Origin of the sequence: Cellulophaga sp. F20128 (assembly GCF_023015805.1) — a bacterium.
GTDB lineage: Bacteria > Bacteroidota > Bacteroidia > Flavobacteriales > Flavobacteriaceae > Cellulophaga.
In genome coordinates, this window is the sequence record NZ_JALKBA010000014.1 from 1 (window position 1) to 57,671 (window position 57,671).

The window sequence follows — 57,671 nt, forward strand, 5'->3', positions numbered from 1 at the left end:
AGCATTGGTTTTGTCAGTCTAGATTTTTTGTTTCTTTTTCATCGATGGAAAAAGATAGAGAAAAGACATTTTTGGTTCAATTGGTTCTCGATACAATTTTTTCGTGCCTCAAAATCACTCGAACTGACAGCTATAGGTTACAATAAGTATTTTCTCCAAAACTATGAAGGCAAATACCTATCAACGATCAACCGTCAACCAACAACTAACAATATCAGTCTAGATTTTTTGTTTCTTTTTCATCGATGGAAAAAGAAAAGAGAAGACCTTTTCGTTTCAATTGGTTCTCGATACATTTTTTGTTCCATTCTATTCCACAAAAAACACTCGAACTGACCGCTTTAGGTTACATCAAATTTTATGTCAAAAATTATCAGGCCTAAAAACCATCAACAATCAACCGTCAACCAACAACTATCAATTACTAAACCCCCATCCAACTTTTTACAGCTTCATTATAACTTCTTCCGGTTGTTATGGCCGACTTTTTTCCGTTATTTAACGTAATACTATACCTGCTATTAAAGTATTTCTGAACTTCCTTAACTCCATCCGTATTTATAATTATGGCTCTGTGCACTCGTAAAAAATTTGCAGGTAATTTCACCTCTAAACTAGCCAAAGACTCTTCAATGAGGTGCGTACCTTCATCTGTATATATGGTAGTATAATTTTTATCCGCTTCAAAATGAGAAATGTCCTCTAGCTTAACAAAAACCAATTTGTCGCGCTTTTTAACGGTGATAGATGTCATAAGTTTGGCCTCCTTTTGCTTGGAGATTTCCTGTAGCGCTTTTAACACGGCTTCGGGAACCACATCACTTTTTTTAAATAATTTTAGTTTGTTTACCGTCTGTTGCAATCGCTCTAACTGTATGGGTTTTACCAAATAATCTACACAATTGGTGTCAAATGCTTGTAAGCTGTATTGGTCATAGGCCGTACAAAAAATTACAATGGGAATGGTTTCTAACTGTTCCAAGAGTTCAAAACCGGATAGGCCCGGCATTTCAATATCCAAAAAGATTACATCTGGCTTTAGTTTTGTGATCTTCTCCTTGGCGTCTGTTCCGTTTTCGGCCAGATCCAGGACTTGAAAGGTTTCTGGAAAATGACTCAATAAATTAAGCAAGCCTTTTCTTGCTGGCGGCTCATCATCTATAATTAGGGTTAAATACGGTTTGCTCATCTATATATGGGTTTCAGGAATGGTTATGGTAATTGTTTTTGTGGGCGAATTTTTCCAGTTTAAGCTTGCCTTATCCCCATAACTTAGGCGTAATAAATCATGTACGGTTTGTAAGCCATGTCCACTGACTAATCCTTCGGGGAAATCAGGGCCATTGTCTGTAACGTCAATTGTAATTCCGCTTGTTCCTTTTTCAATTTGTAGCGAAATGATTCCTTGCCCTTCTATTTTAGACAAGCCGTGCTTAATGGCATTCTCTATTAAAGGCTGAATTAAAAACAAGGGGATTTCTACTTCTTCAAGTGCTTTAGCCACAGTAACCGAAAAGTTTAAGCGTTCTCCAAAGCGTATTTTCTCTATTTCTAAATAGTTTTCTACCATAGCAATTTCATCCCCAATGGTATTCATTTTTTTATCTTTTCTGTTGATGCTGTATTTAAACAGATTAGAGAGGGAATACGCCATTTGCTGAGTTTTATCGGGATCTATGGGCGCCAAACTAGCAATAGAATTCAGGGAATTGTATAAGAAGTGTGGGTTAATCTGCGATTGTAGAGATTTTAATTCTGCCTTTGTTTTTAACTCTCTTAGTGTTGAGAGTTTCATTTCATTTTCTACAATTAAGTTACGCTCTTTAAAAATAAAATAGCTAATAAAGGGGCGTATTAAAGCAAATGCCATTAAATATATAAACACTAGAGATATAAAATAGTATCTACGATTACCATCGATACTACCAGTAAAATACATAAACATAAAGAATATAATGAATGGCAAAAAACCTGATGATAAGAATATTAAACTAGTTTTTGTGAAAAGTTTCTGAGAACTCTGACTTATTTTTAATTCTATAAAACGAAGTAAAAATAAAAAGGGAAATACGATGACTAAAAGTAAAAGTGACGTTGATATTAATGTGTCATTTCTAAAGACCCCCATTGTTTGATATTTGTCAGGTATCGTTAAAAAATCATCAAAGGAAATGCATAGGATTATTAAAATATCTGCAAATAACAATGTAATAAAAGATATAACACCAAAACGAAACCAATCATTTTTAATTTTGGAAGATAATGCTTGATTAATTTTCTTAAGAAGAAAAACGAAAATTAAAAGTAAAACAAGTATAGGTAATATAAGAATTGCCCAGGGGTTTTTTACCCACCAAATTGTTCTATCTCGATTGGGGATTTTTTCACTTCGGAGGTTCTTTAAAACTATATCAAATTGCTTTTCAGCAACATCTAGTTTTTTTTGAAAATCGTTTGCATAAACAGTCTTAATAATGGCAATATCTTCCTGATTCAACAGAATAGTATCGTTATTAAATCCTACTACAGGGTTAAAAATACTGTTTCTTTTTCCTTCTTTTATTGGTCGAATAAATGTTCCATTAACAATTGCTTTAGCTAGTCTTGATTCCAACGTATTTTGAACTTCTACGTCTGTTTTGTCTATTTTATACACATAAATTTCTCCACTGATATAACCTCCTTGTTGGCTTGTAAATCGACTATTGACAATACTATTAATTTTACCGTCTTCAAGTAATCGACTATTGACAATACTATTAATTTTACCGTCTTCAAGTATTGGACTGTCTAAAAAAAGGATTTTTAAATTTGGGACTTCCCTATTCGTAAATTTAATTGAAATGGTTTCAGTTAATGAATCTAACTTCTTTACAATTTTTGCTACTACTAAAGCATCTGCATTCGTATAAACACCTTCTAACACTACATTTATATCTGTTACCCACTTCGTAATTGGAGTATGTTCATGACTATTCATTTCAATAATATCGGTCCAAGGTTGTTTAGGTAATTTTTCTTGTTCTTGAGAAAAACAGTTACTAACTATTAGAAGTGGCAATAAAAAAAACATTATTCTTTTCATAACGGTAAATTTAATTATTTATACCACAAATGAACTTCAAACGCTGTCTGTCTCCAACAGCTTTCTTGCAAACTGCAAAATTGGCTGGTCAACTGCAAGGCAATCCCAAACCAAAGCTTCCCTTTACTTTTATGAGCAGTGTTCTCTTGCCGCTATAGGCTTAGGCAACCGCAATAGGCTAAACCCGAAGTGTACAGCTTAAAAAACAATAGCCTTTTACAGTTAAAAAACAACTATATTTGCAGTTAGTTTACGAAGAGAAATGAAGAACATTAGAAACTTTTGCATAATTGCACATATAGATCACGGAAAAAGCACCTTAGCCGATAGGCTTTTAGATTTTACTGGCTCTGTTACAGATCGCGAAAAACAAGACCAACTTTTAGATAGTATGGACTTGGAACGCGAGCGTGGTATTACCATTAAATCGCACGCCATACAAATGGACTACGAATTTGAAGGAGAAAAATATGTATTGAATTTAATTGATACTCCCGGTCACGTAGATTTCTCTTATGAGGTTTCTAGGTCTATTGCTGCTTGTGAAGGTGCCTTGCTTATTGTAGATGCTGCACAAAGCATACAGGCACAAACAATTTCTAACCTGTATTTGGCTTTAGAGAACGACTTAGAGATTATTCCCGTACTAAACAAAATAGATTTACCCAGCGCAAACCCAGAAGAGGTTACTGATGATATTGTAGAGCTTTTAGGATGCAAACCTGAGGATATTATTCACGCTAGTGGTAAAACTGGTTTTGGAGTAGATAAAATATTAGAGGCTGTAATACACCGTATTCCGGCACCAAAAGGAAATGTAGATGAACCTTTACAAGCCTTGGTTTTTGACTCGGTTTACAACCCGTTCCGTGGTGTAGAGACGTATTTTAGAGTTATCAATGGTGAAATTAAAAAAGGTCAGAAAATAAAATTTGTGGCTACTGATAAAAGCTATTTTGCTGATGAAGTAGGGACCCTAAAATTAAGTCAGGTTGTAAAACAAAGCGTTAAAGCGGGTGATGTTGGTTACCTTATAACGGGTATTAAAGATGCGCGTGAAGTAAAAGTTGGGGATACCATTACCGATTCTGTAAACCCTACAAAAAATCCTATCAGTGGTTTTGAAGATGTAAAACCTATGGTTTTTGCCGGTATTTATCCTGTAGATACGGATGAGTTTGAAGAATTGCGTGCTTCCATGGAAAAATTGCAATTAAATGACGCCTCTTTGGTTTTTGCTCCAGAGAGTAGTGCTGCCCTTGGTTTTGGTTTCCGTTGTGGATTCTTAGGAATGCTGCACATGGAGATTATACAAGAACGTTTAGAGCGAGAGTTTAACATGACGGTTATTACGACTGTACCAAACGTTAGCTACCACGCCTTTACACGTAAGGATCCAGAAACGCCACTTATTGTAAACAACCCTACAGATTTACCAGATCCGTCTAGTGTAGACCGTGTAGAAGAACCTTATATTAAAGCAACCATTATTACAAAATCTGATTTTGTGGGTAACGTTATGTCTTTGTGTATTGAAAAAAGAGGACAAATTACAAATCAGAACTATTTAACACCAGAGCGTGTTGAGTTGTCTTTTGACATGCCTTTGGCAGAAATTGTTTTCGATTTTTATGATCGATTAAAAACGGTTTCTAAAGGATATGCTTCTTTTGATTATACGCCTATTGGTATGCGTGTTTCTAAATTGGTGCGTGTAGATATCTTACTTAACGCACAACCTGTTGATGCTTTATCGGCCTTAATACATGCAGACAATGCCGTATACATTGGCAAGAAAATGTGCGAAAAGTTAAAAGAATTAATACCGAGACAGCAGTTTGATATTCCAATTCAAGCAGCCATTGGTGCTAAAATAATCTCTAGAGAAACTACAAAAGCCTTGCGTAAAGATGTAACGGCTAAATGTTATGGTGGTGATATTTCTAGAAAACGAAAATTGTTAGAGAAACAGAAAAAAGGTAAAAAACGAATGCGACAAGTGGGTAACGTAGAAGTGCCACAAGAGGCTTTTATGGCTGTTCTTAAACTAAACGATTAATTAAAAAGGCTTCCAAATTTGGAAGCCTTTTTAATTTAAATTCTTTATGCGCCAAACCCTTTGGGAGCGCGTAAATTGTTCATTTTAATGGTTCTCGATACACTTCTTCCTACGGTCGAAGCACTCGCCCCGAATGGTCGAGGGACATCTAGTTACCCTCAACATTTTAGCTGCAATGTCCCTTCGAGTGAATTATTTTGTAGCCTTAACGTAGAAATAATTAGTACTTCGACAAGCTCAGCAGAACTATCGAGAAGCCTTTGAGTTATTATGGTTCTCGATACAATTTTTTCGTACCTCAAAATCACTCGAACTGACAGCTATAGGTTACAATAAGTATTATCTCCAAAACTATGAAGACAAATACCTATCAACGATCAACCGTCAACAAACCACTAACAGTGTCAGTCTAGATTATTTGTTTCTTTTTCATCAATGGAAAAAGAAAGAGAAGACCATTTCGTTTCAATTAGTTGTCGATACACTTCTCCCTACGGTCGAAGCACTCGCCCCGAATAGTCGAGGGACATCTAGTTACCCTCAACATTTTAGCTGCAATGTCCCTTCGAGTGAATTATTTTGTAGCCATAGCGTAGAAATAATTAGTACTTCGACAAGCTCAGCAGAACTATCGAGAAGCATTAGGATTATCATTGTTCTCGATACAATTTTTTCGTACCTCAAAATCACTCGAACTGACAGCTATAGGTTACAATAAGTATTATGTCCAAAACTATGAAGGCAAATACCTATCAACCATCAAAAAGCAAATTGCTACACTTATTCTCCCAGTACCAATTATTTTAAAAATTTTATTTTTTCAACTACGAAGGACCTATTTTAGATGATGATTTTACCTCCTCATTAGCCACTTTCTCCACATCTAAAGGTTTCCCTAAATAAACCAATTTATAGTTTTGCCCTATCTCTTCTACTTTTGTATCGTAAACTGAAATAATATGTAACTCTCCTTCATCATCTTTTAAAAATAAGGGAATCATAAACTTTTCCTTACTCGCCATTTCTATTAGGCTAGTATAATGAGCTGCATCATCGATATCTATTTCTTGTATTGCAGGGTACCGCCGCGTAACTTCGGTTAAATTAATATAATCATCGGTAGGAGAAAATAAGCCTTCTTTGGGGCTTTTTTCCGGGAAATTCATTTCGTCAGAGGTCACTAACCTGTACGAACCATTTTCACCAAAATCCTTGCTAAATTTTTCAATAACAAACGCATTAATGTCAGAATTTCCAGTCATGGCCATGATATAGCCTACATCATTTAATTCAATATTATCAGAAAGAGTATCTGAATAAATATTATTTATAAACGCTTCCAGATTTAATTCTTTTGCCTTATCTATATTATTTTGATTGCTGTCAATTAGCACCACATGCCTTCCATTAGTTACCAAATAATGCCCTAATAATCGTGGTAATTTAGAAGCTCCAACAATTAAAATACCTTCAGATTTTGTTAAAAACACACCAATTAACCGCGCAAATAAACGGGCTGTTGTGGCGTTTAACAACACTGTTCCTAATACAATCATAAAAACCAAGGGTGTAATATATTCTGCTCCTTCTACCCCTTGTCGCATTAATTTACTTCCAAACAATGAAGCAATACCTGCTGCAACAATACCACGTGGCCCTACCCAACTTATAAATAGTTTTTCATTAAGGTTTAGTTTAGAGCCATAGGTGCTTACAAAAACAGCCAATGGTCTAATTACAAAGACTACAATCGCAAAAAGCACTGCAGTTTTCCAAGTATAAAGCAACATTAAATCCGCAATATCAATATTTGCCGCCAAAAGAATAAATAGTATGGAAATCAATAATACACTTAAAGATTCTTTAAAGTAGAGCAATTCTTTAAGGTTATCAATCTTACTATTTCCCAATACCATTCCCATGACAACCACAGCTAATAAACCAGACTCGTGGGCAAATAATTCAGATTCTACAAATACCAATAATACGGTAGAAAGTGATACTACGTTTAACAAATAATGCGGAATAAAGCCTTTATTAATAGCAAATGCTAGGGCATGCGCAAAAGTAAATCCGAAAGTTGTTCCAAAAAGCACAATTTTTCCAAACTCGGTAAACGCTGTTTTTGTAAAGCCACTATCGCCACCAACGCTTATAAACTCAAACACCAAAACGGCAACCAATGCCCCTATTGGATCAATTAAAATACCCTCCCATTTTAATACAGCAGAGACATCTTTCTTCAGCGGAATATTTCGTAAAATTGGGGTAATTACAGTGGGTCCGGTAACAATGATTAACCCTGCAAATAAGAACGATAAATCCCAACTTAGGTTAAAAACATAATGAGCTACAATCCCAGATCCAAAAAAAGTAATGGCAGAACCAATGGTAATTAATTTGGTAATTACTGGTCCTACATTTTTAATTTCAGAACGCTTTAAGGTTAATCCACCTTCAAAAAGAATAATACTAATAGCAAGTGAGACAAAATAATATAAGCTATCTCCTGGGAATAACCCTTTTTCTCCATTCCAAATAGGTTCTATCCATTTGCTTCCGTCTTCATTGATAAATTCTGCAGCAATAGGACCAACCAATAATCCTATTAAAATTAATGGTAAAATAGCTGGAATTTTAAATTTCCAAGCTACCCACTGTGCTAATATTCCAAGAATAATAATTCCTGCTAATTCTAACATCTATATATATTTTTTCGAAATTTAATGTTTTAATTTTAAAAACTCATTTCCAGAGTGCATTACTTTTCTTGTATTAGTGTGTTTTTTTGAATTTAAAATAATTTAAAGCAACTAAAACCCTTATTTCTTAATGAATTCTTACGCTTTTTTGTTATTTGATGTACAAAAGTCAAAGACTTCGGGTGTTCCGCCGATGCAGAAATATATAACTTGTTTTAGCCAATTAAATTTTACAATAAAGTTAACATAGCATAATATCTTGGAAACTCTCCGCTTTTCCTACTTTTGTAATTATGAAAATTTACCCAATAGAAACTGGCAATTTTAAATTAGATGGCGGCGCTATGTTTGGCGTTGTACCAAAATCTCTTTGGAACAGGACCAATCCTGCAGATGCTAATAATATGATCGATATGGCAGCCCGTTGCCTATTAATTGAAGATGGCCAAAGGCTTATTTTAATTGACACAGGAATGGGAAACAAACAATCTGATAAATTTTTTGGGTATTATTACCAATTCGGAGATCATACCTTAGACAAATCATTACAGCAATTGGGGTTTAACAAAGAAGATATTACCGACGTTTTTTTAACCCATCTGCATTTTGATCATTGTGGTGGATGTGCTGTTTGGAACAAAGACAAAACAGGGTATGAAACTGCTTTTAAAAATGCTACTTTTTGGACCAACGAAAATCATTGGAACTGGGCCATTAATCCAAATGCTCGCGAAAAAGCATCCTTTTTAAAAGAAAACTTAATGCCTATGCAAGAAAGTGGACAGTTGCAATTTTTAAAGCCAAACGCCACAACCTTTGTCACAGAATCTGAGCTTGGTTTCGATATTTTATATGTAGATGGTCATACTGAAAAGCAAATGATTCCGCATATTAGATACAAGGGTAAGACCTTGGTTTTTATGGCAGACCTATTGCCAACTGTTGGGCATTTGCCCATACCTTACGTTATGGGTTTTGATACAAGACCTTTACTTACCTTATCGGAAAAAGAGGTATTTTTAAATACCGCCGCTGACAATAACTTTCATTTAATTTTAGAACATGATGCGCACCACCAAATCTGTACAGTGAAACATACAGAAAAAGGAGTTCGTGCAGCTGAACTTTTTACCTTCGATTCACTTTTTGGATAACAACGACCATTTCTTGCTGTCAATAAAGAATTTCGTAAATTGAGCCCCATTTAAAAACACAAAATCTAAATTAACTTTATATGAATATCAGAATTACAAAATCTGTTTTAGGCTTTACCGCTGCTGCCTTATTTATGGCAGGCTGTGGATCTGCACCCGTATTGGTATCAACTCCTGTTGAAAATATAGATGCTTTACCCTTAAAAATAACCGATCTTACCGATCAACAAAAAAAGACATGGGGCCATGCTGATCTTGCCTCAGACACCATTCCTGGAATGAGTATAGATAAAGCCTATACTGAACTTATTGGCAACAAAAAAGGAAGCACCGTAATTGTTGCGGTAATGGATTCTGGAATGGATTTGAACCATGAGGATTTAAAAAATGTTTTGTGGACTAATAAAAAGGAGATTCCAGGAAACAATAAAGATGATGATAAAAACGGATTTGTAGATGATGTTCACGGATATAACTTTCTAGCAGAATCTTATAACGAACAATTGGAGTCTGCACGTATCTTGCGATTAGGTCTGGGTGATGCTGCTTTACAAGCTAAAGCACAAGCTAAAATAGATGAAGATTACCCTGCTGCACTTGCAAACAAACAACAATACGAGCAAATTTTACAAGCTGTAAAAGGTGCGGATGCAGCAATGCAAAAAGAATTAGGGAAAGAAATCTATACTCAGAAAGAGGTGTCAGCTGTTAAACCTACAGACGAAGCTATGCAACGTAATGTTAGTATACTTCTTCAAATGTTTACCATAAAGGACACTATTGCCGAAGTAATAAAAGAATTAAACGGCGGTATAACTCATTTTGCAGATCAAGCAAATTACAACCTCAATAAAGATTTTGATGGTAGAAAGCTTGTAGGTGACAACCCATATGATATTACCGATACCAATTACGGTAACGGAAACCCTGTAAATAGAGTAGAAAGTGAAAGTCACGGAACGCACGTAGCGGGGATCATTGCTGCAGAACGCAACAATGGAAAAGGGGTAAACGGGGTTGCCAACAATGTAGAATTAATGAGTATTAGAGCAGTGCCAAATGGTGATGAGTACGATAAGGATATTGCCTTAGGAATTCGTTATGCCGTAGACAATGGCGCCAAAGTGATTAATGCAAGTTTTGGAAAGGCCTTTTCTCCAAAAGCAGAATGGGTCTATGAAGCATTAAAGTATGCAGCAGAAAATGATGTATTATTTATTCATGCTGCTGGAAATGACGGTGCAGATTTGGACGATTATTCAAAAAACCCGAATTACCCAAACGACCAAGTAAACAATGGTCCTGAATTTGCAGATAACGTAATTACTGTGGGTGCATTGTCTAATAAATATGGTTCTTCTATGCTTGCAAGTTTTTCAAACTACGGAAAAATAAATGTTGATGTCTTTGCTCCTGGTGATGCTATTTATTCTACCATGCCTGGAAATGAGTATGAATTTCAAGGAGGAACATCAATGGCTGCTCCAGCAGTTGCGGGTGTTGCTGCATTGATCCGTTCACAATATCCAAAACTTACTGCAGCTCAGGTTAAAGCCATCATCTTGCAATCTGGGATTGCAACAAAGACTAAAGTTGTTATAGGTGGTGACCCATCTAAAAGCAATACACTTGCTAACATTTCTAAATCGGGTAAAATGGTGAATGCTTACAACGCACTATTATTAGCCGAAAGTGTTTCTAAAGGACAAACAAAATTATAATTGATATGAAAAAATTATTAGGTACCCTCTTAGTAGTGTTTACAACACTATTTTCACCGCTCTCGGCACAAAATACGTCGTATTGGCAACAACACGTAGATTATACGATGGAGGTGGATATGAACGTGGAAAATTTTAAATACAGCGGGACACAGAAGCTAGTGTACACCAACAATTCTCCTGATGAATTAGACAGAGTGTATTACCATTTGTACTTTAATGCTTTTCAACCAGGGAGTGAAATGGATGCGCGTTTGCATAGTATTGCTGATCCTGACGGAAGAATGACTGATAAGGACAAAAACAGTAGAATAGAGAAGTTGACGGAAGATGAAATAGGCTATTTAAAAGTATCCTCTTTAAAGCAAGATGGTAAGAATGTAAGCTATAGCCTAGAAGGTACTGTTTTAGTAGTAGCATTGGCTTCACCAATTGCTCCGGGTGCTAAAACTACTTTTGATATGGTTTTTACTGGGCAGGTACCAGTTCAGGTTCGTAGAGCTGGCCGTAACAGTAAAGAAGGTGTAGCGCTTTCTATGAGCCAATGGTATCCTAAATTAGCGGAATACGATTTTGAAGGTTGGCATGCAGACCCCTATATCGGAAGAGAATTTCATGGTGTTTGGGGAGATTTTGATGTAAAACTAACCCTAGATAAGGATTATACTGTTGGTGGAACTGGTTATTTACAAAACCCGAATGAAATTGGACATGGCTATGAAACTCCGGGAACCAAAGTAAAAAAACAACGTGGAAAAACACTTACTTGGCATTTTAAGGCGCCTATGGTACATGATTTTATGTGGGCAGCAGATCCCGACTATATCCACGATACACTACAAGTTGAAGATGGACCAATGCTTCACTTTTTATATAAAAACAACCCAGAAATCATTGAAAACTGGAAAAATTTACAGCCAAAAACAGCTGAAATGATGCAGTTTTTCAGCAAAAACATTGGTAAATATCCATACGATCAGTATTCTGTAATCCATGGTGGTGATGGTGGTATGGAGTACGCAATGAGTACCTTAATTACAGGGGAACGTAAATTTGGAAGTCTTGTTGGAGTAACTGCTCATGAAATGGCCCACTCTTGGTTTCAACACATATTGGCAACCAATGAAGCAAAACATGAGTGGATGGATGAAGGTTTTACTTCTTTTATTTCTGCTTTGTGTATGAATGAGGTGATGGATCAGAAAAAAGATAACCCGTTTGAAGGTTCTTATGGAGGATACTATTATGTAGTAAAATCTGGTAAAGAGCAGCCGCAAACTACACACGCAGATCGTTATGATTCTAATATGCCTTATAGTATTGCGGCCTATAGTAAAGGGGCTGTGTTTTTAGCACAATTAGGGTATGTTATTGGACAAGAAAATTTAATGAAGACCATTAAAAAGTATTATGCCGATTTTAAATTTAAACACCCAACACCAAACGATATCAAAAGAACTGCAGAAAAGGTATCTGGGATGGAGTTAGATTGGTATTTAACCGATTGGACACAAACTACAAATACAATTGATTACGGTATTAAAGATGTAGCTGCAGAAGAGAATAAAACAACAATATCTTTAGAACGCATCGGTTTAATGCCTATGCCTTTAGATATTTTGGTTGTTTATACAGACGATACCACTGAAACTTTCTATGCCCCTTTACGTATGATGCGTGGCGAAAAAGAAAATCCTTACCCAAGTTTAAAAAGAACGGTTTTACCAGACTGGCCTTGGGCACATTCTAATTATAGTTTTAGTATTGACAAACCACGAAGTGAAATTAAAGCGATAGTTATAGATCCTTCTGGTTTAATGGCAGATGTAAACCAAGAAAATAATACCTATCAAGCAGAGTAATTTTGCTTTATAGTATGAAAATCCGTTTAAGGTTCGCCACCTTAAACGGATTTTTTATTTTGTCTTTTTCCAAAAATAAAGCGTATTAAAATCTTAGTAGTATCTTTAGCAGCACGTATTCCACGCTAACAGTATTTTGGTTGCGTAGAAACTATCAATTCTATTTCCAAACCACTTTAAGTAAGGTTAGAATTGGTATTTTATACCTAATTTTTGTTTCGTTAAGATCACAGTATACCCATGACCCAATTAAACTTTACCTTTCCTAAAAAAGAAAAGCTAAAAAGTAAAAAATTAATAGAACAGCTTTTTACAGAAGGCAAGACGGTTACTAATTTTCCTATAAAATTAATATACCTTCCTTGCACCTTAGAAAACACCCCCCTAAAAGTTGGTGTCACGGTAGCCAAACGCAATTTTAAAAGTGCGGTAGATCGCAATAGAATAAAACGCCTGTTGAGAGAAGCATATCGAAGCAATAAACACATTGTTTACAACAACATAGAAGGAGATTATGCGTTACTATTTTTATACATTGGGAAACAAATGCCCGAATCCGAGACCATAGAAAAGTCAACGATAGCAGTACTTACCAAATTACAAAAGAAACTCAGCGATGAAAAAAGTTCTTAAAAAACATATCATTATCCCCGTTTTAGCGGTCTTTCTACTGGTTGGAGCTAGTAGTTTTAAAAGTGATTTTTTTGAAATAGCAAAACAGATAGAAATATTCACTACGCTCTTTAAAGAGTTAAATATGAACTATGTAGACGAAACCAATCCGGGTGAATTAATGGACAATGCCATTAAACACATGCTCAATGGTTTAGATCCGTACACCACCTTTTTAAACGAACAAGACGTAGAGGCTTTTAAAATTAACAATGCCGGAAAATATTCGGGTATTGGTGCCGTTGTGCGTACCTACAAAGAAAAAATGCTCATTATAGAGCCTTATAAAGATTCTCCTGCAGATAAAGCGGGACTAAAAGCAGGAGATGAAATAATTAAAATTGGCGATATCGCGATAGCCGATTTTAAAGAGGATGCAACAGAACTTTTAAAAGGCGCTAGTAACACATCGGTTACTGTAGTCTACAAAAGGCAAAATAATACCCATACCACCACAATAAACAGAGCAGAAATAGATGTAGATGCGGTGCCATTTTACAAAATGGTAGATGCTAAAACAGGCTATATTGTACTTTCTAAATTTAATCAAAAGGCATCTGCACAAACCATAGAAGCCTTAGAAAACCTTAAAAACCAAGGTGCAGAAAAAATTATTCTCGATTTAAGAGGAAACCCCGGTGGCTTACTGTCCGAGGCTATAAATGTGACCAATATTTTTGTTCCAAAGGGAGAATTAATTGTAACCACAAAATCGAAGGTTCAGAAGTTTAACCGAACTTATAAAACCAAAAACAAACCTATTGATACTGAAATTCCTTTGGTGGTTTTGGTAAACGGAAGCAGTGCCTCTGCAAGTGAAATTGTATCGGGTAGCTTGCAAGATTTAGATAGAGCAGTGATTATGGGGGCACGTAGTTTTGGGAAAGGACTAGTACAACGACCGTTAAAGCTTACCTATGGCACCCAACTTAAGGTCACTATATCCAGATATTATACTCCTTCTGGTAGGTGTATTCAATCACTGGACTATTGGCATAGAGACGAGGATGGAAAGGCTATAAAAAATACCACTTTTAACGAATTTAAAACCAAAAATGGAAGAAAAGTGCAAGATGGGGGCGGTGTATTACCAGAGGTATTAATTAATACCACCAAAACCAATGCCCTAACCAATGCGCTACTCACTAACAATGTAATTTTTGACTTTGCAACCAATTACTATTACAACAACAAACTAGCATCTCCATCTAATTTTACGTTTACAGATGCAGATTTTACAGCTTTTAAAAATCATGTTCAGTCCACTAACTTTTCATTTGAAACCGAAACAGAGAAAGCTCTAACGGCGGCCATTCACAGCAAAGATGCTGTACTCTTTGGTGCTGAAATAGAAGAAAAGTACAAAAGTTTATTGGTAGACATTAACAAAAGTAAACTGAAGGCCCTAGATACCTATAAGGCAGAAATTGTAAAGAATTTGGAAGACGAAATTGTAAAGCGCTATTTTTACCGCGATGGTTTGTATGACTATTACCTCACCCAAGATGATGCCATATTAACAGCAACGGAGTTGTTGAATAATAGAACAAGCTATGCGGACTATTTGAGGTAGGTCTGCATATCTACCCGTTGTGAATTATTTTCGCAAAATGAAAGTTTTTCAATAAAAAAGCAAAAATTAAAATGGCTTTTCTTAATATTGGTTAGGTAGTAGTACAAATAATTAAACAAATTAACTATGAGAAAAGGTCTTTTAATCTTTGTAGCAACAGTCCTTCTCACATCTTGTTCTCTAATAAATAACCAGACACCAGAAAAGGTTTTTCAATTTTCCGAAAAAGCGATAGAAGCTTCTATTAACACGTATCCACTAAAGGATTTTTATCAAACTTATTTCGACCATAAGGTACCACAAGAATACATTGACAAGTTAAATTCAAACTCAATTATTTGGAGAGGAATGGAACATAATACAGAGTTACGAGAAGCAAATTTGATACATCAAATTGGTGGAAATTCTGAATATCTTTTAAAATATTGGGTAACATTTAAAGATAGTAGAAAGTTTTCTTATTCTCTTAATGTATTAGAAAATGAAGGGAAATTGACATTGAAACGGTTTGAACCACTCAATGTAAATATTGCTAGCACGTTTTATTCTCCAGGCAACAAATTTGATATTCCTAATTTTGATTCCAACAGAACTACAATTTTTTACACTTATATAACAATATTCGTTACGCTCCTTATCATTATTGTAGTCGCAGTATGGAAACGCAAATACGTACTATTACTTTCCATTCCTTTGCTTTTTATTTACAAACAAGGGATGTCAGTATACAGTTTTAAAGGCATTGATGTTTTAGCACCCAAAACAAATTTTGGATTGCCTATGTTCCAAAATATTGACCTTCATTTTACTAGTATTTCACTGACCACAACCGGAGTATATTATGTTTGGGTTATAATTGGACTGTTTATGATTTTTTCAATTATAAAAAATAAAAATACGCAGCTTGCCAAAGTATAAAATCAATTGCTAGTTAAATCCTATTTAGAAAAGTATTCGCGCTTTTTCTATCTGTGATTTATTTGTTAACTTTAGACAATAAACACGCCACTAATCTTATAAAGCAAGACCGGTATTTCAATTAAAATAGATGAAAAAATTACTCTTTCTTTTCATTATGGGTACTTTCTCAATTTCGCTTTGTGGCCAATACAAGCAAGCCAGTGGAAAAGAATTGGACACTTTAAAAACCAAACTCGAAACCCTATTTATGCATGACCAACTTTTTAGAAGGTTATATCAGGATGCAGAAAAAAAATTTGGTCAAGATTCGGCAGAAATGGAATACTTCTGGAAAGTGGTAGAAGACCAAGACAAACGGATTGAAAGCGAATTAATAAAAATCCTTGATAAGTATGGATGGCTCGGTATTAGTGATGTTGGTAGGTTGGCAAATGGCGCCATATGGAGTATAATTCAACACAGTTCCCTGAAAACAAAAGAAAAGTATGCTGCTTTAATGAAAGCATCCGTTTTAAAAAAAGAATCGCAACCCCTACAGTACGCGAGATTAATTGACAGAATGCTTGTCAATGCTCATAAACCTCAAATCTATGGTTCGCAAACCACCAAAGATAAAAACGAAAATGTTATTTTTTTTGAAATTGAAAAACCGGAATATGTAGATCTACGAAGAAGGGAAATTGGTCTTGAAGGTATTGAAGGCTTTGCCAAAGAAAAAGGAATTGATTGGACCATTTCGCAAAAGAAAAAATAAAAAGAACATCCTTTTCCTTGAGAAGAAAATGCGCTGTGGCAATTTATTTATTACTCAAAAAATTGCCATAATTTTAACTACAGGTTATCCTCCCTATTTCTTTTTAAATCAAATTCAGGATATAAGTAATGAAGATTTTGGTTCTAAATATCACGTTTTCCGTATATTTATTCGCTCCACCTTTATTTCAAGATTTACCATATAAAACTGATATAAAATAAACCAGAATGAACCAATTCTTTAAACCCGTTAAACCGGTACTATTAGCCTGTTTTGCACTTGTCTTATTTTTAACGGCTTGTAACAACCATAAAGAAGAGCGACCTAACATCATCATCTTTTTTACAGATGATCAGGGTTATGCAGATCTAGGAACCTATGGAGCTGAAGGCTTTACCACTCCCAACCTAGATACCTTAGCCACTACCGGAATTAAGTTTACCAACTTTTACGTACCAGCAACTGTTTGCACACCCTCTAGAGCTGCCCTATTAACAGGGAAATACCCTAAACGAACCAATTTACACCAAGCAGTGTTATTCCCTTTTTCAGAAGGTGGATTAGCGCCTGCGGAAGTAACAATGGCAGAAATACTAAAAGAAAGCGGTTATACCACTTCTTGCATTGGAAAATGGCATTTGGGACACAAAGCTGAGTTCATGCCAAACAATCAAGGATTTGATGAATTCTATGGCGTTCCCTACTCTAACGATATGGACAACCACTACTATCCGCATAAAGATTTTACCGCACCTCCTTTGCCTCTGTATAGAAATACAACGATAGTAGAAAATGGTCCTGACCAACGCTATCTGACTAAAAAATATACCGAAGAAGCCATCCGTATAATAAAAGCCAAAGGGGGAAAACCATTTTTTATGTACCTCGCCCATAACATGCCCCATGTGCCTTTATATGCCTCTCCAAAATTTAAAGGAAAAAGTGAAAATGGTATTTATGGGGATGTAATTATGGAATTGGATTGGAGTGCAGGGGAGATTATAAAGGCTTTAAAAGAAGAAGGCCTTTATGACAACACCATTTTTGTATTTACCTCTGATAATGGTCCGCATAAGGGTTCAGCAAAACCTTTACGTGGAAAAAAGGCAGAAACATGGGAAGGCGGACAACGGGTGCCCGGTATTATTTCTTGGCCAGCAAAAATACCAGCGAATAAAATAGTTGATCAAGTAGTTACAACATTGGATTTATACCCAACATTAGCCCATATTGCAACTGCTAAAATTCCAGAAACCAATGTTCAAGATGGTTTAGACATTACCCAGCTTTTACTAAACCCTGATAGTACTAATTTACCAGAAAGACCTTTCTATTATTATGCAAGAAATGGGGAATTAGAAGCAGTTAGACTGGGAAAATGGAAGTTACACACTAAAAAATCAAATGGGTGGAATACAAAAATGGAAGGAGAATTTCAGGTTTCGCTCTATAACTTAGAAACAGATATTGCAGAAAAACTGAATGTTGTTTCGGATTTTCCCGAAGTTGCTCGTCAATTAAAAAAACTTATGATTACGTTTGATGATTCACTCTAATTCTTGTCTTTATCTACGATTCTTATGAAGCTATTCAGTATTAAAAATTTTGTTCTTTTCAGTTGTTGTATTGTACAAACTTTGGTGGGTGTTGCACAGAAAAACAGAGCTGCTCTAGATAAACCTAATTTTGTATTAATTGTTGCAGACGACTTGGGTTTTGCAGATTTGAGTATGAATGGTAGTTTACAAATAAAAACACCCTTTATAGACAAGCTTGCTGCAACCGGTGTTCATTTTACAGAAGGTTATGTGTCTGCCCCTGTTTGCAGTCCGTCAAGAGCAGGTTTTATAACCGGCATACATCAAGTTCAGTTTGGGTACGACAATAATTTGGGGGGCAATCAGCCTGGTTTTGATCCGCAGTATTTGGGTCTTCCCATTAGCCAAAAAACAATTCCGAATCATTTAAAATCTTTGGGTTATGTTAGTGGATTGGTGGGGAAATGGCATTTGGGTTATGAACCACAATTTCATCCCTTACAACGCGGTTTTGATGAGTTTTGGGGGTATACTGGTGGGGGTCATGATTACTTTACAAGTTCTCCTGATGGTAATGGTTATAAATCACCCATAGAAAGTAACTACAAAGAGCCTCAAAAAATTTCGTACATCACAGATGATAAAGGAGATGAGTGCGTAGATTTTATACAAAGGCACGCCAAGGAACCTTTCTTCCTATTTGCGTCTTTTAACGCCCCGCATGCACCTATGCAGGCCACGGAAGAAGATTTGAAGTTGTTTGCTGGTATTAAGGACAAAAAAAGACGCACCTATGCTGCTATGGTACATCGATTAGACATCAATGTAGGTAAAATTATGGCCGCTGTTAAAAAAGAAGGACTCTCTAAAAATACAGTTATTGTTTTTATTAGTGACAATGGCGGGCCTGTGCATACCAACGGCTCTAACAACACACCTTATAGAGGCCAAAAAGGAATTTTATTGGAAGGTGGAATACACATTCCCTTTATTTTAAATTGGCCTGGAACCATCCCCTCCGGTAAAACATATAAAAACCCAGTAACAGCCTTAGACCTTGCACCTACATTTTTTGCCTTAGCCGGAGGAAAAACGGAAGAACCAAACCCATTTACTGGGGTAAATTTAATGCCTTTTATTACGGATGAAATAATGACAGCTCCACACGATGAGTTATTGTGGCGATTTACCATCAGTGCTTCCATTAGACAGGGTCCTTGGAAATTAGTGCGATTGCCAGACCGTTTGCCCATGTTGTACCATTTACCAACAGATGTATCTGAACAAAACGACCTTGCTCTTAAAAACCTTGAAAAAACAAGAGAACTCCTAAAAAAATTAGGGGATTGGGATGTACGCTTACCACACCCATTGTTCTTAGAAGGCCCTATATGGAGAAAAAATCAACTGAGTTTATACGATAGAAGCTACCCTTTGGAACAGCCCCAATTAGAAGATTAGTTTAATCCTTAAAAACGGGTAACTGTTGTAGGTTAATCCCTTCCTTATTTTGCTCACTTAAAACCCTATTGGTTTGTAAATATCTATTGTAATTATAGCTGTCAAAATTTGGTGATTCCTTGTCAAAACTACTTATGTGTACCCGGCCAGCAGAATGGATGAATTCATTATTACCAATCCACATACCCACGTGTATAACGCGTTGTTTAGTAGAATCTGTAGCTTTCTTTCCAAAAAATAATAAATCACCAACCGCTACATCACTAAAATCTTTGTTGACATCGATCACTTTTCCCGTATGTATCTGCTGTGATGCATCACGCGGTAACACCATTCCGTTTAAAAAATAAATAGTTTTGGTAAATCCACTACAATCTACCCCTTTGGTAGAAGTTCCTCCCCATAAATAAGGCAAGCCCATTAATTGTTTTGAGGTAGCCACTAAAGATTCACTAGTCTGTTCTAGTGCTACCAACCAATCATCATAATTCTGAGATTCTGATTTTAGCACAAAGGCTTTTCTGCCATCTGGATATTTTACCTCAAAAAAGAAACCGCTATCAGCTACTAATTCTAAAATACTACCCGCCACCAAATCAGATACAACTTGTGTACTTATTGGCGACTCATAGGAATAACCAGAAACCTCAGTATACACAATCTTTTTAGCTGCTTTCCAACCGTCAAAATCATCATTTTTTAAAATCTCAATTCCTCCGCCATCTACCCATGCTAAATAATTATCTGGAGTTTGTATTAAATACCAATCTTCTATTTTCTTATATAGTCTAACGGGAGTTCCTAAAGTTGCTTGCGTAGACAATTCTGAAGAATGTCCTGGTTTACTACGTAAATTTGCTACTGATATTTTAACTATTGCCCAATTGCTAGTTGCAAATGTTGAAGTAGGCAACATTACAATACTGTCAGTATAGGTAATATTAGCCTTATTTAATTTCATTTTAAGGGCATTTACGGCTTCTGGAAGATTAGATTCCCCCTTAATAATATAGTGTTCATTACTTAACCTTGATGCAACATCAAAAATAGCTACTCGCTTGTCTGGTGCATAGTTTTGTTTTACACTATCAATATAACTGCTTATGGGGTTGTTTTTTACTTCAAGGTTTTTTTTACAACCATAAAAGGTTATCAAACATACAACTAGAAAAAAAATAGGTGTTTTAAAAGGAAGAAAAAGTTTCATTGTAGTTCCATTTGAATTAAATGTAAAAGTATAACAATTTTAAATCATTATAAGTAATGGTGGTCTATTCTGATGGTTGATACGCTCTTAAATAGCTGTTAATCAGGATTTAAATTAGGATTTGTCTATTATTTTTTGTATCTTATCCACTATGTTACAAACAGAAAAAGTTGAAAATATTGCGTTTTTGGAAAAAACAATTGGGTACTTAGACTCTAGAGGATTTACAAATATTAAAGCAGATTTTAAGGATTGTGAAATGCCCAAATCCTATATTAGAAAAAGTACAGGGAATAAAATTACCCCAGACATTGTTGCGATGAAAAATGGGAAAAAATATTTTTTTGAAATTAGCTTAAAATCTGAAAAACCAAAATTACTCAAATCAAAGTGGTTGTTTTTGGATACCTTAAGCCGTATGCACTCTAATCGGTTTAGGATTATTACCACTAAAGGTCATTTTAAATTTACAGATGATATGTTAGAAGGTATAAATTTAACAAACAAAACTCCGATAAGAATTTAACTTTTTACCATCGCCGTATGGGGTATTCCGTCTTCCAAATAAAGATCACCTATTTTTTTAAATCCTAATTTCGTATAAAAACTGATAAGGTATTCTTGTGCTGATATTTTAATAGTGGTTTTCTTAAAAATCGTTTCTATAGCGTGTATCGATTTTTCCATTATGAGGTAGCCGTATTTGTATTTTCGTTCCGATTTTCTCACTACTACCCTACCAATACTAGCCTCTTCAAAATAATCTCCTGGTTTAAAAATACGCGTATAAGCTACTATACTATTGTTTTTATATCCAATAACATGTAGCGCCTTACTATCTTTACCATCAATATCTTGATATACACAGTCTTGCTCTACCACAAAAACCTCTGAACGCAATTGTAAAATTTGATACAAATCTTCTATAGATAATTCTGTAAATAACTGAACAGTTACCTTCATATACAATGAATTAATTCTGAATTATTTACATGCCATTTTTGCCACTCTTCTTTCGTGTCTACCGCCTTCAAATTCGGTTTCTAAAAAAGTAGTAACCATTTCTAAAGCCTGAGGTAAAGAAACAAAACGCGCAGGTATACTCAATATGTTTGCATCATTATGTTCTCTAGAAAGAACAACTATTTCTTTGGTCCAACATAAAGCTGCTCTTACTTTTTGATACTTATTAGCAGTCATAGAAACCCCATTTCCACTGCCACAAATTAATATACCAAATTCAACTTTTTTTGAATCAACAGCTGTCGCTACAGGATGTACAAAATCTGGATAATCCACACTATCCTTTCCATCAGTACCATAATTACTAACTTCAATACCTTTCGATTTTAACAATCCTATAATTGCTAATTTATATTCGGTTCCAGCGTGGTCATTTCCAATGGCTATATGCATAACTTTATGTTTACGAGTATTATAAAACAAAAATACAAATACCATTTTAAGAAAGTATTCTTAATTTTAAAATAATAACACCACAATTAACAAGTTGTTCACAACACCTTTATAAATATAGGAAACAAAAATTTTGTAAATCCATTTATTTTTTGCTTTATGTATTAATGTTATGCTAACCTAAAATTGTTTTAAGAAATTAAAGTAAAGATATCAATACAAAATGTAAAACTATGAACAGTTTTAAACCAAATACTTATTAAAAATTGATTGTTAATAGTAGTTGTTAATAGTAGTTGATAAGCTACTTAATGAACTGATTTTTAAATACAATATAGGGTGTATAAAATGTACACAAAATTTTAATACTGTTCACTACAATTAATATTGCATAAAATTATAGTAGATATTAACACACTATAATAACCACCATTTTTTTTAAAATTAATAAAAGAAAAATTAATAATATTATATATATGTTTATAACCTTGTTTTCTTTAATTAAAAATTAAGAAACGGCTTAAAGTATATAGGAGTAGATAATAATTTGTACTTTTCCAAAAATAAATAAGATTAATGATTAAGAAGAATAAAGGGAACACTAATCAAGTAAGAAACCAAATTACAAAAGGTATTTTTACTGTTTTAGAGAAAGATCCTAACGCTAGTTACAATTACAAGCAAATAGCCGCAAAGTTAAATATAACGGATGCTGGCGGAAGAAATATATTGATAAAAAGACTAGTAGAACTAAAAGAAAAAAAAAGAATTATAGAAGAGAGTAAAGGAAAATATAAGGCCGTTTCTAAAAGCAGTAAAACCTATCATACAGGTAAAGTTGATATAACTGGGCGAGGGAATGCCTATATAGTTGTAGACGGATTAGATGATGATGTTTTTATCTCTAGTAATAAATTAAAAAAAGCATTTCATAGGGATATCGTAGAGGTTTATATCTTCCCTAGAAGAAAAGGGCGTAAATTAGAAGGAGAAATCACTAAAATTATATCAAGAGATAAAACTAATTTTGTGGGTATTGTACAATTGCAGAAAAATTATGCCTTTGTTACTTCTTCGGATTTTAGGATGTACACGGATTTCTTTGTTCCTAGGGATAAAATTAATGATGCTCAGGATGGTGATAAGGTTGTTGTAAAAATGACCGATTGGCCAGAGGATGCTGATTCTCCCTATGGTGAAATTATAGAAGTGCTAGGAAAACCAGGAGAACACAATACAGAAATCCATTCTATATTGGCCGAATATGGCTTACCCTATCAATTTCCATTAGAAATAGAAAGTTATGCCAATAAAATTGATACATCCATAAAAGAGGACGAAATAGCGAAACGTAGGGATATGAGAGAAACCCTTACGTTTACTATAGATCCTAAAGATGCTAAAGATTTTGATGATGCCCTATCTTTTGTAATATTGGAAAATGGAAATTATGAAATTGGAATTCATATTGCTGATGTTTCTCATTATTTAGAACCAGATACTATTTTAGATGATGAAGCTTATCAAAGGGCAACTTCCGTTTATTTAGTAGATCGAGTGGTTCCTATGTTGCCAGAAGTATTATCTAATAATGCTTGTTCTTTACGACCCAATGAAGAAAAATATACATTTTCTGCCGTTTTTGAGATCGATGATAAAGCAAATTTAAGAAACCAATGGTTTGGTAGAACAGTAACAAATTCTAACGAACGGTTTTCGTATGAAGAAGCCCAGTATATTATAGAAACTAAAGAAAATACAATTCCTCAAGACATTTCTATAAGAGAAAGTGGAGCGTATACGGTTAGTAAGGAAGTTGTTGAAGCTACATTAACACTAGATAAATTAGCTAAAATTATGCGAGAAAAACGTATGCAGGCTGGGGCAATATCTTTTGATAAGGTGGAAGTTAGATTTAGTTTGGATGAAAATAATGCACCTGAAGGTGTTTATTTTAAAGAATCTAAAGATGCCAACAAACTCATTGAAGAGTTTATGTTATTAGCAAATAGAAAGGTAGCCGAATTTATTGGCAAACAAAAACCTGAAAAAACATTTATTTACCGGGTACATGATGAACCAAACGAGGAAAAATTAGCCAATTTAAATGGTATAATTGCTAGGTTTGGTCACAAATTAGATTTTAAGAACAAACAATCAATAAGTGATTCTTTAAATAAATTATTGGAGGATGTTAAAGGTAAAAAAGAACAAAATTTAGTAGATACTTTGGCTATACGGAGCATGAGCAAAGCTATTTATACCACAGATAATATTGGACATTACGGATTAGCTTTTGATTATTATACACATTTTACATCCCCAATAAGAAGGTATCCCGATGTAATGGTGCATCGTTTATTACAACATTATTTGGACGGTGGGGCTAGTGCAAAACAAGAAGTGTATGAAGAAAAATGCAAACATTCTTCAGATATGGAAGGCCTGGCAGCTAGTGCAGAAAGAGATTCTATAAAATACATGCAAATCAAATTTATGGAAGATCATAAAGATTCTGAATTTGTAGGTGTTATCTCTGGTGTAACAGAATGGGGTATTTATATAGAAATAATAGACAATAAATGCGAAGGAATGGTACGCATAAGTGATATAAAGGATGACTATTATAGGTTTGATGAAAAGAATTATGCAATAGTAGGAGAGCGTACCAATAAAAGTTACCAATTGGGGGAAGAAGTAGTAGTAATGGTTAAAAGTACAGATTTAATAAAAAGACATTTGGACTTTTCTTTACTAAGGAAAGCTGAATAATTTCGGTTTGGAACGAATTTTGTAAATTAGATTAGGAATTATACCTAAAAACAACAAAATGAATAAGTTAGCCTTATTTATGCTTTTATTTAGTATTACAATAACGGTAAAAGCACAAGAAGAAAAAATAACCCAAAAACTACTAAGCTTTAAGGAAATTAAAGCTTTTGATGGTTTGTCAGTTAATTTAATTAAGTCTGATAAAAACGAAGCTGTAATTACTGGGGCTAATACCCAAAAAGTATCCATTGCAAATAATGATGGTGTTTTAAAATTACGAATGGAATTAGATAAAATTTTCAGTGGTTATCGGACATTTATAGATGTGTATTATACTGAAGTTTTAACCATAATTGATGTAAACGAAGATGCTAGAATAACATCTAAAGAGCTTATAGCGCAAAGTGTACTGGAATTAAAGGCACAAGAAGGGGGAGAATTAATAATTAATGCAAAAGTGTCTCAGCTCTTGGTAAAATCGGTTACTGGCGGTTTAATAACAACTAATGGATCTTCTAAAAATCAAGATGTGAATATAAACACAGGCGGTATTTATAATGGAAAAGATTTTAATACTGAACTAACTACGATTACTGTAAATGCAGGAGGAAATGCAGAAATTAATGCCTCTAAATATGTACAGGCAACAGTAAAAGCTGGAGGTGAAGTATCCGTGTATGGGAACCCGGCAAGAATGGATGAAAAAACTGTTTTTGGAGGAAAAATAACTAGGAAATAGGCAAGGTAAATGTTAGACGATATTCAGGCAGCAATACCATTGGGCTTTTTTTTAAGCTTTATGATTGGTCCTGTTTTTTTTGTGCTGTTAGAAACAAGTGCGGTAAAGGGATTTAGGGCAGCTTTAACCTTTAATTTGGGTGTTTTTTTTGCCGATATATTGTTTTTAATCTTAGCTTATTTTAGTAGTTATCAATTGCTAGAAAATTTAAGTAATTTACCAGGCTTGTATGTTTTTGGCGGTGTAATTCTATTAGTATATGGGATTATTATATTCATTAAAAAACCAAAAAAGGAAAAACTCAAAGATATACGAGTTACCAAAGGAGCCTATTTAAGTTTATTTGTAAAAGGCTTTTTGCTTAATTTTATTAATATAGGAGTTTTGGTTTTTTGGTTGGGGATTATACTGGTAGTAGGGCCAAGTTTGGATAATGATGCAGACCGTATTTTGATCTTTTTTGCCACCATGTTGTCTACTTATTTTATAACAGATATTTTTAAAATATTACTAGCCAAGCAATTAAAAAGACATTTAACACTTCGCCGCATTTATTTGGTAAAAAAAGGGTTGGGAATTATCCTTATTATTTGTGGAATTGTACTTATTACCAAAGGTTTTTTACCAAAGGACAAACTCAATATCCAAGAAGGTATAGAACTCATCAGAGAAAATTAATAGTCCAATTGTTTTAAAAACTATTCTAGGTGAAGTGAATGATTTTATGGCATTGAGTGGTTTGATACTTTATAAAAACTGCTGAACGATAGCGTCATAAATTAAATCTTATATTTTTTTACTATGGGAGGTGTAGTATTTCTTTTGTGGGAATAAAATTATATTGAAGAAGTAGTAAAACAAAAAAACCTCCACTAAAAAGTGAAGGTTATTGGAGGCATCGAGCAGATTCGAACTGCTGTACAAGCTTTTGCAGAGCTCTGCCTAGCCACTCGGCCACGATGCCATTTTTGGACTGCAAACTTACAAAAATAAATTCATAGAAAAATAAGTTTTTAGGAATCTATTTTGTAATTTTTTTGAGGCATCGAGTGGATTCGAACCACTATAATAATCCTTGCGAGATTATGTCTATCCATTTCGACCACAATGCCATTAAATTTATAGGGGGGGTTCAAATGTACGTATATTAATAAGTATATAAAACTTAAGGGATTGCCGTTTATCGAGTTAATTGTAAGGTTATCGAAACCCGATCAACATCGCCTCCAATAGGAGGATTAATTTTAGCAACGCTAACCTCTGCGGAATTGACAATACTAATTTCAGAAAATATTCGATCAATGATTCGTTTTGCAACATGTTCTAGTAATTTAGATCTGGTTGCCATTTCTTCTTGTACAATATGATTGATATGAACATAATCTACAGTGTCTTTTAAAGCATCAGAAATAGCTGCTTTTTTTAGATCGGCAGAAACACTAACATTCACAAGATAATCACTTCCAATTTGTGCTTCTTCATACAAACATCCATGATATGCATAAACCTTAATATTGCCTACTACTATAGTTCCCATTGCGTATTATTTAGAGATACAAAGTTAACCTAAACAATTAATACATACACCTACAATTACTAAGACCTTGAAATAAGTCTACACCAATGGTTATTACATGTGTTCCGGTACTATAATTTAAAATATCGTTTAAAATTATTTGATAAGAATAGCCAAAATAATAGTTGTTTTTCTTTAATCCAGCAAAGGGAGCTACGTATAAGGGCTTACCAATTTGATCATTGAGAAACCTATAATTTGCTCCGGCATAATAATAATCTTCATAATTATACCATCTAAATTTTAAATTTAAATCTGTTTCAGATCTTCCATCACTTTCAAACATTTTATACAGTACGGAAGGTTCAATTTCAAGATCGCTATTTTTACTTTTTTTGTAGCGATATCCAGTGTATAAATAATAGTTTCTCAACCTATTAGGTTCAAATGTTGGATTAAAATTGGCAATATCTTTGTCTAATAAATTGGATGAATTTAAACTGGCATAAAACTTATTTATACGATACATTAGACCTACATCAAAATTGTGATTTGTTGTAGAACGGTCGTCTGTAACTGAAGGATCTACTTCATAATATTCACTGATATCTAAGCGAAACTGATTAAAGTTATACGAGATTCCAAAAGATAGAAATTCGTCTTCATACCGGTCTAAGGTTAAATGGTGGGCAAAAGAGATTCGTGCACCTTGTTGTTTTGTATAGCCGTTTTTATCATTATATAAAAAGATACCCATACCAGATTTGTTGCCAATTCTTGCATCTGCAGCGATAGATTGGGTTCTTGGAGCATCTTTTATTCCTACCCATTGGGCTAATCCATTCATTCTAATTTTTACATGATCCCCAATACCAGCATAGGTGGGTGATAATACAAAGGGGTTATCGGCAAGGTATTGCGATAATTGAGGGGAGTTGAGCTCTTGTGCCCTTACAAGCATTGTGCTTGTAAGTAGTAGTAAGATTAATAATTTGTATCGCATAATTTTAGGTTAAATTCTTTTGCTATTATCTGTATAATGTAAAATGACCAACAAATTCTCTATCATCATTTTCTCCGTTTAATTTTATGGTGTACCAATAATCACCTGATGGTAATTCTTTGCCGTCATAAAAGCCATCCCAACCGCTATCATTGATACCCATTCTATACAATTCTCTACCATATCTGTCATAAATAATGGTTAAGATATTCGGGAAACCTTCCATATTTTTAGGTATCCATGTGTTGTGAATAAGGTCACCATCTGGTGTAAAGAAATTAGGGACTTCAATATCAATAAACTCAATAAATATATCTTGGGTTACTTGACAACCATTTTCATCTTCAACAACAATAGTATAAGTGTTGGTCTCACGTATTCTGAACGTATTCTCTTCCCCATTATTGTTTCCTTGTATATAGAATGTATAGTTTGGGTTACCACCAGTTACAGTTGCCGTTATTTCATTAATATTACTGTTTGTTAACACTAATGTTAATGGATCAAAACCTTCTACCGTAAAGTTGATGGTTTCTGTACAACCATTAGCATGCATAATAAATAAATAGTGATCTCCAGGAGCCATATTAGCAAAGTCTGATGTTAATTGCATTGCACTTGGATCTGTAGTATCCAAGCCATATAGTACATCTGAACCAGTTGTATTATCTTCAAAAACAACTTCTAAATAGTTTGTAGGAGTATCTGTGCTACACTCATAAATTGGGGTTGCGGTAGCCTTTAAGTTAACACCTGGTTCAATTTCTATAACCATATTAGTTTCACAATCATTGGCATCCTTTACTAATATTACATGAGTTCCAGATGACAAGCCAGAGAAATCTACTCGGCCTAGTACATAATCTGCAGGATCGTTAGAATCTAGACTAGTTCTATAGGGAGCTGTACCGCCAGTGATAGTAACTGTGGCCATACCGTCTTCATTACCCGTACAAGTTTCTCCTGTTGTAGTAGCACTTAATTGTATAGGTGTTGGCTCATTAATTGTAAAATTAAAGGTTATAAAACAACCATTTTCATCTTGAGCAATTACATCATAGGTTCCTGGTTCTAAATCTGTAAACACATTTTTAGTGTCGAATTGGTTCAAGTTAGGTGAAATAGCATATTTTATTTCTCCTGTTCCACCAGATACTTCAACCGTAATAGTTCCATCATTTTCACCGGCACAAGTTACATCAGTTGTATCTTGTAAGTCTATAATTAATGGGTCTGGTTCCGTTATCATTATTGCGTTTGAAACTACTTCACATCCACCATCTGAGGTCACTTTAACATAATAGGTGCCAATTGCTAAGTTTCTAAACTCACCGTTTGTTTGCGGTCCTTGCAAAGCTGAAGTACTTGTTGGATTATCTAATAATTCGTATGAATAGTTGCCTAAGCCGCCTTTCCCTTTTGCAAGAATACTGGCAGTAGATTCACCATTACAATTAATAACTGCAGCGCTTTCATCTAAAATTATTTCTAAAGTAGGTACAGCATCTATATTAACTTGGTTACTAATTACATCTCCACAACCAAAAGCATCTCTAACATAATATTGATAAATTCCTGCATTTACGGTAAATCTGTGGGTATCACCCCCAGACATAGCCGTATAGGTTACACCATCCACGCTATATAGATAAGGAGCAGTACCCCCAGTGGCTATTAATTCTATTTCGGCAGGGTCTACACAACTTAACTCTGATAATTGTATTAGAGCCCCAGAAATATCTGTAGGTTCCGTAATAACGGCCTGTATAGTTTCTATATCACAGTTCCAACCGTCAGATACTGTTATGGTGTAAATACCAGCGCCTAAATTGTTGAAAGTATTACTGGTTTGTCCACCACTTGTTGAAGTAATAGTTGTCCCAGTAGCATCATAAACATTAAGCTTATACTGATAGATGCCTTGCCCGCCAACAACATTTATTGCAGATACACTTCCATTGGAATCACCATAACAATCTAAAGTAGTTGTTGGTGGTGTAATATCTGCAGTTATTGGTGTAGCCGCGGCTAAAACTTCAGTATCGTTTAGGATACACCCACTTGTATCTGTAATAGACACTGTATAGTTTCCGGCACTTAAACCTTCAAAAGTAACTGTTAATACATCTGTAGCAGTAAAAACAACAGAAGTGGTTGTATTTGTCAATACAATATCATAAGGAGCATAACCACCACTTGGGTCAACTACTATTTCTCCTCTATCATTATTACAAGTAACGGCTGCAGTTTGATTTACAACAGTAGAAAGCGGCATATCTGGAGAAACAATAGTAATTATATTAGAATCTTCAGTACACTCTGGTGCATTATCTTGTTTTACAGCAACGTAATAACTACCACCCGTTAACCCGCTTATCGTAAAAGTATTTGTAGTAACTGTATTTGTTATGCTTGGACTTAATAAAGTACCATCAGCATTTAAAACGGTATAAGTAAATGGACCTGTTGCATCTGTAACAGTTACTTCTAGGGCTCCATTAGTATCACCAAAACAAGTAACCGGAGTTATTGCTGTGGTCTGTACCTTAATTAAGTCATATGGCGCAATAGTGTATGCATCAGTATCAACATAACAACCCGTAGCTGTATCTGTAACTCTAAACACATATCCACCAACTGCCGTTAAGTTGTAGGTAGCCGTATTGTAAGTTGGTGTAGCTGTTTGGGTACCATTGGTATTGCCAATTGGCAATACCTCATAGGTATATACATTGGTTGCAGCTCCATTGTCTGTTACTGTAATGGTAATTTCTTCTGGACCCACACAAGAGATAGCTGCATCTTGTGTAACTACAGCAGTAAATTTATTAATAGGCGCTATAGTTACTGTTGTAGTTTGTGGACAACTATTACCATCCTTAACAGAAACTGTAATTGTTTGTGCAACTCCTGTATCTATAACATTAAATGTATTGGTAGATTGGAAGTTAACACCATCTATACTATATAAAAATGGACTAGTTCCAGATGGTGTTCCTGGTGTTGTAACACCATCTTCAATAGTAACTGTAATAGTCGCTGTATTTACGGTATTATTAGGAGCACAAGCAAATTCTGTTGCTACAGCACTAATTACTAAGGCTGTTGGTTGTGTAACCTCAATAGTTTCTCTTATAGAACATCCTTTGGCCGAAACGACTTCTATTTGATATACTGCCGCAGCTAATCCTGTAAATGTTGGACTTGTTTGATTTACTCCTATTTGAGTAGTTCCAATTGCATCGTATAAATTATACGTATATATAGGATCAACATTAGTTGCAGGATCTAAGTTGGCAGTAATGGTACCATCAGTCAAACCAAAACAACTCACATTGTCTACGGTTGAAGCTAATAGAATAGGATCTACTTTGTCTACCAAAGCTTGTGTAACCGGTTTTTCACAAATTGGTGTATTTGTATCTAAATCACGAATTACGAAACTATAAGTACCTATTTGTGTTAAGCCGGTGAAAATGGCATTATTAGTTTGTGTTTGTATTGTTGTTAAATCTGGGAATGTTACTTCATATTCTAAGTTAGTAGAGCCACCAGTAACGTTTACAGTTATTTGTCCGCCTGGATCTACTGTACAATCTATTGGTTTAACAACAGTGGTAGATACGTTTATTTCTTCATACAATAGCGTTGCGGCAGTTGTATAATCACAACTCCACTGATCGTTAATTAATACGGTATACGAACCAGCACCTAACCCAGAGAATATTCTTGTAGGTTGTGGTGAACCAACTGCAATACCATTTTTAATTAATTGGTAGGTATAGTTGCTTCCTTGCCCGCCAATAGTGCCTATAACTTCAATCTCACCTTCTAAGTTGGTACAATTTTCTTGGTTTACCTGTATGGTTGCACTTATATCCGTTGGTTCTACTAAATTAACATTAGGTAATTGTACTATACAACCATTTTTATCTGCCACCCAAACTTGGTAATCTGTACCAGCAGGAGCTGCAGCACCCGATAAACCTAGAAATTTAGGATTAGATACATAATCTGTTGGGAAAACGGGAGCAGGGTTACCTGCAACATCTACATAGTAAACATAGTCTCCCCAACCACCGGCAGGGTTTATAACTTCAATAATACCATCATTTCCTAAACAAGTTACGGCTGTTACTTCTGTAGCTGCTGTTATTGCAGCACTTGGCCCAGCAATAGTAAAGGCTTCAGTATAGGTACATTTAGGATCTGGAGTTTGTTTTACTTCTATATAATAGCTACCAGCTACTAAATTATTAATTACAAAGTTACCGTTTGGAGAACTACCAGGAGTCTGTACATCATCACCAGTATTTGCCGGAGTATTGTTTGTATCATGGTAAAGTATGTATTCTATTGGATTTGGGTAGGTTACATTTGCCGCATCATGTAAATCAAATTCTACGCTACCATCATTTCCTCCAAAACAAATTACATTACTTACAATTGTGGCATCTAATTCTAATACATCTGGACTTGTTATGGTTGCTGATGTAGAAATGATACAATCCGTATCAGAATGTCTCACCAAGAAATTGTGTGTACCAACTTCTAAACCAGTAAATATTTCTGGGTTCGTATGAGAAATTGTGGTTTGCCATGATAATCCATTGTCTATACTATACTCAAACTTACTAACATCATTGGTTGATGAGGTTACGGCAATTGTTATTTCCCCATCTGAACCTGGGTCACAAGTAATATCAGCTGTAACTGAAGCAGTAGCTGTTAATAACTCATCGTAAGGAGCTATATCTCTGTCTATAGATCCAACACAACCGTTATTGTCATATACATTAATGGTATACGAACCACCAGCAGTATTTGTTTCTATATAAACGTTATTAGAACCAGATTGTACAATGACATCATCACCGGTTGCAACAGTGTTATTATCATTTATAAATTCGTAAATAACATATGTAGTGCTACCACCTGTAATATTAGCAGCAGTATTATCTACTGTAATACTAGCATAATTATTGGTGTTACCAGCTGTACAACCAAATTCTGTAACAACGGCATCTGCAATTACAATGGGATCTACATCTGCAATTACAATATTTGGAATTGTTGCAGGACAACCATTGGTTCCTGTAGCTGTTACCGTATATGTATTAGGAGGTAAATTTGAGAATGTGCTTGTTGTAGCATCAAAAGTACCAACAGAAGGAGTTATTGTATAAGTTAATGGGTTAATACCATTATCTGTTTGGTATAAAGTTATAGTACCATCAGCTGCAGTATTACACGTAATATCTGTTAAGGTATGTGTAAAAATTGGAGTTACGGCAGCCGGAACCTCTATTGTAAATACTCTGTTACATACGGCACTATTTGGAGTATCCATATCGTAAACAGTTATTGTATAAACTCCTGCTGTTGTAGCTGGATAATCGAAAGGGCTGGTTAACGTTGTTGAAGCAACAGTAGCAGCACCAGAAATGGAATACTCATAGTTACCTGAACCTGTTAGTGCTTCAATAGTAATTACTGCATCAGGAGCTGCTGTACAATCTAATAGTTTAGTAAGTTCTGCTTTTGCAGATAAAACTGGGTTTACAACAAATGTAGTTAGTATATCTGTACATCCATTACCGTCTATTATATGAACATCATAAGAACCAGGGGAAACATTATTAAACAAACCTCCATTCGTCAAATAGTATGTGGGTACAGGATTTCCTGCAGGAACTAGGGCATAACGTATGTTTCCAGCCAAAGATGATGCTGCAACTGTTACGCTTATTGGGGCACTACAATTATCTTGAGTAACATTATCAATAGTTGGGTTAGCTGTTAATGTTAATGGAACTGAATTTAATGCTACTGTGTTAGAACAACCATATTGGTCAATTATCGTTACAGTATAATTACCAGCTGGAGAATTAACAGGTATTTGAATTGGATTGCTTGTTAAGCCTGTTAAAGCCGTAAATCCGACAGGACCAGTAACATCAAAAGTGTAAGGGGCTCCACCACCACCAGTTATTCCGGTAATAGAAATTAAACCTGGTAAATTACAAGAGATATCTCTCGTAGCAACTGCTGTAGCTTCTAATTCTTTTAGTTGGTCAACCAAAGCATTTTCACTACCACCTCTACAAGAATCAGTAGAATTATCAGATTGAACTATCTCAATATAATATTCTCCTTGCGCAAGTCCAGTAAAAGAAATTTCATTATCATATAGAACATTTTGTGCAGGAGCTGGGGCCAAAGCACCACTTACTGCCATTGGAATTGGGTTGCCTAATTCATAGAATTCCCATCTCATATGAGAGTTTGGTGTAATGGGGTTTAATGTATATGTAATAGTACCCGTTGTACCACCAAAACAACTAGGTGTAATTTCACTAGTAATGTCTATTGGTAAAGGCGCTACTAAATCATTTACATTTTCAAGACTTTGGCGCACACAACCTGTTGCATCTTTTACATAAAAAACATAAGTTCTACCTGGAGTTAATCCTAACCATGTATAGTTTCCATGACCCGCGGGTACGGTTGCAGGTACATTATTTATAGTTCCTCCCGGAACCCATGTTGCAGTTAAAGGATTGAAGGTTGCAGGATCTTCAGCATAAGCATATTCGTATGGAGCTACACCTGCTGTTCCTTGAACAGTAACTTCTAAGTCAGTACAATCTACTACAATTGCGCTAATACTAATATCTAAATTATCTAAAGGATAAGGGATAATATATCTTGGAAAATCTGTTTGACAAATAGTACCACTAGCTAATGTAACTCTAATTGATGGGTATACTTCTGTTCCAGATGGAATTCCTCTTTGTTCTATACCATTAGTATTCCAGGTAGTACCATTATCATAACTATATTCAATTAGCGTAGCTGCTGGGGTAGTAAGGTTAGCAAATTCAAAACCATAATCTGTTGGTACAGAACTGGCACAATCATTAGGTAAAATAGGCTCAATATCAGCAGTAATTTCTACGGCATTATTTATTGTTGTTGTAATTGAAGTAACAGAACATCCATCAGCATCCGTAATTGTTATTTCATAATCTCCAACTCCAACTCCAGCAAATTCGTTTGTTGTAACGCCAATGTTTGTATAGGTTACCCCATAGTCAATACCATCGGCAGCAGTTAAATCTGTTAAGGTATAGGTATATGGTGCATTTCCACCAGCAACAGTTGCAACAATAGAACCTAGTCCATCATAACATTCTGGATCATTTGCTGTTCCAGTTACTGTTAATGGTGCAGCAGTATTTACTATGATATCTTCTTCTGAATACGAACATAAATAGCTTATGCCATTATTATCTTGCACGTAGACATCGTAACCAGCAGGGTTTGCAGTGGCCATTGCGTTTGTAACTACTAAATTATTGGTTGTTGTAAATAATCCTGTTGGGTCACCGTTTGCAGGAACAATAGCATATACTAAAGTACCATTACCTCCTGTTGCATTTACGGTTATACTACCATCTGCACAAGAACTTACGTGTACTGTTTCAACACTAACAACCAATTGTGGACTTAAAATAACAGTCTGTTGTGCTGCTGTACAACCAAAGCCATCTTTAACATCAATGGTATAAGATGCGTTTGCCAGACCTGTAAAAGTATGGCTAGTAGCGGTATTGTTTGGGTTCACCCATGGTCCGCCATTGATACTTAACTGAAAGTTTCCATTGCCAGGAATAGAAGTGATATCTACCTGTATTGTACCGTCATTTGCACCAGAGTAACATGCAGTTGGGGTTGTTGTAAATGTTGGTACTTCAGGAGCAGTAACAGTAATTGCAGGAGTCACAACATTTGTACATGAATTGCTGTCTTGTACTCTTACTATATAGTTTTCTCCCGATGCATTAGCTGGTACATCTGTAAATATTGCAGAAGGTTGATATCCTACAACTACTGCACCTCCATCAATTTCTAATTGATAGCTATACGTTGGTGTACCACCACTTGCAACAGCAGTAATTGTTGCACCAGTATTGTTACAAGTAAAGTCATCTGTTATGGATGCCGTTGCTGTAACTTCTGTAGGCTGTGTTAACTCTTGTGTCAATGTTATACTACATCCATTATCATCCACATCCCTAACCTCAATAGTATAGGTTTGTGCCGATAAACCAGTAACTGTTTGGGATGTTGTAAAAGCGGCCGAAAAAGCACCACCGTTTATAGAGTATTCAAATCCGCCAGCACCAAAATTACTTGCATTAATCACAAATTCTCCATCAGTACTTCCAAAACAAGAATTGTTTTTTGGGTTAGTAACAGTTGCACCAAAAGCTTTCCCGGCTTCAATTACTACATCAAAAGTAGCAGTTGTAGCACAAACTTCTGGCACTTGAAATGCTTGTATATCATCTATAGCAATATCATTTCCTCCAGTTACCGCAGAATTTGTACGAATAACAATATCTAAATTAGTGTTTGCACCAGGGTTAAGTGTTACACTATAATTATGCCAATCATCAGCATTATTATTTTTAGGAATGTTACCTGTTGCAGTACTGGCAATTACTGTACCACCACCATCAACTAATTGTATTTCTATGGTAGGATCGCCACCACTAGTACCTGATCTTAATAAATTATAGGCCCAAGTAGATATAGTAATATCTCTGTTTGGGATAACTTCTATTGCTCTTTTAGCATAGATAATACCTCCAACACCAGCTACACCACCAACGTTAATTGCTAGGAATCTTCCGTTAGGGTTTCCGGTATGGTCATTAGGATTTCTCCAAGAACCAAAAGGCGAAGCAATTGCTTGTGTTACCGAATATTCACCATCATTAATAGCTGTATTTACAGAATTACAAATAGCAATCGTACCATTTTGTGGTTCATAACAATAGGCAGGATCTATTTGTGAAATACTTGTATTTGCTCCCGAACCAAAGTTTTCGGATAATAAATTACTTGGTGCTGGTGCAATATTTGATATGTAATCTATAGTAATTGCATGATTTCCAGCGGAAACATCGCTAAATAGATTATTTGTATTCGGCGTATTTTCGGTGCCGTCTATAGAATAAATATAATCAAAATCAGTACTACTTGACGTTATTGTGATTTCACCAAGTCCATCACAATCATAAGAAATACTAGGTGTAAATGTAGGAGCAGCTGGTGCAGGATCTACAGTTACAATCATTTGAAACGTACATAAATTAGCATCTCTAATAAATAAAGTATGTGTACCAGGTAATAAATAGTTTATCGGATTTGTACTGTAAGAAGTACCACCATTAAAACTATATTCATAACTAGGTGTACCTCCTTGAGCATTGGTAATTCTAACCTCAGCTCCGGTAATTGGGTTACATTCGTATAAGGCAGTAACTGCCGCAGAAGCCGACAAAGTAAACGGTTCTGTTATAGTGTGTGTATCTGTAACTTCACAGTTATTGGCATCTCTTACCCTAATACTGTAACTGCCAGCAGCTAAATTAGGGAAGGTGTTGGTAGTTTGATAATTGGTACCACCATTAATACTATACCTGTAAGGAGCTTCACCTCCAGTAGTTGTAATTGTTAAGGTAGATTGCGCCTCACCACTACAAAGTATGTTGGTACTTGCGGTAGAAACGGTTAAAGCAGCATCTTTTTCAATAGTTAAGTCGATTTTAGCTTCACAGAAAGTTCCTGTTCCGTTAGCATCACGTACATAAACATCATAATCTCCTGCACCTGTTGTAACTGTTCTTGGATTGGTTGTTGTAAAGTTTCCTGCAGTTGGTGTAACTCCATTTGCTACAATGGCATACACATAGTTAGTACCATCGCCGCCAGCAGCAGTAATGGTAACATTTGTATCTGTAGCACAAGCAGTTATATTATCTGCAGCAGCCGTTACCGTTAATTCTGGGTTTACGGTTATTGTTGCAGTTGCTGTACAATTTTTACCATCAATAACATCTATGGTGTATGTTCCTGGGTTTAATCCCGAAAATATAGCGCTAGTACCATAAGCACCACCATTTAATCTGTATTGATAATTGCCATCTCCACCTGCAGTTACACTAGCTGTAAGTTCTAGTCCGGCACCTACTGTAAAACAAGTAGTATTAGGTGTTATTGCTAAGGTAGGAGCAACTGAGGCATCTAAAATAAAACTAGCCGTTGCAATACAACCGTTAGCATCTTCTACAGCAACCGTATAAGTTCCTGCTTGGTTTAAGTTGTTAAAAGTACCAGTACCGTTTGTAAATGTAGTTGATGCATCTGGGTAAGTAATTGTAAAATCATTACTACCCCAACCGCCATTGGCTGTTAGAATTACCCTACCATCTGCTGTACATGTAGGTTGTGTTTCATTGGCAGATAGGGTTAAGGCAGCTGTTGGTGATGCAATAACAACATCGGCAGTGGCTGTACAATTCGTTGCTGTATCTGTTACTGTAATTGTATAGGTTCCATTATCTAAATTTGTTAATGGAATACTCGTAGAATTCACTGCTGTACCAGCAGGAACTGTAGTAGGACCCGTAATTGTATAGTTATAGGTACTATTAAATCCAGATACTGTAAAAGTTGCTTCACCATCTGTATCATCAAAGCAAGTGATATTACTTACCAAACTCCCAGATACATTAATTGGATCTACAGGACGTATAGTAAAGCTTTCTTCAAACGTACAACCTTTAGCATCTGTTACCATAAAGGTATAGGTATCTGGTACTAAATCAGCAAATGAGCCTGTATTACCCGTTATAGTGGTTGCAGTTATTGCCGTAGGAGCAATAATCGTAAAGTTAAAAGGTGCCGTTCCATTTGCAACGGTTACGGTTACGTCTGATGTTTGCGTTGGACAATTAGGAGCTGTAGCTGTAAAGTTTAAATCTGTTGGCTCGTTTAATGGAGCTATTGTTATTTCATTGGTGACAAACGTACACAAGTTCGCATCTCTAATGGTAATGCTGTAGGTTCCGTTGGTTAGGTTCGCAAAAGTTTCTGCACCTGCAGCGGGACCAACAAAATTTACACCGTCAATACTATAGCTATATGGGGCTTCACCGCCAATTACATTTTGTGCTTCTATGGTTGCCTCTTGCAGGCAAGTATAATCTTGGGTTAAAACAGCAGTACCACCTATACCACTTGTAGGGCCACCAATTGTAAAGGTTTCATCAAAATCACAAACGGCAGTACCATTTGTTTGCGTAATAGTTAAGGTATAATTTCCTTGTGCTAAGTTTGTAAAATTACCAGAACCATTAACTGTATTAGAGCCATCTGGGTTTAGTAAATCATAAGTCATTGTATACCCATTACTAGCCGTAATATCTACAACATAACTACCATCATTAGCTCCAAAACAAGACTCATCTATTCCTGTTGTTGTATAGGTTATTGAAGGTGCAATGGTTATTGTTTCTTCATTCGTAATAGCATAACAATTATTACTATCAACAACAATGAATTCATAAGTTCCTTGTTCAGTTGCATCAAATGTAAAATCACTAGTAGCTTGAAACTCACTAGGAGGAATATCATTTAATGAAAATGGTGTTGGGTATAAGTCTGTGCCATCTTTACTCCAAATAGCATAAGAATATCCAGGGTTCGCAAAACCTCCCGTACCTGTAACTGTTATTGTACCATCAGTACAGTCTATTGCTTTGGTTGTTAAAGCAGTAGCTGCAAGATCGGAAACGTCATTAATTGTTATTTCTTCTGTATAAGTACAGCCATCATCAGTACTTACCGTTACATCATAAACACCATCGTTTAAGTTTTCAAAGGTATAATCGTTATCATCGGTAGGACCATAGGTATCTACGGTTGTTCCGCCTTGAGAAATCTCAAAATAGTATTGTGGCTCTACATCTTCAGCAGATATACGAATTTCGCCCAAACCACTACAATCTGTATCTTTTGTTGTAATATTTACTTCATAATCTCTAGTTCTTACGCCTAAATCTTCCAATCTAAATAGACATCCGTCTACAACACCTTGTTGTCTAATTTCAACGGTATATGCTCCATTATTTGCTATAGAAAAGTTAGGGCCATTATTAGCACTAAAAGGTACGATTACAGCATCTGTTGCAGCGTTTAATAGTTGAAACTCATAGTTGGCAGGAATATTTGTAACTGATATATTACCAGGGGTTGCACAAATAATATCGCTAATTGTAGCCATAGGATCTAATGGGTTTTTAAACACATTAAAATAAAAGCGACTAAAACAACCGTTTTGGTAGTTAACAATTACGCGGTACTGTCCGGGATCTGAAGCTAAAAGTGTACTTCCAGATTCTATTCTAGTCCATGTACAGGTACCATTTTTATTTGCACAATCTTCAACCGAAGCACCACAACTAGCTTCGTCTAATTTTTCCCAGTGTATGCTAGTTGCATCTGGAATGTTAATTGTTACGGGTTCAACATCGTTTAAACCACATAAGAAAATTTTTGGTAAGGGATCGCCATCTATAGGACAAATGGTTATTTCACCTTCAACGGTATTTGAAGGGTCACTTATTAGGGTTGCGATTGGGTTTGTTTGTGTTTGTCCAAAACGTTCTACCGTAATAATTTCTTGAAAACCTTTACATGGATCTGCAACTATTTTGTCTACTATATAAGTACCAATATCATCTACTAAAAGGGTACTTAAATCATTGTCAGAATTCCCATCATTTAAAACGGTATCTGCACCATCTATTACTCCATTGTTATTTTCATCCTTATACCAGATATAATCATCAAAATTATCACCAGCATCTAAAAGGACTTCATCACCACAGAGTTGTACGGTTCTATTATAGTCACAGTCTTCCAAATCATCCAACAAGAAGTTAGTTGCCCCTGGAGTTGTAAATCCGCAATTATCAAAATCGGTTACACTTGGGTCATCTGTTATTATGTTGTCGTTTAATACTCCTTGGTAGGTAGAATACGCAAGGTTTTGAATTAAATCGGAACATGCGTTTATAAAATCGAAACAATTTTCTGCAACTTTTACCCGCATACGAATGCTATAGGTAGACCCACCTTCTAGTACATAATTATTTGGAATAGAAAAAAGTACAGTTCTGGTACTTGGATCATAGGTATAGCTTACACCTGAAGGGTACGTAATATGGGCTTCATCTAGGGTTACATTTAGAGGTAGAATATCTTTAATCGTATAATTATCAGCATCGTCATTCCCTACATTTTGAAAGGATAATACATATTCTAAGGTTTGTCCTAAATTTACGCCTAGGCCAGTTATGTCATTTCCTCCAATATCCTCTACCCTTTTAGATAAGTTTATGGTTGGTTCTATGATCTCTACGTCAAAAGAGGTAAAGAAAATATCGTATTTATCTCCCGTGGAAGTAGCTCTTAAGGTAGCCCCAGTTTCATCGTTGGGTATAACTGACCTTGCGGGGTTAGGAATTGTAAAAAGATCGGCATCCCATCCTAAGGTATTTATACTGTTCGGGTTTCGGGTATTTATAACCGTGTTTTCAATGGTTATATTACTATTAAAAAAGTTATTGGTTGGGTTAACTGTGTTGCCCAAAGGAGTATAGGTGGCGTTACTATTTGCTCTAATGGATAGACCATCTCCCGTAATTCTATTATCACCCTCTAAGGTACTAACACCCAATCTAGCGTTCACTGGAAAAGGGTTGGGTAAGGTTGTAAATCCAGAAACTGGAATATCAACAGATTCTCCAGAGGCTATACCGGCATAACCATCAAAAGTTGTAATGTATTTTCCAGGATAGGTTGGGTTTTCATAAACAACAACCATAGTCCATCCACCAGAAACCCCGCCAGAAGGACTCTCACCAACACTTGCTCTTATATTGGCAACTGTATATTCCCCATTAGGATCTGCTAAACCTGTAATTATAGAAGTGATATCCTTATAACAAGCATACGGACTATAGTAATCAAAATCGGTATCTCCGTAGCCATCAAAAAGGACTTCATCTGCTGAAATATCCAAATATGATCCTCCTGGAATCTTAAATTTAATATCACCAATATTACTTCTATCAGTCTCATTGGAGTATACTGCCGACCAATATAATCCTGCATACCGAACTAAGGAACAGCTGGCATCAGGCACCGTTAATTCGGAACTACTAGAACTAAAAGTTGTATCGTCACTGTCAATATCAATGTATTGCATGTCCCAGCTATCATTACTGGTGGAACTATTTCCGGTTTGATTATACGAATCATTTGCATCCTTTGGAATGGAAACCCATGTATAACCAGACCACCAAGAACCAGTCCAATACCCTTCATCACCTTCTCGGTTAACAATGTTGTTTGCTATAATAGTTAAATCACCACGCAAACTATTGTTATAACGCGGCTCAAAATCGTTTTTTACTTGACCATAGGTATTTACGGTTGCAAAAAGGGTGAGGATAAATAATAAAAATCGTTTTAAAAAATTCATTTTATCTAATGGTTTAGGGACTGTTTTTATGAATTTCAATTGGGGCTATTGAAAATGAAATGGTTTGTTGAAAATCTTGAGCTTATGCTAATGCTATACAGGTAAGAAGTATGGCAAAAAAGAGGATTATTTTTGAAAATATTGGTTTCATCTGTCTTAGGTTATATGGTTGTTTGATACTCTCATGATCCACATTTTATCTTGGTATGAGCTGTTTATTTTTGAATAATAGGAGGATAAAGCATTGTTCCATGAACCGTGCTTTTTAAGATATACATACCTGTAGTTATTTTCTGGGTTAATAAAATAACTGGCATTAAGCCCTTGGCTATTCAGTAACTTTACAAACTTTTTAGCATTATTTTCATTGGCAAACACATTTGCAATAATGTAAAAACCTGACGCTACAGCCTTAAATTTGATTGTTTTTGTTTTGGGTAAACGAGACACCACATTGTCCTTAGCAACAACATTGTTGGTTTTGTTGCTTTTTGGAAATTTGGGTGCTGGTGTATCCGTAGAGGCATATCTCTTGTCTGAATAATTGCTATTATCCACATTCATAATCCACATCATACCTTTGTAGGTATCGTTCATGTTAGAATTATGAGCAGCAACTGCTTCTTCCCAAGTATTATACTTTTCCAAGTAAACATATTTTAAACCATTGTTTGGGTTTTCTACATAGTCTGCTTTTATCCCTTTTTTATCTAATTCTGCAATAAACTTGTTTAAGTAGCCCTTGCCTTTATATACATTGGCAACCACATAATATCCTTGAGCAACACCAGCTAAGTTTTTAAATTTTCTACTTTTTACTTTGGTTAGGTTACTCGGTTTTGATGTAGCTTGAGTGGCATTGTTGGCTGTGGCGTCTTTAACTGTAATCGGTTTTTTAACAACAGCAGTTTGACTACTTTGCTTTTGAAAGGTATCTTCTATACCAATTGGTTTTTTATTAGAGGTATCTACCAATGCTGTATTGTTATTGATAAAATACATTTTCTTAGCCTTTTTTTCTAAGTCGGGACGCTTCCCTTTGGTTTCACTACGAACCATACGCATAACCATTTCAAATCTTTTTTCTAAATCTTTTTGTCTGTTTACTTCTAATGAATCTTGTCTATACATTAGTTCTGCTAATATTGCATCATTTTCAGCTAATTTTCTTTTTAGCTCTTCAATCTTTTCGGCGGACACAACCTCATCGTTTTCTAATAACTTGTCTTGTTCTTCCACCAAATCATCAGTGTCTTCTAACATTACTCTGTCTTCAGTTAAATTAGGAGTGAAAGCGTAGGCCAACGATATTTCATGAGTTAGACCAAAATTATCAAAATTTCCAGCAACACTTTTTTCCATAGTATACCCTAGAGACAAACGTTTGTTGAGGTTAAAACCAAGTCCGGCTGCAGCACCGTAATGATCGTCATATCCTGCTTGCAACCATCCCAATTTTGGTAAATCTAGAATAAGACTACCGCCAAGGACAATTTTATCTTCCCCAGCTTTACGAACTCTGGCCAATGGCATTAACCTACCTTCTTCTAGGATGCCAGCAGTAGTTTTAAACTGATGGGTATATTGCAAGTGTCCTGAAAATGTTTTCTCAGCAAATTCAGATACAGATTCACTAGTTTTAAGGTTGTAGTCAAATAAGTTTTCTGCGTATAAACCAACATCAAACTTACCATAAGAAAGGTTTACTCCAGGTTGAAATTGTAATAGATTATCTTTTTGACCATTTAAAAATGGATCATCAGGGTCTGCAGCGTTTATTCTGTTCTGATCTAAACCACTTGCGTAATACGATAGGTTTGCACCAAAAGTAAAGTTGCTTTTATCGCTTAACTTCACACCATAGGCGTAATTGGCTAAAACCCCATAATTGGTTAATGTACCAGCGGTTTGTTGGTAAACACTAATACCCAAACCAGTACGGTCATTTACACGACCACTATAGCTTAAAAAGTAATTTTGATTGTTATCAGAAAATGCTACAGATTGATTTCTATGTAATAAGTTCACATAGGACTTGTCTTCCCGTACTGTAGAAAAAGTAGGGTTTATTAAAAACCTATTGTATTTTAATAAGTTTTGAGATGGTACATCATAAGAAAGATAAGGGTTTTCTTCCTGTGCGCTAACATTGGTCAGCACCATCGTTACTAATAAAAGAAAGTATATGTATTTAAACTTAAACATTTTTAATTATCTTATTATGGTTATAGTTCCCTGTTTTTGAGAATTCTGTGCATCAATTATCTTATAGAAAAACACCATATTCTGCTTTGGAAATGACATAGATGAATTGGGCCAATTGTTTTTATAATCTTTTTCGTTCAAGACTTCTTCTCCATTGCTGTTGTATATTATAACAGTAACATTGGCATTGTTTGAATAAGAAGTGGGCAATATCCAAAGGTCATTTTTTCCATCGCCATTAGGCGTTACTACATTGGGAACATTAAAAGTATCTTTGTAAGACACGGTAAATTGTTTTACGATATCACAGGCATCAATTTTTGCCATAAGGGTATAGGTGCCTTCTGTAGATAGTTCTACTGAGTCGGTAGTGCTTAACTCTTCATTTGCTGCATTATACCAGGTATAAGACGTTCCACCACTTGCAGATATAGATTTAGTCTGACCTTCAACCAAGACAACAGGATCATCACTATTTAGAGTGATTAAGTCTTCATCTAAGGGAACTAGTACTACTTCATTTGAGCGTAAAGCACAACCGTTTTTAATAACTTCAAGAACAAATGTTCCTGTTTCTATACTACTTAAGGTTTCATCGGTGCTATTAAAAGCATTGCCATCTTTATACCAAGTAAAGGTTTCACCATTTAAGTTCGTTGATGTACTTAAAAGCACAGGGTTACTAGGGCTGCAAAATGTGTTGCTACTAGCTGTAATACTTACCGTTTCAGAGGTTAATAATTGAACAGGTATTGCATTGGAATCTATAGTACTGTAACCAGTAATTCCTCCATTTACTATATAGCTACCATTGGCACTTACATTATTTATCGTAATATTTTTAGAATTCTCTCCCGTTATTGTAACACCATCCTTTTTCCATTGGAAAGAGAAGTCATCTACTAAATCTGCAGTCACGTTGGTTTTGGAATTATCGGCGGCAATGGCGTTTATAGTTTCAACGGCTATGATTGTCGTTGTGCTTTCACAAGCCGTATAAGGGGTCGTATAATTTACAGTGATTTCAAAGGCTACTGGGGCTACAACCGTTGTTTTTTCAGAATCAATCGAATAAGGACAGCTACCACTAGCATCAGAAACACGAGCAAAGTATTCTGCTGCCTCTGTAATAACCAAGGTATTTGCTGTTTGTCCTGCTACCTCAATACCATCTTTAAACCAAGTATATGCAGCTCCAGAATCACTACTTGTAACTTGTAAGGTTTTATTTTTACCAGGAAGAATAACCATATTGGCTTCATTGTCCCTACTTAATGTGATATTAGCTGCAGTTGCCATTGTAATTGCTGCAGAACGTTCTAAACAAACTCCAGCGCCATTAATCTCTACAGTGTAGTCGCCTTCAAAACTAGGGGTAGCACCGTTAACAGTATAGGTATGGTCGTCTGTAGTAGGACTGGTAATTGCAACACCATCCTTATACCAAACATAGGTTAACCCTTGTCCGGATATGTTGGCCGTAAGTGTTTCTGTTTCACTAGAACATAAACTTGTTTTAGAAGGGGAGTTAAGTGCTATCCCTAATTTAGTACCTGTGGTTACTTCAATAATGTTAGAATCTGTACTTGCAGAACCAGAGCAAATAGTACCGTAATCTATTTGAACAGAATACATTCCTGCTGCTGTGGTTGTTAATGATGCTCCTTTTTCACTTAATAAGGTTCCGCTCTTATACCAATTATATAGGTAGGTTTCCGCATTGGGAACATTGTGTGGTGCTATAGTAACAGCAGTGCCCTCACATACTTCTAATTTACCACCTGATGGAATGTTTCCACTGCCATCTCTACTCATTAAAATAGGTGAATTAAATTCTATATAGTACATTGAGTATGGACCAGAGGCTGGACTAACTTTTTCTGGACTCGTACTTTTTACTCGTATCTTATATTGTTCACCTCTAGTATCAGTAGGGATTGAAAAGTTGATGTTGAAATCGTAGGTTGCATTTTTATCATCAAAACTAGCAAGCTGCACAGGGCTACCAAAGTTGCCATTAGCATCGGATAATTCTAAAATAAATTTGTTATCGCTTTTAACCGCGGGTGCATTAACCCAAGAAAAATTAACCCAGTAACTGTTAAATGAGGAAGAAGCGCAGGCTGCTGTCCATCCGCTAGTACCGCCTCCGTTTGGATCGGCAATAGGTTTGGGCGCATTCAAAATTTGCGCGCTCATTTTAAATGAAAATGTAGTAAACAATAATAGTACCAATAGAGATGTAGGTATGGTTCTCATAGTAAAGTGTTTTGTAACTATTTTATTGTCTGGGGACATAGTTCGTTAGATTAATCTTTAAGTTCGTTAGAGTTTGGATAAGTGGGAGCTTATCTTTTTCTATAACAAATATGGTTGTTTATAAGTTGTTCATAAATTTATTGTTGTAGTACTGATTAAATATGTTGTGAAATTGCTTTTATTGTATGCTGCCCTATATTTAAGGGTGCTAGAATTAATCTATTTTTGTACCTTTGCCGTCTAATTTCACCCTATGAACGACGGCTCAAAACCATTAAATTTTATAGAACATATTATCGAAGAAGACCTGGCCAAAGGTTTTCCAAAAGAGGATTTACGTTTTCGATTTCCACCAGAGCCTAATGGGTATCTACACATTGGTCATGCGAGTTCCATTTGCTTAAATTTTGGACTGGGTTTGCGCTATGGTGCACCAGTAAATTTGCGTTTTGATGATACCAATCCGGCAAAAGAAGAACAAGAGTATGTAGACGCCATTAAAAAGGATGTTGCTTGGTTGGGTTTTGAATGGAATCACGAATGTTTTGCATCCGATTATTTCCAAAAACTGTACGATTGGGCAGTCACTTTAATAAAGAACGGAAAAGCCTATGTAGATAGTCAGTCTTCTGAAGCTATGGCGGTTCAAAAAGGAACTCCAACGGCTCCTGGAATTGCCAGTCCGTATAGAGAACGTTCTGTTCAAGAGAATTTGGACCTTTTTGAACGTATGAAAAAGGGAGAGTTTAAGGAGGGAGAACACGTTTTACGTGCCAAGATTGATATGGGTTCATCCAATATGTTGATGCGTGACCCTATCATGTATCGTATTCTTCACAAAGCACATCACAGGACAAATACCGATTGGTGTATTTATCCTATGTACGATTGGACACATGGAGAAAGTGATTACCTAGAACAGGTATCACACTCCTTCTGTACCTTGGAGTTTGCCATGCATAGAGAACTGTATGACTGGTTTTTAGACCAGGTTTATGATACTGAGAAAACAAGACCAAAACAACGGGAGTTTGCAAGACGTAACCTTAGTCATACTATAGTGAGCAAGCGTAAATTGTTGCGTTTGGTAGAAGAAGGAGTAGTAACGGGATGGGATGACCCTCGCATGCCAACCATTTCTGGTTTGCGTAGAAGAGGGTATACACCGGAATCAATTCGCAATTTTGCTGACACCATCGGAATTGCCAAAAGAGAGAATTTAATAGATGTTTCTTTGTTAGAATTTCATGTACGTGAACATTTAAATAAGATTGTTCCTCGAGTAATGGGTGTATTAGATCCTATTAAAGTGGTTATCACCAATTATCCTGAAGGGCAAGAAGAATGGTTAGAAATAGAAAATAACCCTGAAGATCCAGAATCTGGTAGTAGACAACTGCCTTTTTCACGTGAAATTTATATAGAAAAGGCCGATTTTAAAGAGGAAGCCAATAAGAAGTTCTTTCGCTTAAAATTGGGCGGGGAAGTGCGTTTAAAAGCAGGTTATATTATTAAGGCCGAATCTTGTACAAAAGATACCGATGGGAATATTACTGAGATACAATGTACTTACGATCCAAAAAGTAAAAGTGGAAGTGGTACAGAAGAGAGCTTAAGAAAAGTTAAGGGCACCCTACACTGGGTTTCAGTGCAGCATGCACTTGCTGCAGAAGTTCGATTGTATGATCGTTTATTTACAGATGAAAGTCCAGATACGCATAAGGACAAAGATTTTCTGGAATTTATAAATCCAAATTCTTTAGAAGTAATCACCGGCTATGTAGAACCTAGTTTAAAAGAGTCCAAAATTGAAGACCGTTTTCAATTTCAACGAATTGGTTATTTTAATATTGACAAAGATTCTACTCCTGAAAAATTAATTTTTAATAGGACGGTTGGCTTACGAGATTCTTGGGCTAAAATTGAAGAAAAAAAGTAGTATAGTATTTTCTTATAGAATATTTAAAACAATCGGTATTTTCTATTAAAAACCGATTGTTTTAGTGTGTTTTAAGGGCGTTTTGTATAGCGGCAATATAATTCTATATCTTTTTTATTATTCTTTAATAGGGGTTGTTTAACGAATAATTTACTGAAATATTCTGGTTTGGAATTAGAAATTACATTTTAGGTTTAGGTTGTAAAATACGGTTATACCTTCCTGTATATTTTCCTGAAATAGGTTCTTTTTCATTTACTTTAAATGTAAATACAATTGTCATTCCATTATTATCGTAATCTAATGTAAATTCTCCTCCCACAATTTCCATTTTATCGTTCTCTATTGTGATTGAACCAGAAAATGTCATAGAATTTCGTAGGGTGATAGCCTTGTTTGTAAAAATGTATTTTCCTTTTTTTAGTTTATTTAAGTCATCAGATTTTATACTCAAATATAATAAGGTGGTAATTGATTTATTATTAGGATTATCATAGAAAGAGGATGTGCAACAATAAAGATCTATTTCCCATTTAGATAATTCAATTGAAGATTCATTGGCCATATCGCAGTTTTCAAGTGTGTATTTTTTATCCCTAAACATAAACCCATTATCAATGTTAGTTTCAATTTCAGGAACTACAATAGTCTCTTTCTGTGCCTGTTCCTTTTCTTGTTCTGCACCACTAACTTGTTTATTCTGTAATTTACTTGTTTGTATAGAAGTAGGGTTTAATTTGCCCTCTACTGGTTTAGTCCTAATTATTGATTTTTCAGATTTTACTCCGGCTACAGATACAGTATTTTCTATGATTACAACTTCTGTTTCTTTTGCTTGAATTTCTGCCTGTTTAATATTTAGAGTAATTGTATCTTTTAAATAATTATCCTCCAAATTCTTATTTTCTTGTATTACTTCATTTTGTCGTGCTAAAAATAAAATGCCTGCTACAACAATAATTAAAACAACAATAAAACTGTATCCAAATAATTTTAGTCCTTTTGTCATTTTATAGTTTTTACGGGCTTTTTTTATGTCTTGCTTTAAGTTAATTCGTTTTAGGCCTTCTAAGAATATGAGATGTTCCTTATAAATAGATTTTAGATCAGGATTAGTTTTTAATTGATTTTCAAAATTTTGAAACTCTTTTTCTGTTAGGGTTCTTCTTAGATAATTATTAATTAATTCTATATGTTGTATTGTATTTTCCATGATTTTCTTATGTTAAGATGTAACGGATTTACTTGTTTGATAAATGTTTTTTGCTTTTTCTAAACATTTGTATTTTTGGTTTTTAGCTACCTTTTCAGATTTAAATTGCATTATGGAAGCAATTTCTTTAAAAGACAATGTTTTGTGATAAAACAATTGTAAAAGCTGTTGACACCGTTCTCCTAATTGTAGAAAAGCTCGCTCTGCTAGTTGATATTTTCGTTCATCTAGTACAGTTTGATAGTATTCTATATCACTTTCTTCCAAACTTTGCAGCTTTAGTTTTGAATTTTTCTTTTGAATGTCTTTCCAAACAAATCTAGAAACAGAATACAAATAGGTATAAAATGAAGATGTAAGCTTAAAATTGGATTTTTCTAGATTTCTATATAAAATGAGCAATGCTTCTTGAAAAACATCTGAAGCATCTTGCTTTTTACCACCTTTTGATAGTATAAGGGTTTCAATCTTTGGATATATAGCATATAGTTTTACAAAGGCCTTTTCTTGTTCACTATTTTTAAATAATACTAAGATTTTTTGATCATTCATAGGGCTCCTTTATTACTTAATGGTCAATTTACTAAAAGGTCCCTTATTTTTTTTGAAAAAGGGGTTAAATGGAAAAATCCGATAACGTTTTTTAACGCTATCGGATTTCTTAAATAATAAAAATATCTAGCTTATTCCTTAGAAGGTAACTTTTTGTTCGTTTTCTTCATAGTTTCTCCTATCATATTACTGGCGGTAAAAGAAGCAACCATATCGTTTAACATGTTGCTTCCTGCCTGTGGCGAGTTAGGTAATAATATTAAGTTACTGTTTGTTTCGCTACCAATGGCTTGTAAGGTATCATAATGTTGCGTTACAACAATAAGAGCCGATGCTTCTTGAGAATTGATGCCAACTCTATTTAAAACATCAACAGATTCTTCCAAACCACGTGCAATTTCACGTCTCTGATCTGCAATACCTTGACCTTGTAATCGCTTGCTTTCTGCCTCTGCTTTTGCCTTTTCTACAATTAGTATTCTAGCGGCATCCCCTTCATATTGTGCAGCAGTTTTTTCTCTATCTGCAGCATTAATACGGTTCATTGCTATTTTTACTTGAGGATCTGGGTCAATATCTGTAACTAAAGTTCTAATAATATCAAAACCGTAATCGAGCATAGCATCATTTAATTCTGCTTTTACAGCAATTGCAATATCATCTTTTTTAACAAAAACATCATCCAATTTCATTTTCGGAACTTCGGCACGGACTACATCAAATACATAAGATGTTATTTGATCGTGTGGATAATCTAGTTTGTAAAAAGCATCATATACTTTTTCTCTTATCACTTTATATTGGACAGAAACTTTTAGTTTGACAAATACATCATCTAGAGTTTTAGTTTCTATAATTACATCTAACTGTTGAATTTTTAGACTTAATCTTCCTGCAACTCTTTGAATACCTGGTATTTTTAATTGAAAACCAGATTGACGGATACTTGTAAATTTACCAAAAGTTTCAATGATGGCTGCGGTTTGTTGTTTCACAATAAAAAAGGACGCAAAAAGTATAACAAGACATACTACTATAATAATGGGCACAAAAGTATTCATATTTAATTTTTTATTGGTTACTATTATAAATGTACAAATACTGTACATATATATGTAGCTATAAAGCATAATATGTTACAGGTTTCATGAAAAAAGATTGAATTTATACAGTAGGATACATTACCCTAGGAAAGCAATGGCATACTGAATTCGTTGTATGGTTTCTTTTTTTCCAATTAGCCCAATAATGTCAAAGACATGGACTCCTTTCATATCACCTACTAAAACCAATCGCAAGGGAGGCATAACCTTTCCAAAAGACAATTCTTGGTCAGAAATCCATTGCTTCACTATGGCTTCTGTATTTTCTGATGTAAAATCAACAATGCCTTCTAAGACAATAACCAATTGGTTTAGTATTTCTGATGAACCATCTTTCCATTGTTTTTTTACGGCCTTTTCAGCATATTGGGTAGGTGCTTTAAAGAAGTAATCCCCTAAATCCCATAATTCATGCACAAAAGAAGCACGTTCCTTAATTAATGAAACTATTTTTGTAACAGTTTCAATAGTTGCTATTTCTGCTGTATTATCGGTATTTTTTTGTACAATGGGTAGAAATAATGCCGCAATATTAGCATCAGTTTTTGCTTGTAAATACTGGGTGTTATACCATTTGGTTTTATCTGGATCAAATCGTGCCCCTGACTTGTTTACGCGTTCCAAAGAGAACTCCTTAATTAATTCATCAAGGCTAAAAATTTCTTGTTCTGTTCCTGGATTCCATCCCAACAACGCTAAAAAGTTTACGACAGCTTCCGGAAAATATCCTTCTTCTTTATAACCTACAGACTCTTTCCAGGAAAGCGGAAATACGGGAAAACCAAGCTTTTCGCCATCGCGTTTGCTTAGTTTGCCTTTTCCAACGGGTTTCATAATTAAGGGTAGATGCGCAAATTCTGGTGTTTTCCAACCAAAGGCATCGTACAATTGTTGGTGTAGTGCTAAGGAAGGCAACCATTCTTCACCACGTATAACGTGTGTTATTTCCATTAAATGGTCGTCTACTATATTGGCCAAGTGATATGTAGGCATACCATCACTTTTAAATAGTACTTTGTCATCCAAGACATTTGTATCTATATGTATAGATCCACGTATGATGTCTGTTAACTTTAAATTTTCATTTTCTGGGGTCTTAAATCGGATAACATAGTCTTCATTGGTTGCTAACTTTGCATTGACTTCTTCAGTACTAAGTGCCAAAGAATTGTCTAGTTTTAGGCGGTTATGCCAATTGTAGATAAATGTTTTCCCTTCAGTTTCATGTTGCTTCCTGTGGGTATCTAAACTTTCTGAAGTATCAAAGGCGTAATATGCATGCCCCTTTTCAATTAATAGATCTGCATATTTTCTATACAAATGTTTCCGTTCACTTTGTCTATAAGGTCCAAAGTCGCCTTCCTTTCCTGGTCCTTCATCATAAGAAATTCCACACCAATGTAGCGCTTCAATAATATAGTTTTCTGCTCCTTCTACATAACGGTTTTGGTCTGTATCTTCAATGCGTAGAATAAAGTTACCCCCGTTTTTCTTTGCAAATAAGTAGTTAAACAATGCAGTGCGGACACCACCAATATGTAAAGGTCCGGTTGGACTAGGAGCAAAACGTACTCTAACTTTAGAACTCATAACTTTTTGAATTAATGTTGCAAAGATAAGGTTAGTTATTTGTCCATTTTAATTGTAACACCCCCTTTTTTAACAATTTTTTTCTACCTATTTGTCAACTATCGGGTATCTTGGTATAAATTATACGAAATAGTGGATAGCCTAGATCACATATTGCGGAAGTTAAACGCTTTTAGTAGAAAGTATTACGCCAAAACACTGCTAAAGGGAGTACTTTTATTCCTCAGTTTTAGCTTATTATTTTTCTTGGTTGTTTTGGGTCTAGAATATTTCCTTTGGTTAAATTCTACAGGACGCTTACTATTGTTACTTTCTTTTGTTTTGATTACTTTACTGTTGTTATATAATTTTATTTTAACTCCTTTGTTCTATTTGTTTCGATTAAAGAAAGGGATTTCAAATAAAGAAGCATCCTTGCTAATAGGAAGACATTTTCCAGAAGTAGGTGACAAATTGTATAACTTATTAGAGCTTGCCGAGGACAAAACGAAGTCAGAATTGCTTTTAGCGAGTATAGCCCAACGTTCGGAAAATATGGATCCTATTCCTTTTGTTAAGGCAATTAACTTTAAGGATACCACCAAATATTTAAAATATACCCTAATACCAATTCTCCTTTTTGTGGCTATTTGGTTGTCTGGAAATTCAAGTAATTTTTTTGGATCCTATGCAAGGGTTGTTAATTTTGAAACTGCTTTTGAACAACCAGCTCCATTTTTATTTCACCTTTCTAACTCTAGTTTATCCCTTTTAAAAGGGGAGAGTATTACCCTTCAAATTACTACAAGTGGCGAGTATGTACCTCAGGATGTATATATCGTTATAAATAACCAAGAATTGCTTTTGGAATATGTAAACGGTTTCTATGAATATACCTTTTATGCTCCGGATAGTACCACATCCTTTTATTTTACAGCAAATGAAGTTCAATCCCAAGAATATACTTTAGAAGTTTTATCGGTACCCTTACTCAATGGTTTTGAAATGGAATTAGATTATCCAAACTATACCAGAAAAGAAACGGAGTTATTTAAAGGTACTGGAAATGCGACTATACCCGAAGGTACCCTTGTAAGTTGGACTATCAATGGAGAAAATATAGATGAAATTTCCTTGGTGGTGAAGGATAGTTCTGTTTTCTTTTTAAATAACAGCCAGGGGTTTCAATTGTCAAAACAAATTTTTCAAGATACTGAATATCAAGTAAGTACCTCTAATGAAAATGTGCAGAACTATGAAAACCTTGCATATAAATTTACGGTAATTAGAGATGCAGATCCAACTATAAATGTTGAACAGGTATTAGATTCTCTTAACCCAAATGTGTCTTACTATATTGGAAGTGCTTCCGATGACTATACGTTAAATAGGATTCATTTGGTATGTTATCCATCAGATAGTATTCAAAATAAACAAGTTGTTGTTTTGGATGTACCTAAAACAAATGTTGCTCAATTTTATTATACTTTTCCTTCAGGCTTATCTATTGTTGCTGGTAAGGTGTATAACTTTTACTTTGAGGCTATTGATAATGATACATTTCATGGAGGTAAAGGCGCTAAGAGTCAGGTATTTAGCACTTCTATTTTGGATGATAATCAACTGAAAAACAAGGAATTAGAACAGCAACATGAACTTTTAGGTAATTTTGATAAGTCGGTAGACAAGTTGAAACTTCAAAAAGAGAAATTAACCGAAATTAATACCAAACAAAAGGAAAAAAATAATCTTAGTTATAACGATCAAAATGAAATTAAGGATTTCCTTCGTAAGCAACAGAATCAGGAGCAATTGATGGAGAAGTTTAGTCAGGAATTAAAGGAAAATTTAAAAAAGAAAGAGGGGGATGACAAACAAAATTTGTTGTTACAAGAGCGATTGGAACGTCAGGAATTAAAAGCAAAAAAGAACCAAGAGTTATTGGAAGAATTAAATAAAATTGCGGATAAAATAAATAAGGATGAATTAGGTAAACGATTGGAAGAATTAGCAAAAAGTCAAAAAAATAGTGAACGTAATTTGGAACAATTATTGGAACTTACAAAGAAATATTATGTCACTGAAAAATTAGGGCAATTAGCTAATGAACTTGAAAAATTGGCAAGGGCTCAAGAAAAACTTTCTGAAGTAAAACTTAATTCAGATTATGTAAAAGAAGAACAGAAGAAATTGAATTTGGAATTTCAAGATTTTGGTGATGCATTAAAGGAATTACAAAAGGATAATGATAAATTACAAAAACCTTTAGATATTAAGGTAGACAAGTCCAAACAAGAAAGTATTACTAGGGATCAAAAGGATGCGTTAGAGGAATTAAATAGTAATCCTGCTGAAAAAAAATCCTCGGATAGTGAATCAAATGATAATGAAAAACCGAATAGTGCTAATAAAAAACAAAAATCTGCTGCTGATAAAATGGAACAATTAAGCCAACAATTACAACGAGATTCGGCCAGTTGTAGTAGTGGTGAAAGCATATCGGAAGATGCAAATATGTTACGTCAAATTTTAGATAATCTAATTACGTTTTCCTTTAAACAAGAAAATTTGTACGAGGAAGTTGATTTAGGACAAACGGATTTGTCTCAATTTGCGGGTTCTATTAAAAAACAAAAGGAATTAAGAGGGCTGTTTGAACATGTAGACGATAGTTTGTTTGCGCTATCATTACGACAAATAAAATTAGCCGAATTTGTTAACGAACAAATTACGGAGGTATATTATAATATAGACAAATCACTAGAGAATATAGCGGAAAATAGGATGTATCAAGGAATCTCTAATCAGAAATATGTATTAAATGCTTCTAATAGTTTGGCAGATTTTTTGGCGGGTATGTTGGACAATTTGAATGAAGATATGAAATCTGGAAAAGGAAAGGGACAAGGTGAAGGATTTCAATTACCCGATATTATTCAATCTCAATCAGAACTACAAAAAAAGATGGGAAAGGATGGAGAACAACCCGCGGTTGAGTCAGGAAAAAATCCTGGGGAAGGCAAGGAAGGCAAGGAAGGAAAATCTGGAAAAGAAGGTGAGTCTGGAAAAGAAGGTGAGTCTGGCAAGGGTGGCAATGGTCAAGGTGAAAAGCAGGAAAATGGAAAAGGTGGGTTAGGAGAAAACACAATCAAAGGTGAGGGTGGGCAAGGTTCTGGACAAAGCGGTGGACCTTCGGAAGAAGAATTAAAAGAAATTTATGAAATTTATAAACAGCAACAAACTATTAGGCAGGAGTTAGAAAAACAACTGCAGGATATGATTTCAAATTCCGATATTGATTTGGCGAAAAAGGTGTTGCAACAAATGGAAGATTTTGAAAATGAACTTTTGGAAAACGGTATTACGGAAAGAACCAGAAATAAAGTGAATACCATTCAACATCAATTATTAAAACTTGAAGGGGCGGCTATGAAGCAAGGTGAAAAAAGTGAACGTAAATCTGATCCTAATTTAGAACGCTTTAAAAATCCTATAACAACCAAGCCTGAGGCTCTAGAGAATTATCGGAATGAAATTGAAATTTTAAATAGACAAGCCCTACCTTTGCACCAAATTTTTCAAAGTAAAGTGCAACGTTATTTTAAGGTATATGATTAACTTTCATTACGAATCAGAGTTCAGGTTAACGAAAGAAACCAAGTTTTCCGATTGGATTAATAGGATTATTATATCTGAAGGTTTTGTAACTGGAGATATCAATTATATTTTTTGTAATGATGAGTACTTGCTTGGAATCAATCAGAAATATTTAAACCACGATACCTATACTGATATTATTACTTTTGATTATAGAATGGGTAAATTGTTGAATTCAGATATTTATATTTCTGAAGAAAGGGTTTCCGATAATGCGGTTGAATTTAAAGTGGATTTTAGTGAGGAATTGTTGCGGGTTATGGCACATGGTATATTGCATTTGTGTGATTATAAAGACAAATCGGTTAATGACAGTGTTTTAATGCGGGAAAAAGAAGAAGAAAAAATTAAATTGTTCCACGTGGAACATTAAAGTTATGTTTGATAAAGAATACGATGTTATTGTTGTAGGTGCCGGTCATGCTGGTGCCGAAGCTGCTGCTGCTGCTGCGAATTTAGGTTCCAAAACTTTGTTAGTTACAATGAACTTACAAACCATTGGCCAGATGTCGTGCAACCCAGCCATGGGGGGTATCGCAAAAGGACAAATTGTTCGGGAGATAGATGCTCTTGGTGGCTATAGTGGAATTATTTCTGATAAATCTGCCATTCAATTTA

General features: G+C 35.0%; 33 protein-coding genes and 2 tRNA genes (1 of these 35 running past the window's edge). 18 read left to right on the forward strand and 17 right to left on the reverse strand.

Annotated elements, in window-relative coordinates:
• Positions 1-424 precede the first annotated feature (424 nt).
• The gene (locus tag MWU65_RS12880) at positions 425-1,189 is read right to left on the reverse strand and encodes a LytTR family DNA-binding domain-containing protein (protein WP_247078493.1); all 765 of its coding nucleotides are present in this window, start codon (positions 1,187-1,189) and stop codon (positions 425-427) included.
• The gene (locus MWU65_RS12885) at positions 1,190-3,085 is read right to left on the reverse strand and encodes a histidine kinase (protein WP_247078494.1); all 1,896 of its coding nucleotides are present in this window, start codon (positions 3,083-3,085) and stop codon (positions 1,190-1,192) included.
• Between the two features lie 262 nt (positions 3,086-3,347).
• Between MWU65_RS12885 and lepA the strand changes: the two genes are divergently transcribed.
• Complete coding sequence (gene lepA / locus MWU65_RS12890) at positions 3,348-5,144, forward strand: translation elongation factor 4 (RefSeq protein WP_247078495.1); 1,797 nt, start codon at positions 3,348-3,350, stop codon at positions 5,142-5,144.
• Between the two features lie 824 nt (positions 5,145-5,968).
• Here lepA and MWU65_RS12895 read toward each other — a convergent pair.
• The gene (locus tag MWU65_RS12895; protein ID WP_247078496.1) at positions 5,969-7,846 is read right to left on the reverse strand and encodes a sodium:proton antiporter; all 1,878 of its coding nucleotides are present in this window, start codon (positions 7,844-7,846) and stop codon (positions 5,969-5,971) included.
• Positions 7,847-8,139: 293 nt separating this feature from the next.
• Here MWU65_RS12895 and MWU65_RS12900 point away from each other — a divergent pair, with 293 nt between their 5' ends.
• From MWU65_RS12900 to MWU65_RS12940, 9 genes are all read left to right on the forward strand, one after another.
• On the forward strand, positions 8,140-9,000 hold the full coding sequence (locus tag MWU65_RS12900) for an MBL fold metallo-hydrolase (protein ID WP_247078497.1): 861 nt from the start codon (positions 8,140-8,142) through the stop codon (positions 8,998-9,000).
• 80 nt (positions 9,001-9,080) lie between these two features.
• Entirely contained in the window at positions 9,081-10,721 is a 1,641-nt protein-coding gene (locus MWU65_RS12905; RefSeq protein WP_247078498.1) for a S8 family peptidase, read from the forward strand.
• A gap of 5 nt (positions 10,722-10,726) precedes the next feature.
• Positions 10,727-12,583 carry a M1 family metallopeptidase gene (locus tag MWU65_RS12910; protein ID WP_247078499.1) on the forward strand — a complete coding sequence of 619 codons (1,857 nt, stop codon included), beginning with the start codon at positions 10,727-10,729 and terminating at the stop codon, positions 12,581-12,583.
• 240 nt (positions 12,584-12,823) lie between these two features.
• Positions 12,824-13,216, forward strand: coding sequence for a ribonuclease P protein component (rnpA, locus tag MWU65_RS12915; RefSeq protein ID WP_247078500.1), 393 nt, complete (start codon positions 12,824-12,826; stop codon positions 13,214-13,216).
• Positions 13,200-14,828 (forward strand): S41 family peptidase, encoded by a 1,629-nt coding sequence (locus tag MWU65_RS12920; RefSeq protein WP_247078502.1) that lies wholly within the window; start codon positions 13,200-13,202, stop codon positions 14,826-14,828. The genes rnpA and MWU65_RS12920 overlap by 17 nt, the downstream gene beginning before the upstream one ends.
• A 126-nt stretch (positions 14,829-14,954) precedes the next feature.
• Complete coding sequence (locus MWU65_RS12925) at positions 14,955-15,746, forward strand: hypothetical protein (protein WP_247078504.1); 792 nt, start codon at positions 14,955-14,957, stop codon at positions 15,744-15,746.
• A gap of 130 nt (positions 15,747-15,876) precedes the next feature.
• A complete protein-coding gene (locus tag MWU65_RS12930; protein ID WP_247078506.1) occupies positions 15,877-16,503 on the forward strand; it encodes a DUF6624 domain-containing protein in 627 nt (208 codons plus the stop codon).
• 227 nt (positions 16,504-16,730) lie between these two features.
• Positions 16,731-18,059 (forward strand): sulfatase, encoded by a 1,329-nt coding sequence (locus MWU65_RS12935; protein ID WP_247078508.1) that lies wholly within the window; start codon positions 16,731-16,733, stop codon positions 18,057-18,059.
• Positions 18,060-18,083: 24 nt separating this feature from the next.
• Positions 18,084-19,502, forward strand: a complete 1,419-nt coding sequence (locus MWU65_RS12940) for a sulfatase-like hydrolase/transferase (protein ID WP_247078510.1) — start codon at positions 18,084-18,086, stop codon at positions 19,500-19,502.
• A 1-nt stretch (position 19,503) separates the two neighbouring features.
• Here the strand turns inward: MWU65_RS12940 and MWU65_RS12945 are convergent, their stop codons facing one another.
• A complete protein-coding gene (locus MWU65_RS12945; RefSeq protein ID WP_247078512.1) occupies positions 19,504-20,709 on the reverse strand; it encodes an SH3 domain-containing C40 family peptidase in 1,206 nt (401 codons plus the stop codon).
• A gap of 151 nt (positions 20,710-20,860) precedes the next feature.
• On the opposite strand from MWU65_RS12945, the gene MWU65_RS12950 reads away from it, so the two are divergent.
• Positions 20,861-21,235 (forward strand): hypothetical protein, encoded by a 375-nt coding sequence (locus MWU65_RS12950; protein ID WP_247078514.1) that lies wholly within the window; start codon positions 20,861-20,863, stop codon positions 21,233-21,235.
• Here MWU65_RS12950 and MWU65_RS12955 read toward each other — a convergent pair.
• Both MWU65_RS12955 and rpiB read right to left on the reverse strand, forming a co-directional pair.
• Positions 21,232-21,672 carry a GNAT family N-acetyltransferase gene (locus MWU65_RS12955; protein WP_247078516.1) on the reverse strand — a complete coding sequence of 147 codons (441 nt, stop codon included), beginning with the start codon at positions 21,670-21,672 and terminating at the stop codon, positions 21,232-21,234. The genes MWU65_RS12950 and MWU65_RS12955 overlap by 4 nt on opposite strands.
• A gap of 21 nt (positions 21,673-21,693) precedes the next feature.
• Complete coding sequence (gene rpiB, locus MWU65_RS12960) at positions 21,694-22,125, reverse strand: ribose 5-phosphate isomerase B (RefSeq protein ID WP_247078518.1); 432 nt, start codon at positions 22,123-22,125, stop codon at positions 21,694-21,696.
• Positions 22,126-22,701: 576 nt separating this feature from the next.
• Here rpiB and rnr point away from each other — a divergent pair.
• From rnr to MWU65_RS12975, 3 genes are read left to right on the forward strand one after another with little or no spacing between them, the layout of a single operon-like run.
• On the forward strand, positions 22,702-24,897 hold the full coding sequence (gene rnr, locus MWU65_RS12965; protein WP_247078520.1) for a ribonuclease R: 2,196 nt from the start codon (positions 22,702-22,704) through the stop codon (positions 24,895-24,897).
• Positions 24,898-24,955: 58 nt separating this feature from the next.
• Positions 24,956-25,636 (forward strand): head GIN domain-containing protein, encoded by a 681-nt coding sequence (locus tag MWU65_RS12970; protein ID WP_247078522.1) that lies wholly within the window; start codon positions 24,956-24,958, stop codon positions 25,634-25,636.
• A gap of 9 nt (positions 25,637-25,645) precedes the next feature.
• Complete coding sequence (locus tag MWU65_RS12975; RefSeq protein ID WP_247078523.1) at positions 25,646-26,314, forward strand: LysE family transporter; 669 nt, start codon at positions 25,646-25,648, stop codon at positions 26,312-26,314.
• A 212-nt stretch (positions 26,315-26,526) separates the two neighbouring features.
• Here MWU65_RS12975 and MWU65_RS12980 read toward each other — a convergent pair.
• The 7 genes from MWU65_RS12980 to MWU65_RS13010 form a co-directional block, all read right to left on the reverse strand.
• Positions 26,527-26,600: transfer RNA gene (locus tag MWU65_RS12980), tRNA-Cys, on the reverse strand.
• A gap of 76 nt (positions 26,601-26,676) precedes the next feature.
• Positions 26,677-26,748, reverse strand: a tRNA-Ala gene (locus tag MWU65_RS12985).
• 68 nt (positions 26,749-26,816) lie between these two features.
• On the reverse strand, positions 26,817-27,173 hold the full coding sequence (folB, locus tag MWU65_RS12990; protein WP_247078525.1) for a dihydroneopterin aldolase: 357 nt from the start codon (positions 27,171-27,173) through the stop codon (positions 26,817-26,819).
• A gap of 37 nt (positions 27,174-27,210) precedes the next feature.
• Positions 27,211-28,155, reverse strand: coding sequence for a type IX secretion system membrane protein PorP/SprF (locus MWU65_RS12995; protein WP_247078527.1), 945 nt, complete (start codon positions 28,153-28,155; stop codon positions 27,211-27,213).
• Between the two features lie 25 nt (positions 28,156-28,180).
• Positions 28,181-42,556, reverse strand: a complete 14,376-nt coding sequence (locus MWU65_RS13000) for a T9SS type B sorting domain-containing protein (RefSeq protein ID WP_247078529.1) — start codon at positions 42,554-42,556, stop codon at positions 28,181-28,183.
• A 156-nt stretch (positions 42,557-42,712) separates the two neighbouring features.
• Complete coding sequence (locus MWU65_RS13005; protein WP_247078531.1) at positions 42,713-44,761, reverse strand: PorP/SprF family type IX secretion system membrane protein; 2,049 nt, start codon at positions 44,759-44,761, stop codon at positions 42,713-42,715.
• A 6-nt stretch (positions 44,762-44,767) separates the two neighbouring features.
• Positions 44,768-47,020 carry a gliding motility-associated C-terminal domain-containing protein gene (locus tag MWU65_RS13010; protein ID WP_247078533.1) on the reverse strand — a complete coding sequence of 751 codons (2,253 nt, stop codon included), beginning with the start codon at positions 47,018-47,020 and terminating at the stop codon, positions 44,768-44,770.
• A gap of 253 nt (positions 47,021-47,273) precedes the next feature.
• Here MWU65_RS13010 and MWU65_RS13015 point away from each other — a divergent pair, with 253 nt between their 5' ends.
• Positions 47,274-48,959: a glutamine--tRNA ligase/YqeY domain fusion protein gene (locus MWU65_RS13015; RefSeq protein WP_247078535.1), complete on the forward strand. Its 1,686-nt coding sequence runs from the start codon at positions 47,274-47,276 to the stop codon at positions 48,957-48,959.
• 181 nt (positions 48,960-49,140) lie between these two features.
• Here the strand turns inward: MWU65_RS13015 and MWU65_RS13020 are convergent, their stop codons facing one another.
• The 4 genes from MWU65_RS13020 to gltX form a co-directional block, all read right to left on the reverse strand.
• Positions 49,141-50,172, reverse strand: coding sequence for a hypothetical protein (locus MWU65_RS13020; RefSeq protein WP_247078537.1), 1,032 nt, complete (start codon positions 50,170-50,172; stop codon positions 49,141-49,143).
• 12 nt (positions 50,173-50,184) lie between these two features.
• On the reverse strand, positions 50,185-50,724 hold the full coding sequence (locus MWU65_RS13025; RefSeq protein ID WP_247078539.1) for a sigma-70 family RNA polymerase sigma factor: 540 nt from the start codon (positions 50,722-50,724) through the stop codon (positions 50,185-50,187).
• Positions 50,725-50,855: 131 nt separating this feature from the next.
• Positions 50,856-51,785: an SPFH domain-containing protein gene (locus MWU65_RS13030; protein ID WP_247078541.1), complete on the reverse strand. Its 930-nt coding sequence runs from the start codon at positions 51,783-51,785 to the stop codon at positions 50,856-50,858.
• 120 nt (positions 51,786-51,905) lie between these two features.
• Positions 51,906-53,417: a glutamate--tRNA ligase gene (gene gltX / locus MWU65_RS13035; RefSeq protein ID WP_247078543.1), complete on the reverse strand. Its 1,512-nt coding sequence runs from the start codon at positions 53,415-53,417 to the stop codon at positions 51,906-51,908.
• 132 nt (positions 53,418-53,549) lie between these two features.
• Here gltX and MWU65_RS13040 point away from each other — a divergent pair, with 132 nt between their 5' ends.
• The 3 genes in view from MWU65_RS13040 to mnmG are tightly spaced (at most 4 nt apart) and all read left to right on the forward strand, a layout consistent with a single transcriptional unit that may run on beyond the window.
• Complete coding sequence (locus MWU65_RS13040; RefSeq protein WP_247078544.1) at positions 53,550-57,014, forward strand: hypothetical protein; 3,465 nt, start codon at positions 53,550-53,552, stop codon at positions 57,012-57,014.
• Positions 57,007-57,426, forward strand: a complete 420-nt coding sequence (gene ybeY, locus MWU65_RS13045) for an rRNA maturation RNase YbeY (protein ID WP_247078545.1) — start codon at positions 57,007-57,009, stop codon at positions 57,424-57,426. The genes MWU65_RS13040 and ybeY overlap by 8 nt, the downstream gene beginning before the upstream one ends.
• Before the next feature lie 4 nt (positions 57,427-57,430).
• Positions 57,431-57,671, forward strand: the 5' end (the start) of a protein-coding gene (mnmG, locus tag MWU65_RS13050; RefSeq protein WP_247078546.1) for a tRNA uridine-5-carboxymethylaminomethyl(34) synthesis enzyme MnmG. Its footprint extends 1,628 nt past the window's final position; the window shows 241 of its 1,869 coding nt (coding positions 1-241); its start codon is at positions 57,431-57,433; the stop codon falls past the right edge of the window.

Coding starts and splice junctions, on each gene's coding strand:
- MWU65_RS12880 (WP_247078493.1), bottom strand. CDS start 1,189: ATGAGCAAACCGTATTTAACCCTAATTATAGATGATGAGCCGCCAGCA.
- MWU65_RS12885 (WP_247078494.1), bottom strand. CDS start 3,085: ATGAAAAGAATAATGTTTTTTTTATTGCCACTTCTAATAGTTAGTAAC.
- lepA (WP_247078495.1), top strand. CDS start 3,348: ATGAAGAACATTAGAAACTTTTGCATAATTGCACATATAGATCACGGA.
- MWU65_RS12895 (WP_247078496.1), bottom strand. CDS start 7,846: ATGTTAGAATTAGCAGGAATTATTATTCTTGGAATATTAGCACAGTGG.
- MWU65_RS12900 (WP_247078497.1), top strand. CDS start 8,140: ATGAAAATTTACCCAATAGAAACTGGCAATTTTAAATTAGATGGCGGC.
- MWU65_RS12905 (WP_247078498.1), top strand. CDS start 9,081: ATGAATATCAGAATTACAAAATCTGTTTTAGGCTTTACCGCTGCTGCC.
- MWU65_RS12910 (WP_247078499.1), top strand. CDS start 10,727: ATGAAAAAATTATTAGGTACCCTCTTAGTAGTGTTTACAACACTATTT.
- rnpA (WP_247078500.1), top strand. CDS start 12,824: ATGACCCAATTAAACTTTACCTTTCCTAAAAAAGAAAAGCTAAAAAGT.
- MWU65_RS12920 (WP_247078502.1), top strand. CDS start 13,200: ATGAAAAAAGTTCTTAAAAAACATATCATTATCCCCGTTTTAGCGGTC.
- MWU65_RS12925 (WP_247078504.1), top strand. CDS start 14,955: ATGAGAAAAGGTCTTTTAATCTTTGTAGCAACAGTCCTTCTCACATCT.
- MWU65_RS12930 (WP_247078506.1), top strand. CDS start 15,877: ATGAAAAAATTACTCTTTCTTTTCATTATGGGTACTTTCTCAATTTCG.
- MWU65_RS12935 (WP_247078508.1), top strand. CDS start 16,731: ATGAACCAATTCTTTAAACCCGTTAAACCGGTACTATTAGCCTGTTTT.
- MWU65_RS12940 (WP_247078510.1), top strand. CDS start 18,084: ATGAAGCTATTCAGTATTAAAAATTTTGTTCTTTTCAGTTGTTGTATT.
- MWU65_RS12945 (WP_247078512.1), bottom strand. CDS start 20,709: ATGAAACTTTTTCTTCCTTTTAAAACACCTATTTTTTTTCTAGTTGTA.
- MWU65_RS12950 (WP_247078514.1), top strand. CDS start 20,861: ATGTTACAAACAGAAAAAGTTGAAAATATTGCGTTTTTGGAAAAAACA.
- MWU65_RS12955 (WP_247078516.1), bottom strand. CDS start 21,672: ATGAAGGTAACTGTTCAGTTATTTACAGAATTATCTATAGAAGATTTG.
- rpiB (WP_247078518.1), bottom strand. CDS start 22,125: ATGCATATAGCCATTGGAAATGACCACGCTGGAACCGAATATAAATTA.
- rnr (WP_247078520.1), top strand. CDS start 22,702: ATGATTAAGAAGAATAAAGGGAACACTAATCAAGTAAGAAACCAAATT.
- MWU65_RS12970 (WP_247078522.1), top strand. CDS start 24,956: ATGAATAAGTTAGCCTTATTTATGCTTTTATTTAGTATTACAATAACG.
- MWU65_RS12975 (WP_247078523.1), top strand. CDS start 25,646: ATGTTAGACGATATTCAGGCAGCAATACCATTGGGCTTTTTTTTAAGC.
- folB (WP_247078525.1), bottom strand. CDS start 27,173: ATGGGAACTATAGTAGTAGGCAATATTAAGGTTTATGCATATCATGGA.
- MWU65_RS12995 (WP_247078527.1), bottom strand. CDS start 28,155: ATGCGATACAAATTATTAATCTTACTACTACTTACAAGCACAATGCTT.
- MWU65_RS13000 (WP_247078529.1), bottom strand. CDS start 42,556: ATGAATTTTTTAAAACGATTTTTATTATTTATCCTCACCCTTTTTGCA.
- MWU65_RS13005 (WP_247078531.1), bottom strand. CDS start 44,761: ATGTTTAAGTTTAAATACATATACTTTCTTTTATTAGTAACGATGGTG.
- MWU65_RS13010 (WP_247078533.1), bottom strand. CDS start 47,020: ATGAGAACCATACCTACATCTCTATTGGTACTATTATTGTTTACTACA.
- MWU65_RS13015 (WP_247078535.1), top strand. CDS start 47,274: ATGAACGACGGCTCAAAACCATTAAATTTTATAGAACATATTATCGAA.
- MWU65_RS13020 (WP_247078537.1), bottom strand. CDS start 50,172: ATGGAAAATACAATACAACATATAGAATTAATTAATAATTATCTAAGA.
- MWU65_RS13025 (WP_247078539.1), bottom strand. CDS start 50,724: ATGAATGATCAAAAAATCTTAGTATTATTTAAAAATAGTGAACAAGAA.
- MWU65_RS13030 (WP_247078541.1), bottom strand. CDS start 51,785: ATGAATACTTTTGTGCCCATTATTATAGTAGTATGTCTTGTTATACTT.
- gltX (WP_247078543.1), bottom strand. CDS start 53,417: ATGAGTTCTAAAGTTAGAGTACGTTTTGCTCCTAGTCCAACCGGACCT.
- ybeY (WP_247078545.1), top strand. CDS start 57,007: ATGATTAACTTTCATTACGAATCAGAGTTCAGGTTAACGAAAGAAACC.